At 68.6% G+C, this 51,742-nt stretch carries 64 protein-coding genes and 4 pseudogenes (1 of these 68 only partly in view); 37 read left to right on the forward strand and 31 right to left on the reverse strand.

Annotated elements, in window-relative coordinates; genetic code table 11:
- The first annotated feature begins 133 nt into the window (after positions 1-133).
- From ASC70_RS05845 to ASC70_RS05855, 3 genes are all read left to right on the forward strand, one after another.
- Positions 134-583 carry a pilus assembly protein N-terminal domain-containing protein gene (locus ASC70_RS05845; RefSeq protein WP_056047434.1) on the forward strand — a complete coding sequence of 150 codons (450 nt, stop codon included), beginning with the start codon at positions 134-136 and terminating at the stop codon, positions 581-583.
- A gap of 123 nt (positions 584-706) precedes the next feature.
- Positions 707-1,258: a TadE/TadG family type IV pilus assembly protein gene (locus ASC70_RS05850; protein ID WP_056047437.1), complete on the forward strand. Its 552-nt coding sequence runs from the start codon at positions 707-709 to the stop codon at positions 1,256-1,258.
- Positions 1,255-1,821, forward strand: coding sequence for a TadE/TadG family type IV pilus assembly protein (locus tag ASC70_RS05855; protein ID WP_056047439.1), 567 nt, complete (start codon positions 1,255-1,257; stop codon positions 1,819-1,821). Before ASC70_RS05850 ends, ASC70_RS05855 begins: the two co-directional genes overlap by 4 nt.
- Positions 1,822-1,834: 13 nt before the next feature.
- Here the strand turns inward: ASC70_RS05855 and ASC70_RS05860 are convergent, their stop codons facing one another.
- The 4 genes and pseudogenes from ASC70_RS05860 to ASC70_RS05875 form a co-directional block, all read right to left on the reverse strand.
- Positions 1,835-2,131 (reverse strand): GIY-YIG nuclease family protein, encoded by a 297-nt coding sequence (locus ASC70_RS05860; protein WP_047407680.1) that lies wholly within the window; start codon positions 2,129-2,131, stop codon positions 1,835-1,837.
- Positions 2,132-2,338: 207 nt separating this feature from the next.
- A complete protein-coding gene (locus tag ASC70_RS05865) occupies positions 2,339-3,094 on the reverse strand; it encodes an aminotransferase class IV (RefSeq protein WP_056047444.1) in 756 nt (251 codons plus the stop codon).
- Positions 3,091-4,553: pseudogene (gene pabB, locus ASC70_RS05870) on the reverse strand (aminodeoxychorismate synthase, component I). The gene ASC70_RS05865 and the pseudogene pabB overlap by 4 nt, the downstream one beginning before the upstream one ends.
- A 26-nt stretch (positions 4,554-4,579) precedes the next feature.
- Complete coding sequence (locus ASC70_RS05875; RefSeq protein ID WP_056047451.1) at positions 4,580-6,022, reverse strand: MFS transporter; 1,443 nt, start codon at positions 6,020-6,022, stop codon at positions 4,580-4,582.
- Between the two features lie 185 nt (positions 6,023-6,207).
- Here ASC70_RS05875 and ASC70_RS25915 point away from each other — a divergent pair.
- A pseudogene (locus ASC70_RS25915) lies at positions 6,208-6,291 on the forward strand (hypothetical protein); the annotation flags it as partial.
- On the opposite strand, the gene ASC70_RS05880 reads toward ASC70_RS25915, so the two are convergent.
- Positions 6,289-7,062 (reverse strand): tyrosine-protein phosphatase, encoded by a 774-nt coding sequence (locus tag ASC70_RS05880; protein WP_056047454.1) that lies wholly within the window; start codon positions 7,060-7,062, stop codon positions 6,289-6,291. The pseudogene ASC70_RS25915 and the gene ASC70_RS05880 sit on opposite strands and share 3 nt — an antisense overlap.
- A gap of 182 nt (positions 7,063-7,244) precedes the next feature.
- Entirely contained in the window at positions 7,245-8,435 is a 1,191-nt protein-coding gene (locus tag ASC70_RS05885) for an acyltransferase family protein (RefSeq protein ID WP_369815105.1), read from the reverse strand.
- Positions 8,436-8,550: 115 nt separating this feature from the next.
- Between ASC70_RS05885 and ygiD the strand changes: the two genes are divergently transcribed.
- Entirely contained in the window at positions 8,551-9,321 is a 771-nt protein-coding gene (gene ygiD, locus ASC70_RS05890) for a 4,5-DOPA dioxygenase extradiol (RefSeq protein WP_056047461.1), read from the forward strand.
- 308 nt (positions 9,322-9,629) lie between these two features.
- Here ygiD and ASC70_RS05895 read toward each other — a convergent pair whose 3' ends face one another.
- Positions 9,630-10,310 carry a DJ-1/PfpI family protein gene (locus tag ASC70_RS05895; protein WP_056047463.1) on the reverse strand — a complete coding sequence of 227 codons (681 nt, stop codon included), beginning with the start codon at positions 10,308-10,310 and terminating at the stop codon, positions 9,630-9,632.
- A gap of 96 nt (positions 10,311-10,406) precedes the next feature.
- On the opposite strand from ASC70_RS05895, the gene ASC70_RS05900 reads away from it, so the two are divergent.
- From ASC70_RS05900 to ASC70_RS05910, 3 genes are all read left to right on the forward strand, one after another.
- On the forward strand, positions 10,407-11,348 hold the full coding sequence (locus ASC70_RS05900) for a GlxA family transcriptional regulator (RefSeq protein WP_056047465.1): 942 nt from the start codon (positions 10,407-10,409) through the stop codon (positions 11,346-11,348).
- An 86-nt stretch (positions 11,349-11,434) separates the two neighbouring features.
- On the forward strand, positions 11,435-11,617 hold the full coding sequence (locus ASC70_RS05905; RefSeq protein ID WP_056047467.1) for a hypothetical protein: 183 nt from the start codon (positions 11,435-11,437) through the stop codon (positions 11,615-11,617).
- A gap of 92 nt (positions 11,618-11,709) precedes the next feature.
- On the forward strand, positions 11,710-11,976 hold the full coding sequence (locus ASC70_RS05910; protein WP_052196757.1) for a hypothetical protein: 267 nt from the start codon (positions 11,710-11,712) through the stop codon (positions 11,974-11,976).
- Positions 11,977-12,095: 119 nt separating this feature from the next.
- On the opposite strand, the gene ASC70_RS05915 is transcribed toward ASC70_RS05910, so the two are convergent.
- On the reverse strand, positions 12,096-12,275 hold the full coding sequence (locus tag ASC70_RS05915; RefSeq protein WP_056047470.1) for a hypothetical protein: 180 nt from the start codon (positions 12,273-12,275) through the stop codon (positions 12,096-12,098).
- 67 nt (positions 12,276-12,342) lie between these two features.
- On the reverse strand, positions 12,343-12,708 hold the full coding sequence (locus ASC70_RS05920) for a VOC family protein (protein WP_056047476.1): 366 nt from the start codon (positions 12,706-12,708) through the stop codon (positions 12,343-12,345).
- Between the two features lie 50 nt (positions 12,709-12,758).
- On the opposite strand from ASC70_RS05920, the gene ASC70_RS05925 reads away from it, so the two are divergent.
- Entirely contained in the window at positions 12,759-13,109 is a 351-nt protein-coding gene (locus ASC70_RS05925) for a DUF3147 family protein (protein ID WP_056047478.1), read from the forward strand.
- Here the strand turns inward: ASC70_RS05925 and ASC70_RS05930 are convergent.
- Complete coding sequence (locus ASC70_RS05930; protein ID WP_056047481.1) at positions 13,106-13,660, reverse strand: DUF1003 domain-containing protein; 555 nt, start codon at positions 13,658-13,660, stop codon at positions 13,106-13,108. The two genes, ASC70_RS05925 and ASC70_RS05930, sit on opposite strands and share 4 nt — an antisense overlap.
- A 167-nt stretch (positions 13,661-13,827) precedes the next feature.
- Here ASC70_RS05930 and ASC70_RS05935 point away from each other — a divergent pair, with 167 nt between their 5' ends.
- The 3 genes and pseudogenes from ASC70_RS05935 (at position 13,828) to ASC70_RS05940 (ending at position 15,042) form a co-directional block, all read left to right on the forward strand.
- Positions 13,828-14,007 carry a YegP family protein gene (locus tag ASC70_RS05935; protein WP_047407703.1) on the forward strand — a complete coding sequence of 60 codons (180 nt, stop codon included), beginning with the start codon at positions 13,828-13,830 and terminating at the stop codon, positions 14,005-14,007.
- 90 nt (positions 14,008-14,097) lie between these two features.
- Positions 14,098-14,214, forward strand: coding sequence for a hypothetical protein (locus tag ASC70_RS25920; RefSeq protein WP_369815459.1), 117 nt, complete (start codon positions 14,098-14,100; stop codon positions 14,212-14,214).
- Positions 14,211-15,042, forward strand: a pseudogene (locus ASC70_RS05940) (SDR family oxidoreductase). Before ASC70_RS25920 ends, ASC70_RS05940 begins: the two are co-directional and overlap by 4 nt.
- On the opposite strand, the gene ASC70_RS05945 reads toward ASC70_RS05940, so the two are convergent.
- The 3 genes from ASC70_RS05945 to ASC70_RS05955 form a co-directional block, all read right to left on the reverse strand.
- The gene (locus ASC70_RS05945) at positions 15,002-16,183 is read right to left on the reverse strand and encodes a cell wall hydrolase (protein WP_056047487.1); all 1,182 of its coding nucleotides are present in this window, start codon (positions 16,181-16,183) and stop codon (positions 15,002-15,004) included. The pseudogene ASC70_RS05940 and the gene ASC70_RS05945 sit on opposite strands and share 41 nt — an antisense overlap.
- A 532-nt stretch (positions 16,184-16,715) precedes the next feature.
- A complete protein-coding gene (locus ASC70_RS05950) occupies positions 16,716-17,678 on the reverse strand; it encodes a hypothetical protein (protein ID WP_056047491.1) in 963 nt (320 codons plus the stop codon).
- Positions 17,679-17,710: 32 nt separating this feature from the next.
- On the reverse strand, positions 17,711-18,040 hold the full coding sequence (locus ASC70_RS05955; RefSeq protein ID WP_056047493.1) for a PadR family transcriptional regulator: 330 nt from the start codon (positions 18,038-18,040) through the stop codon (positions 17,711-17,713).
- 133 nt (positions 18,041-18,173) lie between these two features.
- On the opposite strand from ASC70_RS05955, the gene ASC70_RS05960 reads away from it, so the two are divergent.
- Positions 18,174-18,551: a VOC family protein gene (locus tag ASC70_RS05960; protein ID WP_056047495.1), complete on the forward strand. Its 378-nt coding sequence runs from the start codon at positions 18,174-18,176 to the stop codon at positions 18,549-18,551.
- 1 nt (position 18,552) lies between these two features.
- The gene (locus tag ASC70_RS05965; protein ID WP_056047504.1) at positions 18,553-18,990 is read left to right on the forward strand and encodes a DUF1810 domain-containing protein; all 438 of its coding nucleotides are present in this window, start codon (positions 18,553-18,555) and stop codon (positions 18,988-18,990) included.
- Positions 18,991-19,105: 115 nt separating this feature from the next.
- Here the strand turns inward: ASC70_RS05965 and ASC70_RS05970 are convergent, their stop codons facing one another.
- Complete coding sequence (locus tag ASC70_RS05970; RefSeq protein WP_162247187.1) at positions 19,106-20,089, reverse strand: zinc-binding dehydrogenase; 984 nt, start codon at positions 20,087-20,089, stop codon at positions 19,106-19,108.
- Positions 20,090-20,211: 122 nt separating this feature from the next.
- Between ASC70_RS05970 and ASC70_RS05975 the strand changes: the two genes are divergently transcribed.
- Entirely contained in the window at positions 20,212-21,159 is a 948-nt protein-coding gene (locus tag ASC70_RS05975; RefSeq protein WP_156396133.1) for a LysR family transcriptional regulator, read from the forward strand.
- 4 nt (positions 21,160-21,163) lie between these two features.
- Here the strand turns inward: ASC70_RS05975 and ASC70_RS05980 are convergent, their stop codons facing one another.
- Positions 21,164-21,958, reverse strand: a complete 795-nt coding sequence (locus ASC70_RS05980) for a DoxX family membrane protein (protein WP_056047513.1) — start codon at positions 21,956-21,958, stop codon at positions 21,164-21,166.
- Between the two features lie 182 nt (positions 21,959-22,140).
- On the opposite strand from ASC70_RS05980, the gene ASC70_RS05985 reads away from it, so the two are divergent.
- The 13 genes from ASC70_RS05985 (at position 22,141) to ASC70_RS06045 (ending at position 31,450) form a co-directional block, all read left to right on the forward strand.
- A complete protein-coding gene (locus ASC70_RS05985; protein ID WP_056047516.1) occupies positions 22,141-22,944 on the forward strand; it encodes a winged helix-turn-helix domain-containing protein in 804 nt (267 codons plus the stop codon).
- A gap of 70 nt (positions 22,945-23,014) precedes the next feature.
- Positions 23,015-23,338 (forward strand): helix-turn-helix transcriptional regulator, encoded by a 324-nt coding sequence (locus ASC70_RS05990; protein WP_056047519.1) that lies wholly within the window; start codon positions 23,015-23,017, stop codon positions 23,336-23,338.
- On the forward strand, positions 23,335-23,784 hold the full coding sequence (locus tag ASC70_RS05995) for an SRPBCC domain-containing protein (RefSeq protein WP_056047522.1): 450 nt from the start codon (positions 23,335-23,337) through the stop codon (positions 23,782-23,784). Before ASC70_RS05990 ends, ASC70_RS05995 begins: the two co-directional genes overlap by 4 nt.
- A gap of 30 nt (positions 23,785-23,814) precedes the next feature.
- On the forward strand, positions 23,815-24,027 hold the full coding sequence (locus ASC70_RS06000; protein WP_056047527.1) for a hypothetical protein: 213 nt from the start codon (positions 23,815-23,817) through the stop codon (positions 24,025-24,027).
- A 12-nt stretch (positions 24,028-24,039) separates the two neighbouring features.
- Positions 24,040-24,453 (forward strand): DUF1801 domain-containing protein, encoded by a 414-nt coding sequence (locus ASC70_RS06005; RefSeq protein ID WP_056047529.1) that lies wholly within the window; start codon positions 24,040-24,042, stop codon positions 24,451-24,453.
- Between the two features lie 370 nt (positions 24,454-24,823).
- Positions 24,824-25,231: a hypothetical protein gene (locus ASC70_RS06010; protein WP_056047532.1), complete on the forward strand. Its 408-nt coding sequence runs from the start codon at positions 24,824-24,826 to the stop codon at positions 25,229-25,231.
- A gap of 22 nt (positions 25,232-25,253) precedes the next feature.
- Positions 25,254-25,685, forward strand: coding sequence for a hypothetical protein (locus ASC70_RS06015; RefSeq protein WP_056047535.1), 432 nt, complete (start codon positions 25,254-25,256; stop codon positions 25,683-25,685).
- 24 nt (positions 25,686-25,709) lie between these two features.
- Positions 25,710-26,576 carry a DNA/RNA non-specific endonuclease gene (locus tag ASC70_RS06020; protein WP_056047537.1) on the forward strand — a complete coding sequence of 289 codons (867 nt, stop codon included), beginning with the start codon at positions 25,710-25,712 and terminating at the stop codon, positions 26,574-26,576.
- A gap of 3 nt (positions 26,577-26,579) precedes the next feature.
- Positions 26,580-27,077, forward strand: coding sequence for a hypothetical protein (locus ASC70_RS06025; RefSeq protein WP_056047539.1), 498 nt, complete (start codon positions 26,580-26,582; stop codon positions 27,075-27,077).
- Positions 27,074-27,736 (forward strand): hypothetical protein, encoded by a 663-nt coding sequence (locus tag ASC70_RS06030; RefSeq protein ID WP_056047544.1) that lies wholly within the window; start codon positions 27,074-27,076, stop codon positions 27,734-27,736. Before ASC70_RS06025 ends, ASC70_RS06030 begins: the two co-directional genes overlap by 4 nt.
- 79 nt (positions 27,737-27,815) lie before the next feature.
- On the forward strand, positions 27,816-30,098 hold the full coding sequence (gene uvrB, locus ASC70_RS06035; RefSeq protein WP_047407744.1) for an excinuclease ABC subunit UvrB: 2,283 nt from the start codon (positions 27,816-27,818) through the stop codon (positions 30,096-30,098).
- Between the two features lie 160 nt (positions 30,099-30,258).
- Entirely contained in the window at positions 30,259-30,999 is a 741-nt protein-coding gene (locus tag ASC70_RS06040) for a hypothetical protein (protein ID WP_056047547.1), read from the forward strand.
- A gap of 58 nt (positions 31,000-31,057) precedes the next feature.
- Positions 31,058-31,450, forward strand: coding sequence for a hypothetical protein (locus tag ASC70_RS06045; RefSeq protein WP_056047550.1), 393 nt, complete (start codon positions 31,058-31,060; stop codon positions 31,448-31,450).
- A 160-nt stretch (positions 31,451-31,610) separates the two neighbouring features.
- Here ASC70_RS06045 and ASC70_RS24825 read toward each other — a convergent pair whose 3' ends face one another.
- Positions 31,611-34,187, reverse strand: coding sequence for a hypothetical protein (locus ASC70_RS24825; protein WP_156396135.1), 2,577 nt, complete (start codon positions 34,185-34,187; stop codon positions 31,611-31,613).
- Between the two features lie 364 nt (positions 34,188-34,551).
- Here ASC70_RS24825 and ASC70_RS06055 point away from each other — a divergent pair, with 364 nt between their 5' ends.
- The 3 genes from ASC70_RS06055 (at position 34,552) to ASC70_RS06065 (ending at position 35,840) form a co-directional block, all read left to right on the forward strand.
- Positions 34,552-35,112, forward strand: coding sequence for a DUF2199 domain-containing protein (locus ASC70_RS06055; RefSeq protein ID WP_056047555.1), 561 nt, complete (start codon positions 34,552-34,554; stop codon positions 35,110-35,112).
- A complete protein-coding gene (locus tag ASC70_RS06060) occupies positions 35,109-35,528 on the forward strand; it encodes a GNAT family N-acetyltransferase (RefSeq protein WP_056047558.1) in 420 nt (139 codons plus the stop codon). The genes ASC70_RS06055 and ASC70_RS06060 overlap by 4 nt, the downstream gene beginning before the upstream one ends.
- Positions 35,529-35,600: 72 nt before the next feature.
- A complete protein-coding gene (locus ASC70_RS06065; protein WP_056047563.1) occupies positions 35,601-35,840 on the forward strand; it encodes a helix-turn-helix transcriptional regulator in 240 nt (79 codons plus the stop codon).
- Here ASC70_RS06065 and ASC70_RS06070 read toward each other — a convergent pair.
- On the reverse strand, positions 35,837-36,055 hold the full coding sequence (locus tag ASC70_RS06070) for a helix-turn-helix domain-containing protein (RefSeq protein WP_056047567.1): 219 nt from the start codon (positions 36,053-36,055) through the stop codon (positions 35,837-35,839). The genes ASC70_RS06065 and ASC70_RS06070 overlap by 4 nt on opposite strands.
- A gap of 81 nt (positions 36,056-36,136) precedes the next feature.
- Here ASC70_RS06070 and ASC70_RS06075 point away from each other — a divergent pair, with 81 nt between their 5' ends.
- Positions 36,137-36,547, forward strand: a complete 411-nt coding sequence (locus tag ASC70_RS06075; RefSeq protein ID WP_056047569.1) for a helix-turn-helix domain-containing protein — start codon at positions 36,137-36,139, stop codon at positions 36,545-36,547.
- Between the two features lie 152 nt (positions 36,548-36,699).
- Here ASC70_RS06075 and ASC70_RS06080 read toward each other — a convergent pair whose 3' ends face one another.
- From ASC70_RS06080 to ASC70_RS06110, 7 genes are all read right to left on the reverse strand, one after another.
- Complete coding sequence (locus ASC70_RS06080; protein ID WP_056047571.1) at positions 36,700-37,680, reverse strand: nitronate monooxygenase family protein; 981 nt, start codon at positions 37,678-37,680, stop codon at positions 36,700-36,702.
- A 73-nt stretch (positions 37,681-37,753) separates the two neighbouring features.
- Complete coding sequence (locus ASC70_RS06085) at positions 37,754-38,533, reverse strand: lysozyme inhibitor LprI family protein (RefSeq protein ID WP_056047573.1); 780 nt, start codon at positions 38,531-38,533, stop codon at positions 37,754-37,756.
- 22 nt (positions 38,534-38,555) lie between these two features.
- A complete protein-coding gene (locus tag ASC70_RS06090) occupies positions 38,556-38,972 on the reverse strand; it encodes a lysozyme inhibitor LprI family protein (protein ID WP_056047576.1) in 417 nt (138 codons plus the stop codon).
- A gap of 74 nt (positions 38,973-39,046) precedes the next feature.
- Positions 39,047-39,451 carry a lysozyme inhibitor LprI family protein gene (locus ASC70_RS06095; RefSeq protein WP_056047578.1) on the reverse strand — a complete coding sequence of 135 codons (405 nt, stop codon included), beginning with the start codon at positions 39,449-39,451 and terminating at the stop codon, positions 39,047-39,049.
- Between the two features lie 39 nt (positions 39,452-39,490).
- The gene (locus tag ASC70_RS06100; RefSeq protein WP_082539850.1) at positions 39,491-39,889 is read right to left on the reverse strand and encodes a lysozyme inhibitor LprI family protein; all 399 of its coding nucleotides are present in this window, start codon (positions 39,887-39,889) and stop codon (positions 39,491-39,493) included.
- Between the two features lie 42 nt (positions 39,890-39,931).
- Complete coding sequence (locus tag ASC70_RS06105) at positions 39,932-40,360, reverse strand: carboxymuconolactone decarboxylase family protein (RefSeq protein ID WP_056047581.1); 429 nt, start codon at positions 40,358-40,360, stop codon at positions 39,932-39,934.
- Positions 40,361-40,448: 88 nt separating this feature from the next.
- Complete coding sequence (locus ASC70_RS06110; RefSeq protein ID WP_056047583.1) at positions 40,449-41,411, reverse strand: acetyl-CoA carboxylase carboxyltransferase subunit alpha; 963 nt, start codon at positions 41,409-41,411, stop codon at positions 40,449-40,451.
- 289 nt (positions 41,412-41,700) lie between these two features.
- Here ASC70_RS06110 and ASC70_RS06115 point away from each other — a divergent pair, with 289 nt between their 5' ends.
- The 3 genes from ASC70_RS06115 to ASC70_RS06125 all read left to right on the forward strand — a co-directional run bounded on the left by ASC70_RS06115 (position 41,701) and on the right by ASC70_RS06125 (position 43,886).
- Complete coding sequence (locus tag ASC70_RS06115) at positions 41,701-41,901, forward strand: hypothetical protein (protein WP_047407774.1); 201 nt, start codon at positions 41,701-41,703, stop codon at positions 41,899-41,901.
- A 104-nt stretch (positions 41,902-42,005) separates the two neighbouring features.
- Complete coding sequence (locus ASC70_RS06120; protein WP_056047584.1) at positions 42,006-43,409, forward strand: cytochrome P450; 1,404 nt, start codon at positions 42,006-42,008, stop codon at positions 43,407-43,409.
- A gap of 51 nt (positions 43,410-43,460) precedes the next feature.
- Positions 43,461-43,886, forward strand: coding sequence for an OsmC family protein (locus tag ASC70_RS06125; protein ID WP_056047587.1), 426 nt, complete (start codon positions 43,461-43,463; stop codon positions 43,884-43,886).
- Between the two features lie 130 nt (positions 43,887-44,016).
- Here ASC70_RS06125 and ASC70_RS06130 read toward each other — a convergent pair whose 3' ends face one another.
- From ASC70_RS06130 to ASC70_RS06145, 4 genes are all read right to left on the reverse strand, one after another.
- A complete protein-coding gene (locus ASC70_RS06130) occupies positions 44,017-45,066 on the reverse strand; it encodes a CoA ester lyase (RefSeq protein ID WP_056047590.1) in 1,050 nt (349 codons plus the stop codon).
- A gap of 83 nt (positions 45,067-45,149) precedes the next feature.
- Positions 45,150-46,184 (reverse strand): mechanosensitive ion channel family protein, encoded by a 1,035-nt coding sequence (locus ASC70_RS06135; protein ID WP_056047593.1) that lies wholly within the window; start codon positions 46,182-46,184, stop codon positions 45,150-45,152.
- Positions 46,185-46,422: 238 nt separating this feature from the next.
- Positions 46,423-47,400, reverse strand: coding sequence for a hypothetical protein (locus tag ASC70_RS06140; RefSeq protein WP_056047596.1), 978 nt, complete (start codon positions 47,398-47,400; stop codon positions 46,423-46,425).
- A 350-nt stretch (positions 47,401-47,750) separates the two neighbouring features.
- Positions 47,751-48,752 carry an aldo/keto reductase gene (locus ASC70_RS06145; RefSeq protein ID WP_056047598.1) on the reverse strand — a complete coding sequence of 334 codons (1,002 nt, stop codon included), beginning with the start codon at positions 48,750-48,752 and terminating at the stop codon, positions 47,751-47,753.
- A gap of 217 nt (positions 48,753-48,969) precedes the next feature.
- Here ASC70_RS06145 and ASC70_RS06150 point away from each other — a divergent pair, with 217 nt between their 5' ends.
- Together ASC70_RS06150 and ASC70_RS25925 are read left to right on the forward strand one after the other, a co-directional pair.
- Positions 48,970-49,452 carry a VOC family protein gene (locus tag ASC70_RS06150; RefSeq protein WP_047407793.1) on the forward strand — a complete coding sequence of 161 codons (483 nt, stop codon included), beginning with the start codon at positions 48,970-48,972 and terminating at the stop codon, positions 49,450-49,452.
- 83 nt (positions 49,453-49,535) lie between these two features.
- Positions 49,536-49,598: pseudogene (locus ASC70_RS25925) on the forward strand (hypothetical protein); the annotation flags it as partial.
- A 14-nt stretch (positions 49,599-49,612) separates the two neighbouring features.
- On the opposite strand, the gene ASC70_RS06155 reads toward ASC70_RS25925, so the two are convergent.
- From ASC70_RS06155 to ASC70_RS06165, 3 genes are all read right to left on the reverse strand, one after another.
- On the reverse strand, positions 49,613-49,834 hold the full coding sequence (locus ASC70_RS06155; protein WP_047407795.1) for an alkylphosphonate utilization protein: 222 nt from the start codon (positions 49,832-49,834) through the stop codon (positions 49,613-49,615).
- A gap of 114 nt (positions 49,835-49,948) precedes the next feature.
- Positions 49,949-50,884: a site-specific tyrosine recombinase XerD gene (locus ASC70_RS06160; protein ID WP_056047601.1), complete on the reverse strand. Its 936-nt coding sequence runs from the start codon at positions 50,882-50,884 to the stop codon at positions 49,949-49,951.
- Positions 50,881-51,742, reverse strand: the 3' portion of a protein-coding gene (locus tag ASC70_RS06165) for a hypothetical protein (protein WP_056047604.1). Its footprint extends 638 nt past the window's final position; only the last 862 of its 1,500 coding nucleotides appear in the window; its start codon lies beyond the right edge, outside the window; its stop codon occupies positions 50,881-50,883. The genes ASC70_RS06160 and ASC70_RS06165 overlap by 4 nt, the downstream gene beginning before the upstream one ends.

The following is a 51,742-nucleotide window of genomic DNA, read 5'->3' on the forward strand; positions in this document are numbered from 1 at the left end:
CCGCCCTCCGCAAACCCCTTTGAATCCAAGACTTTCTCAAGCGACGCTTGGCCGCATACAGTCGCGCTTTAGTCTTTTGTTGACCAAAGAAAGTGATACTGGCGCACGTTCGGATCCGGGATCGGAAACCTTCATGCGCCGCCTTTCGCTCGCCATCACCGCCGCCTTGACCCTTTCGGGGGTCTCCGCGAGCGCTCAGACCGCCGCCCAGACCACCGCCATGACGGGCGCGCTTCCGATTAGGAACGCGCCGGCGACCACGCCGACCGATCTGCCGGTGGCCGCGGGCCAGGCCTCGTACGTCAACCTGAGCGGCGCGGTGCGCGATGTCGTGGTCGGCGACCCGACCATCGCCGACGTCAGCGTCGTCAACGACCGCACCCTCGTCGTCCTGGGCAAGCGCCCGGGCGTCACCAGCCTGCTGGCCTTCGGCGCCGGCGGCCGCGCCCTCGCCGATCGCCAGGTCGTCGTCTCCGAGAACGGCGGCGGCGGGGTCACCGTCTATCGTGGCGCGACCGCCAGCAACTACGCCTGCGCCGCCCAATGCACGCGCCTGGGCGCGGCGGGCGCCACGACGCCGTAGCGCCTCACGTACGCGCGACATACGCGCGGGAGCGCCTCAACGCGCGAGCGCGCCCTAACCAGTGGTTAGGATCGTTCGGCTAGGCTGTCCGCCGATCCTCGGGATCATGGGAACGCCCGCCGCATGGCTCACAGCTTCATCCTCGACCGCGCCCGACGTCGGCTGGCCCGCCTGGCCGGCCGTTTCGCGCGCGCCGAGCGCGGCGCCACGGCCGTCGAATTCGCCCTCGTCGCCCTGCCGTTCCTGGTCCTGGTCTTCGCCCTGCTCGAACTGGGCCTGGTGATCCTGGTGTCCCTGGGCCTGGAGAACGCGGTCATCGACGCGGGCCGCACCATCCGCACCGGCCAGGTCCAGACCACCGGCGGCACGGCCGCCACCTTCAAGACCGCCGTCTGCGACAAGATGAGCTGGATCGGCCCCACCTGCTCCAGCGCGCTGCAGGTCGACGTACGCACCTTCAGCGACTTCGCCGCCACCAGCACCTCGGCGTCGAACACCACCGTCCCCACCTCGATGACCTGGAACCCGGGCGTGTCCGGTTCGATCGTTCTGGTCCGCGCCTACTACACCTGGCCGCTGATCACGCCGCTGCTTCAGACGGGCCTGCAGAGCGCGAACGGCAAGCGGATCATCTACGCCGCCACCGCCTTCACCAACGAGCCGTACGAAGAATGAGCCGCCGTCGCCCCCCTCCTTTTGGCGTTTGGGCTGGCTTCTGGCGCGATCGCCGCGGCGTCTCGGCCGTGGAGTTCGCCCTGATCGCCCCGGTGCTGATCATCATGTACTGCGGCATGGCAGAGCTGACCCAGGCGATGATGGCCCAGCGGCGCCTGTCGAACATCGCCTCGTCGATCGGCGACCTGGTGGCCCAGAGCAACCAGACCGGACCGCTCAAGACGGCCGATATCTTCACCATCGGCAACACCATCATGGCGCCGTTCTCGACCACGACCTTGAAGATGTGCGTCGCCAGCGTCTCCTCGGACGCCACGGGCAAGGACACCGTGGTCTGGTCCAAGCCCTCGACCACCATGACCACCTGCCCCGCGGCCGGCGCCGTGCTGACCGACGTGCCCGTCGGCGTGCTGCCCGCCAGCAAGACGGTGATCCTGGCCCGGGCCAGCTATGTCTACACCTCGCCGATCCAGCTGGTGATGCCGACAAGCCTAACCTTCTCGCGCACCTACTACCTGCGCCCGCGCAAGACCGACTCCGTGCTGTGGTCGCCGACGAGCTGAGGGGTTAGGACTCTCAGGTCAGCCCTGGATAGAGATCGTCCCAATAGGGATTTTCGCGTTCGATCAGGTTGATCTTCCACTGCCGAGGCCAGCGCTTGAGGCTCCGCTCGCGCTGGAACGCCGCCACCATATCCTCGTGAGGCTCGTACCAGACCAAGCGTTTCAAGCGGTACTTTTTGGTGAAGCCTCTGATCAGCCCCTCACGGTGCTCCCAGATCCTGCGGTTCAGATAGCCGGTCGCGCCGATGTACAGCGTACCGAGCCGCTGGTTGGCCATGATGTAGACGGCGATGTAGCGCTCTTCCCGCATGGGGAGAGAGTTTCAGACCTACACAACTTTAGCAATATTAACATTGCCTTCCTCGCCCTTGTGGCGAGGACCCATGGCGGAGCCAGCCGGTGATTTTCAAGGAAGCCGCATCTGTTGGGCCAGGCTCCATCTATTCAACGCAAACGGAACGCTGGGTCCTAGGCACGAGGCCTAGGAAGGCGAACTCTTTGGGCTTTTGGAGAAAGCTCAGCTTGCCAATAAGGCCCGCAATCTCTCTGCCATCGGATGCTCCTCGAACATCCGCCCCCCCAACCAAGAGACCGGCCGCGCGCCGATCAGGCTGTTGGTCAGAAAGATCGCGTCGGCCCGCTCCAGGGCCTCGAGCTCCACGGCGACCTCCTCGACCGGCCGCAGCGCCATCAGGCGCGCGCGGGTGATCCCCGCCAGCACGCCGCAGTCGAGCCGCGGGGTGAACAGCCGCTCGCCTTCGATCCAGAACAAATTGGCCGCGCCCGCGCCGGCGACCTCGCCGCGATTGTTCAGCATCACCGCCTCGTCGGCGCCGGCCGCCCGCGCCTCGGCCCGAGCCAGGACGTTGTCGAGGTAGGATAGGGTCTTCAGCCGCGCGGCCGGCGAGCCCTCGTTGCGGCGGGTGTCGGCGACGATCAGGACAGCCGGGGTAGCGGGCGGAGCGGTCGGGGCGGCCGTGGCGAACAGGCGCGGGACCGGCGCGGCGGGACGGTCCAGGCCGCGCCCGCCCGAACCGGCGGTCAGGGTCAGGCGGACGGCGAACCGGCCTTCGGCGGGAACGGCCGCGCGACACACACGCTCGGCCTCGCCTCGCTCGAACGGCAGGTTCAGCACCGCGCAGCCGGAAGCCATCCGGTCGAGGTGGGCCGGCAGATGCGGCAACGCGCCGTCGATGGCCAGCATCGTCTCGAACAGGCCGTCGCCGAGCAGCAGGCCCCGATCATCTAGAGGAATGCCATCATGCGGGATCATTCGACCGCCTCCGTCAGGGCCCGCTGCAGCGCCGCGATCTTGGCCTCGGTCTCCAGCCGCTCGGCGCGCGGATCGCTGTCGGCGACGATCCCCGCCCCGGCCCGGGCCTCCAGCTTCCAGCCTTCTTCGTCCGCGACCAGGCCGACGGTTCGGATCAGCACGCTCGAGTCGAACGCCCCGTCGAAGCCCGCCCAGAACAGCGAGCCGCAATAGGGTCCGCGCGGCGGCTCCAGGCCGGCGATCACCTTCATGGCCTGGACCTTGGGCGCACCGGTGATCGAGCCCGGCGGGAAGCTGGCCCGCAGCAGATCGGCGACGCCCCTTCCCTCCGCCAGGCGCGCGGTCACGGTCGAGACCAAGTGGTGGACATTGGCGAAGCTCTCGACCTTGAACAGCTCGGGGACCCGCACGCTGCCGGGCGGCGACACCCGGGCCAAGTCGTTGCGCATCAGATCGACGATCATCAGGTTCTCGGCCCGATCCTTGTCGCTAGCCAGCAGCTCGGCGGCGAGCCGCGCATCTTCCCGCGCGTCCACGCCTCGAGGACGCGTGCCCTTGATCGGCCGGGTCTCTATGGCCCCCGCCGGGTCGAGCTTCAGGAACCGTTCGGGCGAGTTGGAGACCACCGCCCGGCCCGGCAGGCGCAGATAGGCCGAGAACGGCGCCGGACTCTGGCCGCGCAGACGGACGAACAGGTCGAACGGGTCGGCGTCGGGCGTCAGGCGGCCGGTCCAGGCGCGGGCGATATTGGCCTGGAAGATCTCGCCGCCCACGATGCGCTCCACCACCTGGGCCACCGAGGCCTCGTAGGCGGCGGCGTCGCTGGCGGCGAGGTTGGCGCACAGCGGGCCGGCCGGCGACGGGCGCTGGGCCGTAGGCGTGTCGAGCCAGGCAAGGGCGTCGCGGACCCGCGCGGCCGCCTCGGCTTCGGTGTCGCCGCGTCCGATCGCCAGCACCTGGCGGCCGTGGTGGTCGAAGGCCAGCAGGGCCGGATAGCGGGCGCAGGCCAGGTCCGGCCAGTCGGTGCGGCCCAGGCCCAGGGCCTCGACCCGGTCGCCCAGCTCATAGGCGGCCAGGCCCACGACACCGCCCTGGAACGGCGGCCCTTCGGGATCGCTGGGCGCCGGCGGGCCGACCAGCCGGGCCAGGGTCGCGAACGGATCGGCGGCGTCGGCGGCGGACAGGCTGAAGGTCTCGTCAGGCGCGCGCAGCAGGTACGACCACCGCCCCGCGCCGCCCGTGATCAGCGCGCAGGCGTACGGCTCGTCCCGGAAAGGCGCCAAGGCCCAGACCGGCTCGCGCCAGGGGGCGGTGAGGATGGCGACGCGGCGCATGGGGTGGGTTGATAGCGATATGAGGTGGCGTACGCCAGGACTCGCCCCCTCCGCGCCTTCGGCGCTCCTCCCCCGGAGGGGGAAGAAGGAGGATCACCTTCCGCCCGCCTTTGGGGGCGGACGATCGCGAAGCGATCAGGTGGGGGGAGTCTTAAGCCTCCCGCTCCCCGCCCTTCACCGTGAACAGCGCCACCAGCCCCAGCGCCAGCAGACCCGCGATCGGGATGAAGCCGGCGACCTGGCTGGCGAACACCTTGGTCGTCACGGCCACCAGCAGCGAGCCCAGCCACATGGTCGCCGTGCCCGACAGCGAGAACAGGCCGAAGAAGGCCGCCATCCGGTCCGGCGGGGCCAGGCGCACCAGCAGGGTGCGGCTCGAGGCGTACTGGGCGGTGACGAACACCGCGATCAGCAGGCCCATGGAGAGATAGACGATCTCCGGCAGGGTGCGGAACAGCGGGCCGTTCCAGATCGCCGGATGCGTCGCCGCGTCCCAGGTCCAGAAGAACAGGATCTTCTCGCGGCCCATGCCCAGCATGCACAGCAGCACCAGGATGCAGACGCCGACCTCGACCTGGACGGCGCGCTTGGGGCCCAGAGTCCGGTCCAGCGTCGGCGCGATCAGCCCGCCCAACACGGCGAAGATCGACAGCGAGATGCCATAGGCCAGCATCTCCAGCTCGCCCCATTTCATCAGCCCGGCCGCGAACAGGCCGCCGAAGATCAGCAGCGCCGTCATGCCGTCGCAATACAGCATCCGCGCGCCCAGGAACTTGGCGACGTCGGCGTGTCCCTTGAGATTGCCGAAGGTGTCGGCGATCAGCTTCAGCCCTAGCTTGGCCGAAGCCAGCAGCGAGACGCCGGTGCGCGGGGCGTCGCGGGTCCACAGGAAGAACGGGATCGCGCCCAGCAGCATGACCACGGCCGACAGCGGACCGACGACGCGGCTGGGCTCGTATGCGGTCTGGCTGAGGCCGAACAGCGGGGCGGACGGGACGAACGACCACGGCACGACGCCGGGCAGCACGAAGGCCCACATGACGAAGATCAGCAGCGACACCGACAGGCCGTTGGCCGTCGCGTAGCCCAGGCCTGACAGCACCGGCTCCTGGCCCTTCTCCGCTGCCCGGGCCAGCAGCGAGTTGTTGAGCACGTCGCCGCAATTGTAGGCCACGCCCAGCGCGATCAGCGCCGCCCCGACCAGGCTGACCGGGAGGCCGCCCGGCTTGGCCAGCCACAGCAGGCACAGCAGCGGGACCATGATCGCCAGGACCAGGGCCATCAGCGGCTTGCGCGGCCCGTACCGCTCGATCGAGGCGCCCAGGATCGGGGCCAGCAAGGCGGTCAGCAGGCCGTAGACGGTGGAGATGTCGGCGACGGCCGCCTGGCCCCTGACCGGATCCCCGACCAGCACCCGCGAGAAATACGGCGCGAAGACGTAGATGGTGACCAGGATGACGTAGGGGTCGCGGGCGCCTTGGTGCAGGATCCAGCTGAGCGCGCTCCTGGAGAGCTTCTTTTGGGGCGCTGGAACGAGGACATCGTCCGCCACCACTTCACTCAAGCCCGGAGGCGTGCCCGCCAACTCGCTCATGCCACACCCTGATGACGCTCGGCCGTCTGACGCGACCGTTGGACGAGGCTGGACCTTAAACGGGCGTTTGTCACCTTACGGATTCTGTCATCCCTCTCCCCTTGCGGGAGAGGGTGGCCGCCGAAGGCGGTCGGGTGAGGGGTCGATAAATCTGTCGGCGTGGCGCCCAGCATCGGCCGCCGGCCGCGGCGGTCCTCGTCTTCAACCCCTCACCCGACCCGCTTCGCGGGCCACCCTCTCCCGCAAGGGGAGAGGGAGTTCGAGCGCTAAAGAAGTATCCGCGCCCGCACCTGCTCGCGCGTCGCCGCGTCCAGGCCCACCGCCGTCTCAAGATACCCGTCCAGGGACCCGAACTGATCCTTCATCGCGTCGAACGCCGCCGCCAGGTAGCGCGCCTCGACGCCCATGGCCGCGCGCATGGCGGCCTCGGTCGGGCGGCGGCCGGTGACCTCTTCGATATGGTCCATGAAGGTCGCGCCGCGGCGCTCGAAGCGGCCGGGGTCGTTGGTCAGCAGGTAGTCGTCGATGACGTCGTCGTCGGCGACGCCGGCGATGTGATGGGTCAGGGCGGCCAGGATGCCGGTGCGGTCCTTGCCCGCCGCGCAGTGGATCAGCACCGCGCCCTCGCCCTTGGCCACCGCCTGGAAGTAGCGGCTGAACAGGTCGATGTGCCGCTCCTTGAACGGCGCGCGGCGGTAGTAGGCGTCCATGTAGTCGTGGAACGACCTGACCGAGAGGTCCGAGCTCTTCAGGAAGGTGTGCCAGGGATCCTCGCCGGCCATCCCCAGGTCGTTGTCGATCACCTGGGCGGCGAAGCCCGTCCAGCGCCGCGACGGCGAACGCTCGCGCTCGTTGGGTCGGCGCAGGTCGACCAGGGTGACGATGCCCAGGGCGGCCAGGATCTCGAGGTCGGCGTCGGTCGCCTCGGCCTGGTGGGCGGCCCGGAACAGCACCCCCTTCTTCAGCCGTCCCGCCCCGGCGGCGTAGTCGCCGAAATCGCGGAAGTTCTCGACGCCTTGCAGGGGAATGTGTCGGGTCATGGCGGGGACTTAGCGCTCCTCGGCGACGAAGAAAATCCATAAACCCGATCTCCCCGGCGAAGGCCGGGGCCCCGATCCATCCGGAGCGGCTTGAGTGTTCGCGCCTGCTGCACTCACCAGATCGCCTACGTTCGTGGGTTCGATCTGGGCCCCGGCCTTCGCCGGGGAAATCGGATTGAAGGTTACCGCCGCAACAGCGGCTGGATGCGATCCTGGATCGGCTGGTCGATGAAGGTGTGGAACAGCCACGCCGCCCCGTAAGCGATCGGGAAGCCGGCCAGCCACATCAGCCATTGCCAGCCGATGCCGATCGGCACGGTCTCGATCAGCTTGTGGACGGCGCTCCAGTAGATCACCCCGACGAAGATGTGGGTGATGAACAGGGCGAACGACAGCTTGGCGCCCTCCTCGATCCACGGGCGCGGGTTCTTGACCGGCAGCCGGCCGGCGCCCAGCACGATCATGGCGATGGCCAGCAGCGACGGGGCGTCGAACAGCCCCGGGTCTGGCAGGGCGTAGCGGTCCAGCGGCTGGGTGATCACCAGCAGGGCGACGCCGCCCCACAGCAGGATCTTGGCCATCTTCTCCGACGGCCAGCGCATGTCGACGGCCCGCGCCAGGCAGACGCCCAGCACGAACAGCGGCAGGGCCCGGACGACGCCGTATTGGAATTGCAGATCGGGCAGCGGATGCAGGAACACCTTGCGGGCGATGACCTCGAACACGCCCAGGATCACGGCGGCGCCGATCGGCAGGACCCAGGCGTGGCGCACCTTGCTGACCGCGCGCCAGAAGGTCGGGAACAGGGCGTAGCAGACGATCAGGGCCGACAGCGACCAGCTGGGCAGGTTCCAGCCGTCGCTGGGGAAGCCCCAGGCGTGGATCAGCAGGGCCTGGGTCACCAGCTGGTCCCAGGCGAAACGGCTGGGCTTGTGGGCGTCGGTGCCGACGGTGTTCAGCAGCCAGACGAGCACGGCCAGCATGGCCAGCACCACCAGGTGGCCCGGCCAGATCCGCGCCGCGCGACGGGCCCAGAAGCGCGGCGTGCTCAGCCGGCCGCTCAGGGTCGAGGCGCCATAGGCCCGGCCCAGCACATAGCCCGACAGCATCAGGAAGAAGTCCGTCGCCAGGAAGCCGCGCGAGAACACCTGGGCGAAGCGCTCGATCCGCATCGGGCTCTCGGCCCCGTAGTGGTAGACGACGATCAGCAGCGAGGCCAGGAAGCGCAGGAAGTCCAGGGCGCCGCCGCGCACGGCTTCCTTGCCGGGACGGAAGCCGACGGCTTCCGAAGCGGGCGGCTCCTGGGAGGGGTCCAGCAGCTCGGCCGAGACAGGAGTCTCGCCCGGCGGAATCTGGGGAAGCGGGACGGTCACGGCGGGCGGCATACCAAAGCCGCCGCCCCCCGAAAAGCCGTCACCGGAGCATCGTCTTGCGGTATGGCGTCGCGGCCACTATCTGTAACTTACACTGTTTCCAATAGGATCCGCCATGTCTCGCATGCCCGTCCTGTTCCTCGGCCACGGCTCGCCGATGAACGCCATCGAGGACAACGCCTGGAGCCGCGACTGGGCGCGCCTGGGCCGGGACCTGCCGCGCCCGAAGGCGGTGCTGATGGTCAGCGCCCATTGGGAGACGCGCGGCGCCTCGGCCGTGAGCGCCTCGGCCGCGCCGGAGACCATCCACGATTTCGGCGGTTTCCCGCAGGCGCTGTTCGACGTCCAGTATCGCGCGCCGGGCGATCCGGCCTTGGCGGCGCGGGTCGCCGAGCTGCTGTCGCCCGATCCCGTGGTCCAGCATCCGACCCGCGGCCTGGACCACGGGGCCTGGGGCGTGCTGCGGCCGATGTATCCGGAGGCCGACGTGCCGGTCGTGCAGCTCAGCCTCGATCGCGGACGCCCGGACCGCTGGCACTACGAGGCCGGTCGGCGCCTCGCCGCCCTGCGCGACGAGGGCGTGCTGATCATCGGCAGCGGCGACATCGTCCACAATCTGCGCGCCGCCGACTTCCGCCGGCCCGAAGCGCCGGACTGGGCCGACCGCTTCAACGAGACCGCCAAGCGCCTGATCCTGGCCGGCGACCACGACCCGCTGATCGACTGGCGGAGCCTGGGCCCCGACGCCGAGATCTCGATCAACAGCGCCGAGCACTACCTGCCGCTGCTCTATGTGCTTGGGGCGCAGGAGCCTGGAGAGAGCGTGAGCTTCTTCACCGACGACGTATTCGCGGCGATCTCGATGACGGGGGTGAAGGTGGGGTAGATCTCTCCTCCCCATTAGGGGGAGGTGGATCGCCGCGAATACGCGGCGAGACGGAGGGGGTCCGCGAAGCGGTGGTGCGTTGGCCATCGCCCAGGGCCCCTCCACCGCCGTTCGGCGGTCCCCCTCCCCTAGAGGGGGAGGAAAGATCACTTCCTCTCTCCTCCCCATTAGGGGGAGGTGGATCGATGCGAATACGCATCGAGACGGAGGGGGTCCGCGAAGCGGTGTTGCGTCCGCCACCTCACAGGGCCCCTCCACCGGCGTTCGGCGGTCCCCCTCCCCCAGAGGGGGAGGAGAGCTGGACTAGATCACACCGCCTCCGCCGCCTTCTTCGCCGCCGCCACCCGCTCGTCCATCCCCTTGCCGTACAGCGCCGACACCCGTCGCAGCACCGCCTCGGGCGCCGTCTCGGGCCGGCCGGCGTCGAACGGCGGGGCCGGGGCGTACTCGACCGCCAGCTGGATGCTCTGGGCCATGTCGTCGCCGGCCAGTTCGGCGACCATGGTCAGGGCGAAGTCGATGCCGGCCGTCACCCCGCCGCCGGTGATGTAGCGGCCGTCCCGCGCCACCCGCGACGGATCGGGAATCGCGCCGAACAGCGCCAGCTGATCGCGCCAGGCCCAGTGGCAGGCCGCCCGCTTGCCCTTCAACAGCCCCGCCGCGCCCAGCACCAGCGAGCCGGTGCAGACCGAGCAGACGTACTTCGCCTCGTCGGCCAGCCGGCGGATCTCGGCGATGAAGTCCATGTCGCCCATCGCCGCCGTCGTCCCGAAGCCGCCCGGCACGATCAGCACGTCGCAGTGGTCGATCTCCGACAACTTGGGCAGGTGCGCGAAGACCAGGCCGTCGGCCTCGATCTCGCCGCCGAGCAGGCTGGCCACCGTCACCTTGGCGCCAGGCAGGCGGCACAGGATCTGGTGGGGGCCGGTGAAGTCCAGGTGGGTCACGCCGGGGAACAGGGCGATGACGATCTGAAGGGGCTGGCTCATGAGAAGGTCTCCGTCACGATTGACTTGCGGAACATGGTTCAGCTAGCGTCTGGCGGAAATGACATAGATCCCACGGTTTCAGCCAAGGCTTCAGCCATGCCTCGCCCGATCGGCTTCCTGGTCTATCCGGGCTTCCAGCTGCTGGACGCCACCGGTCCCATCTCGGCGTTCGAGATCGCCGGCCGCCTCGCGCCCGGGGCCTACAGTCTGCATTTCCTGTCGCTGCGCGGCGGCCTGACGCCCAGCTCGTCCGGCGTCGTGATCCAGACCACCGCCCTGGCCGACGCGCCAAGGCTCGACACCCTGCTGGTCTCGGGCGGCGACGGGGTGAAGGTTCCGGCCACCTGCGCCGAGACCCTGGCCTTCGTCCGCGCCGCCGGCCGCGACGCCCGCCGTGTGGCCTCCGTCTGTTCAGGAACCTACATCCTGGCCGAGGCCGGCCTGCTGGACGGCAAGCGCGCCACCACCCACTGGAGCCGGACCCAGGACTTCCAGCGCCGCTATCCGGGCATCCGGCTCGAGCCCGACCGCATCTGGATCCAGGACGGCGCGGTCTGGAGCTCGGCCGGCATCACCGCCGGCATCGACCTCGCTTTGGCCCTGATCGGCGCCGACGAGGGCGAGGCCGTGGCCCGCCGCACGGCCCAGCAGCTGGTCGTCTACCACCAGCGCCCCGGCGGCCAATCGCAGTTCTCGGCCCTGATCGACCTGCGCCCCGGCCGCTTCGACGCCCTGCTGTCCTGGGCCCGCCAGAACCTGGCCGAGGCGCTGAGCGTCGAGCAGCTGGCCGACCGCGCGGCGATGAGCCCGCGCAACTTCGCCCGCCTGTTCGCCCAGGAGACCGGCGTCACCCCGGCCAAGGCCGTCGAGCGCCTGCGCGTCGAGGCCGCCCGCGCCCTGCTGGACAGCGCGCCCCTGCAAGTCGAGGACGTGGCCCTGGAGACCGGCTTCGGCGACGCCGAGCGGATGCGCCGCGCCTTCATCCGCGCGTTCGGCCAGCCGCCCCAGGCGTTGCGGCGGGCGGCGAAGGTCGGCTGAACCTTTCAAGCCCGACATTGGCGCGCAACATCGCGCGGCGATCGTCTCCGGGGTCGGGGACTTTCACCTTCCGCTTGGAGCACTCCATGTCCGTTACGAAGATGCTAGGCGCCTCGGCCCTGGTCGCCGCCGCCCTGACCCTGGCCGTCCCGACCCTGGCCAGCGCCGACACCCATCACCACCGCCAGCCGCACAAGGTGAAGGTCTGCAAGTGGGAGCGCCACCACGGCAAGAGGATCAAGGCCTGCCACTGGGTGGCGCGCCGCTAGACATAGCGGGAGCGTACGTCTCGGACATAGTTTGGCGCCAATCCGCTAGGATCGTGGTCGCGATCGAGGGACATCGATCCTTGGAGGACATCATGTCCGTCATGAAACTGCTGGGGGTTTCGGCCCTGGCGGCGGCCGCCGTGGTCGCCAGCGTTCCCACCGTCGCCGGCGCCCACGACCGGTACGATCGTTACGAGCGCTCTGACCGTTACGATCGCCATGACCGGTACGATCGCGGCGGCTACGACCGGGCCCGCTACGACCGCGGTCGCCACCACCGCGCCCACAAGGTGAAGGTTTGCCACCGCGAGTGGCGGCATCATCACCGCGAGCGGGTCTGCTACTGGACCTGGCGGTAGTCCGTTAAAGCTGTCATCCTGGACAAGCGCGCAGCGCGCCGATCCGGGACCGCCGGAAGCGCCGAGCTTGCCGCGGTCCCGGCTCTCCGCTGCGCTACGGCCGGGATGACATCGTCGTTTCAGTCCGGCGGGACCTGGGTTTTGTTCAAGGCCTCCTCGACCCGATGGCCGGCGGCCGTGCCGGCGGCGTCGTCGGCGGCGATGTCGCCCTGGTCCTTCAGGTCGGTATTGGCCTTGGTGACGGCCTCTTCGGCTTGCTGCTCGAGCGACTTCTCGGGTGTCGCGTTGATGGTCGGCATCGGAACGCTCCTGCGTGGGGTTCCGGCTTAACCCGCCTCGCCCGCGCCTGTTCCCCCACGCCTGTTCCTAAGGTCGAGGCGTCATCAGCTCGATGCGGTTGCCAAACGGATCGTCGGCATAGACCCGGTCCCAGCCCTCCAGCGGCTCGTCCTCGACCACCCGGACGCCGGCCGCCTTCAGCCGTTCGGTCAGGGCCAGCACATCGTCGACCACCAGGGCCGGATGGGCCTTTCGCGCCGGGCGGAAATCGGCCTCGACACCCAGATGGATCTTCACCGGCCCGTCCTCGAACCAGCAGCCGCCGCGCGCCGCCAGATGCGGCGGCTTGGCCTTTTCCGCGATCCCCAGCAGGTCACGATAGAAGGCCCGCGCCCGGACCTCCTCGCCCGCCGGCATCGCCAGCTGCACGTGCTCGATCGCCAGGATGGTCATCAACGCCTCCCGTACTTGGCCCGGACGCCGGATCGGTCCAGGCTGGCGGCATGCTCTATCTCGTCGTCAAGGCCGCCGTCTCGGGCGTCATCGTCGCCGCCGTGTCGGAGATTTCCAAGCGCTATCCGGGCCTGGGCGGGCTAGTGGCGTCGCTGCCGCTAGTCTCGGTGCTGGGCATGATCTGGCTGTGGCGCGACACCCACGACCCGGCCCGCATGGCCGCCCACGCCAGCGGCACCTTCTGGTTCGTGCTGCCTTCGCTGCCGATGTTCCTGCTGATCCCGGCCTTGCTGAAGCGCGGCGCGCCGTTCTGGGCCGCCCTGGTCGCCGGCTGCGCCCTGACCATGGCCCTGTACGCGGCGATGGTCTGGGCGGGGCCGAGGCTGGGACTGAAGCTCTAGCTCCGCTCCGCCCGCAGCCGCGCCACCTCGTCTTGCAGGTCCGACAGCCGGGTGGCGTGCTCGCGGCACAGGACCATCAGCTCGTCGCTGCGCAGGGCGTCCAGCTTGTCGATCACCCGCATGATCTCCAGCTCGGCCCGCAGGTTGACGGCGTAGTCGTGTTCGGCGGTCAGGCGATCCTTCTTGGCCTGGCGGTTCTGGCTCATCATGATCACCGGCGCCTGGATCGCCGCCAGGGTCGACAGCAGCAGGTTGAGGAAGATGAACGGATAGGGGTCGAAGGCCAGGTTGAAGGGCCGCAAGACCAGGTTGGTCCCCATCCACAGCACCAGGGCCAGGCCGAACCCGCCGATAAAGCCCCACGAACCGCCGACCGCCGCCACCTTGTCGGCCAGGCGGGTCCAGTAGGTGTTCTCTTCTTCCGCGTCGGGCTCCTCGGACGGCTCCTGGGTCAGGATCTGGTCGATGACCCGCTTCTGCACGTCGGTCAGCGCGTCATAGGGCTGGTTGAGCAGCTCGCGGGAGAGCTGATCGAGATGTTCCTGGGTCATGGCGCTCTTTGAGGGACTCTTGGGGGGACTCGCGGCGACGGGAGGGCCGATCATCGGCGCGCACGGTCTAACGTGACAAGGCCGCGGTTGACAGGACGCTGTCGGGAAGGCGACGCTTCTCGCCATCGGGTGGGGCCGATCACCTTCACGCTTCAAGGAGAGTTCCGATGGCCCATAAGTTCGTGATCAAGAAAGACAAGGCGGGCGAGTTCCGTGTCAACTTCGCCTACAACGGCGAGACCATCTTCTCGACGGAGGGCTATTCGTCGAAGGCCTCGGCCAAGAACGCCATCGAGTCGATCATCAAGAACGGCCCGACCGCCGAAATCGACGACCAGACGGATTAGGACGCGAGGTTCTACTTCTCCTCCCCATTAGGGGGAGGTGGCGCGGCGCGAATACGCGCCGTGACGGAGGGGGTCGCGAAGCGGTGGTGCGTGGGCAGCCACACAGGGCCCCTCCACCGGCGTTCGCCGGTCCCCCTCCCCCAAAGGGGGAGGAGAGAGCAGAACCAATACCTTGACCCTCCCCGCTCCCGAGTCTCTGATCATTGATAACAATGATACGGGAGGGGACCGCCAATGGCCGCCGAGGGCCGCAAGAGCATCTTCATCACCGGGGCGGCCAGCGGCATCGGCCTGGCCTGCGCCGAGCGGTTCGCCGGCGCGGGCTGGTTCGTGGGCCTCTCCGACATCGACAAGGTCGGCTTGCAGACCGCCCACGCGGCGATCGGGACCGCCAATGGCTCGGTCCACGCGCTGGACGTCCGCGACCGCGAGGCCTGGGCCAACGCGCTCGGCGACTTTGGCCAGCACACCGGCGGCAAGGCGGACCTGCTGCTGAACAACGCCGGCGTCGCCCGGTTCGGGGTGCTGGAGGACCTGTCGGACGCCGACTGCGACATCCAGATCGACATCAACCTCAAGGGCGTGATCAACGGCGCCCGCGCCGGCCTGCCACTCCTGAAGGCGGCCGGCGGGCGGCTGGTCAACATCGCCTCGTGCGCGGGGCTATACGGTTCGCCGAAGCTGGCGGTCTATTCGGCCACCAAGTTCGCGGTGCGCGGCCTCTCCGAGGCGCTGGACGTCGAATACGCCCGGCACGGGGTCAGCGTCGCCTGCGTGATGCCGTGGTTCATCGAGACGCCGATCCTGAACGCCGGCGCCTCAGGCACGAACGAGCACATGGCCGACGCCCTGCGCACGGCCGGGCTCGAAGTCTATCCGGTCGAGGACGCCGCCCAGGTGGTCTGGGAGGCGGCGCACGGCAAGGCGCTGCACTATTTCGTGGGCAAGCGGGCGAAGCAGATGCGCTTCGCCAGCAGTCACATGCCCAATGTCGTCAGGAAGCAGCTCCGCTCCCGGCCCCTACTGTCGTCTTGAGGCCTTCCAGCGGCTGACGGTCGGACGACACCGGGATCGCCTTGGCGGCGGCCGGCTTGTCGGTCGCTTGCGAAGGCGTCTTGGCGGCCGTGGCGATCGGGGCCGAGGCCGGTTCGGTCACCGGGCCAACCGGGCCGCCCATGCCGGGCGACGTCATGCCCATTTGCGACGCCGGCTCGAGACGACCCAGCGCGCTGGCGGCGTAGACCACCGGCGGCTTGCCATCGGCGGTCAGGCTGGCGATCTCGGACGGCGCGATGTCGTCGACGGTCGGCAGACGCGACGGCGTGAAGCTGGACGCGCCGCCACGGCCGAAGCGATAGAAGATGTGCATGCCCACCTGGGCGACGCGCAGCAGGCGCGGGCCCCAGCCGGGCGAGACGTTGATCGTGTGGAAGTGCGTGGCCGAGCCGACTTCGCTGGACATCGTGCCGGCCAAGGTGCGCGAGGCGACCTTGCGGGCCCGGGCCCAGGCGCCGAGGTCGCGGGCGCGGCGCATCGAGCCGTCGCAGGCGAAGCTGAACTGGCAGCCGGTGCGGTGATAGGCGCCCTGGAACACGACGCCGCAGATCGACTTCGGGAAGGCCGGGTGGCGCACGCGGTTGATCACCACCTGGGCCACGGCCGCCTGGCCGCTGGGGGTCTCGCCGCGGGCTTCGTAATAGACGGCGTCGGCCAGGCATTCGAGCTCGCGCGAGCTTTCCAGCGCATTGCTCAGTTGGAACGGGCCTGCTCCGCCGACGTTGAATCCGGAACCGAAGCTGGCCCGGAGCATCAGCGGGCCGCTGCGGCCGCTCTGTCCGGGAAGCAGATTCGCCGCGCCGGCGCCTTCGAGGCGGGCGGCCAGCATTTGCGACTGGTGGTCGCGCTGGTCCAAGGCGGCGAATAGATAAGGGTCATGACGCTTGGCCACGGCGAGCGCGCCGGGGTCCATACGCGTAGCCGCGCTGACCATGGCGGCGTCGGAGAAACTCCCCGAGGCTCCGTCGGCCAAGCGGGCGACGCGGGCATGGGTGGAGGCGGATTGCGCCAGGCCACCCAAAAGGTAAACGCCGCCCAGAGCCAGACCCGTGATGGATCCGACCAATACGGCGCCGACCAGCCCGCGCGCATCCGCGCGCGTCTGCGACTTGATATACAAAACTCGTGTCCTGCGCGGCGAGGGCGTACCGCCCCCCGACAAAAAACGCCTCGAAATCCCCGGTAAAAGCACTGGCGGGGAGCCCTTCGAAGCGGGGGATCGGCCGTATCACGACGTGGCCAAGATCCCGCTTGTCCCGGCTTATGACGTATCCGTGACCGACTCGCAAGCACTTGCTGCGCTGCAACATGGCCTCTGCGCGCAACGGCCGCACAGTTAAATTGTTAACGCCTTGAATCCGCGTAAAAAGCTCGACAACAGCGATCGTCGTTTTTTTGCCCCCGCGAAAGCCTTGCCAGGCCTTTGCTCAACCGATCCTGGCGGAAGCTGAAAGAGGCCGCATCGTTACTCGACGACGACATAAACCTTAACGTTTCGCCTTAACCATGAGGGGGCCGGGAGGGGGTGCGCGCCCGTTCCTGTCATCTCGGCCGAAGCGCAGCGAAGAGCCGGGACCGCAAGAAGCTCGGCGCTTCCGGCGGTCCCGGCTCGGCGCGCTTCGCGCTTGGCCGGGATGACAGTTTCGACCGGCCTACCGCCCCCGCACCAGCCGCCAGCCGTCGACGAACAGCTTCGTCAGGCAGATGCCGGCGGACACGGCCATGATCACCTTGAAGGTCAGGTCGACGACCTCCTGCAGCCTGGCCACGTCGCCGCCGTCGGGCAGCGCGAAGGTCAGGATCGGCTGGGCCGGCCACAGGACGGCCACCACGGCCAGGCCGCCCACGGCGCCGATCAGCTCGGTTCCCGCCCGGGGCCGCACCCAGGCCGGCTTGATCACCACGAACAGGGACGAGATCGCCTGCACGACGGCCAAGCCTAGCACCGGCCAATAGAGCGCCTTCAGGGCCGGGCTCAGCACCACCCCGACCTGGTCGCCGTCATAGGCGATGCCGCCCATCGGGAACGGCATCAGGCCCGTCCACCAGGCGATGAAGAAGGCGACGGCGACCAGCTCGAACAGCCCCTCGAAGCGGTTCTTGGAGAACAGCGGCCGAGTCTTGGGGATGTGCGGCAGGTCGCTGACCTTCCACTGGCCGAAGTCGCCCGTCTTGATCCAGCCGCGTTCGATCGCGGCGGCGATCAGGGTGGCGCAGCCGATCAGGCTGAGCGCGGTCGGGATGAAGTCGGAGATCACGCCGTTGATCGTATGGGTGCTCCCCTGCCCCGAGACCAGCAGCACCGCGGCCGGGATGATCGCGGCGGCGGCGGCGATGACCAGCATCACCTTCACCCCGAACAGCCAGAACGGATAGAGCTCGGGGCCGATCAGGGCGCGTCCCGGTCCGTAGCGGCCGGCGACGGCGATCGGATGACCGATCTCGCGCAGCAAGGCCTCCATCTCGCGCTTGTCGAGGGGCCGGCCCAGCTGGGCTTCCTGCACCTCGACGCGGTTCATGATCAGGTCGCGCAGCTCGGCGACGATGTCCTGGCGCTGGGCCTTGGGCAGCAGGGCGGCCACGGCGCCCAGATAACGATCGATCAGATCGCTCATGGTGGTGTTTCCTTGGAAAAGGGAAGCCGTGCTCACAGCAGCGGCTCGAGGGCGGCGTTGATCGCGCGCCATTCGCCGGCGAGGCGAGCCAACACGGCCCGGCCCTCTTCCGACAGCTGGTAGAAACGCTTCTTGCGCTTGTCTTCCTCGCGCCATTCGCTGGCCAGCAGGCCTTGGGCCTCCAGCCGGCGGAGCATCGGATAGAGGGCGCCTTCGTCGATCTCCACGCCCACGCCGCTGAGAGCCTGGCGCAGGCTGTAGCCGTAGCGCTCCTCCCGCAGCTGAGCGAGGACGGCGAGGATCAAGGTCCCCCGCCGCAGCTCCTGGCGGAGCGATTCAAAGATGTCCGTATCGGTCGGCATGGGGTGTGCGCCACATAGTGTGCATCACATGGTGTGTGACACACACTGTATGTCACACAGTAAGATTGGGAGTCAATAGGCGGAACGCCGTTCGGCTTCGCGGCTTCTTTTCGCGAACGAGACGGAGGTTCAGATGCTTGGCGACAAGGACGCCCAGGCCACCGTGGCGGTGAAGGACTTGAAGGTCGCGCGGCCGTTCTACGCCGAGATCTTGGGCCTGACGCCGCTGCCGGGCGACGAGCCGTCGGTCCAGGCCTTCAGGGCGGGCCAGTCGGTGGTGCTGGTCTACGTGTCGGCGCTCGCGGGGACCAACGAGGCGACGGTCCTGACCTGGGCGCTGGGCGAGGCCTTCGACGAGACGGTCGCGGCGCTGAAGGCCAAGGGCGTCGTGTTCGAGCGCTACGACCTGCCCGGCATGACCCACGACGGCGACGTCCACGTGGCGGGCGAGATGCGGGTCGTGTGGTTCAAGGACCCGGACGGGAACATTCTGAGTCTGGGGAACTACTGAAATGGGTCAGGCCGCTCCCCGCGCGCCCGATCCCCTGAGCCGCTTCGTCGAGGCCCAGGCCAGTGTCTATGACAGTGTCCTGGCCGAGCTGCGGCGCGGCCAGAAGACCGGCCACTGGATGTGGTTCGTGTTCCCGCAGATCGCCGGCCTGGGCCGCAGCCCCACGGCGCGGTTCTACGCCATCGCCGATCTGGCCGAGGCCCGCGCCTACCTGGCCCATCCGGTGCTGGGCCCGCGCCTGGTCGAGGCCGTCGAGGCGATCAACGGCCTGCCCGGCCGCGACGCCCACGCGGTGTTCGGCTCGCCCGACGACCTGAAGCTGCGGTCCAGCCTGACGCTGTTTCAGGCCGCCGCCCCTGAGGAGCCGGCATTCCAGCGCGCGCTGGACAAGTACTTTGGCGGGCGGGCCGATCCGCTGACGCTGGAGAAGCTCACCTAGAACCTGTCATCCCGGGCGAAGCGTAGCGCAGATCCGGGACCGCAACAGGCTCTGAGCTTCCGGCGGTCCCGGCTCGGCGCGCTGCGCGCTTGGCCGGGATGACAGGAGTAAGGGGTTATTCGAACACCAGCACCTGCTTGCCCTTCTCCGGCGCGCGCACCGTCTCCTCCAGCGCCGCGCGGAAGTCCTCGATGCCGCGTCGGCCGGCGATCAGCACCTCGGTGGCCGGATCGGCCAGCTCGTCCAACACGCTCTTCAGCCAGGCCGCATCGGCGGTCGGCGGGGCGTCGAAGAAGTAGCGGTAGATGTAGGACCGGATCACCTGACCCTCCATCAGCACCTTCAAGGCGTTGGTCTGGAACGGCGCCAGGTCGTAGGCCCCGACGATCACGGCCCGACCCAGGAAACCCAGGGCCTCCAGCAGCTGGGTCAGCACCGCCCCGCCGATCGCGTCGACCACGCCGGAAAGGTTCGCGCCGCCGATCACGTCGCGGATCGCCTCGGCCAGCGGGACCTCCAGCTTCGACAGCTCGACCACCGCTTCGGCGCCGAGCGCGGTCAGGTCGCGGCCTTCGACTTTCCGGCGCACGATCGCCACCACCCGCACGCCGCGCCGGCGGGCCATCTGGATCAGCAGGGTCGAGACCAATGAGTGGCCCGCCGTCACCGCCAGCCACTGGCCGGCCTGAACCTCGCTGGCGTCCAAGAGGTCGCGGGCGGTGATCGCCGGCATCAGCTGGGCGGCGCGCTCGACCGGATAGTCGTCGGGCAGCGGGATCAGATAGGCCGGATCGACCGTGACATATTCGGCCCACAGCCGCGTGGCGCTGAACGCCGCCAGCTGCCCCGGTTCGAGATCGGCGCGGCCGCCGGTCGAAACCACCCGCCCCACCCCGTGATTGCCGACGATCTGGCCCGGCAGGCTTGGCCGCTTGGCCTCGGGGTACTGGGCTTGTGTGAAGAAGAAGTCGCCCGGATGGATCCCGGCGGCGACCATCCGCACCAGGGCCTGGCCCGGGCCCGGTTCGGGCCGGGGAACCTCCCGCAGCGCCACGACATCGAGGGGCGAACCGATGCGGTCCTGAACGAGCGCCTTCATGGCCTGAACTCCTTTGCCGCCCACGCACGCCGCGAGCTGGAGCATCAGATGCGAGCCACCGCCGATCGGGACAATCGCGCCGCCGGGAGCTCTGTTTTCCATTCGCGGGACAATCGCCAGCCTTGCGCCGCAACGCTCCCGCGCCGATCTACGACCGGAGTTTGAAATGGGGATCGGGCGCCATGCTGGGCTATGACGACGTGGCGATCTTCCTGAAGGTGGCGCGCGAGGGCAGCTTCGTCGCCGCCGCCAAGGCTCTTGGCCTGCCGACCAGCTCGGTCAGCCGCCGGGTGGCGGCCCTGGAGGCCCGCTACAAGACCCAGCTGCTACGTCGCACCACCCGCGCCGTGGCCCTGACCGAGGATGGCCGCGCCTTCGTCGACCGGGCGGCGGCGGCCATGGACGAGCTGGAGGCCGCCGCCCGAGGCCTGGACGTCTGCGACAAGCGACTGTCGGGCAAGCTGACCGTCACCGCGCCCTATCACGTCTGCAACGAGACCTTCGCCCCGCACCTGCTGGAATTCGCCGCCAAACACCCCGACCTCGTGCTGGATCTGCGCCTGACCAACGGCGCGCCGGACCTGATCGAGGAAGGGATTGACGTCGCCTTCCAGCTGGCCCCGCTGCCCGAGGGCCGCCACGTGGCTCGCAAGCTGTGGACCTCGCCCTATCTGATCTGCGCCAGCCGAAGCTTCCTGGAACGTCATCCCGAGGCGGCCAGCCTCGACCATCCCCGCCGCCTGGCCCGCCTGCCGGTGGTGGTCACCCCGCCGATCCTGAACTGGCGGTTCGTCCATGGCGGTGGCGAGACCTACGCGGCCGCGCCTCGCACGATCGGGACCTCGGTCGACGACCTGTCGATGGGCGCCCTGGCCGCCAGCCAGGGCCTGGGCGTCGCCTACCTGCCGCGCGGCCTGGCGATGCGCTTCCCCGAGCTGGTCGAGCTGACCTTCGGCGATTGGAAGGTCGAGGACCGCGAGCTCTACGCCCTCTATCCCGCCACCCGCCAGCTGTCGCCGAAGGTCCGCGCCGTGATCGACCACGCCCTGGCCGGCCGCGCGGCGCATTGAGTCGCTAGACCACCGGCCCCTCATCCGTGCGCTCGCTCCACAGGTAGTCGCCGATCAGCCAGAGGGCCGCCATCAGCACCAGGGAGATGGCGACGCCCGCCCAGCGAAGCCACTGCTGCGGATGGGTGATCGCCCCCGGCGCCCAGGCGAGGACAGCGAAACAGAGGTACATCAGGCCGCCGATCCGGGTGGCCGGAATGGCCAGGCGGTCGGCGATCAGGGCCACGCCGACGGCCAGGTGCCCGACGCCGGTCGCGAGCGCCCAGAACATGGCGTCGCCGGGCATCCAGTCGGGGATCATCTTCATCGTGCCCCTCATGCCGACCACGTGGGCGAAGCCGAAGACGATCGAGCAGCAGCCATAGGCGATGCGCGCCACGTCCGGTCCCAGCGCGCCGCGCGCCGCCATGGCTGGCGAGGACCGCGCCCAGAGCGTCGCCGCGGCGACGGCGATGCCCAGTTGCTCGGCCAGGCCCAGATAACCGCCCAGCTTGTCGGGCGCGGCGATCAGGCCAGACAGCCACATGGCGGCATAGGCGCTGAACAGCACGGTCTGGACGATCGCCGCGATCCGTAGGGTCCGGGCGAAGAACAGACCGGCGCCCGACAGCACCAGCAGGCTGGACGAGGCGAAGGCCAGGACAGGCCGGAACGGAAGCCACTCCGGCGCCGGCTGCCAGAAGCTCGTGAAGTCCCCCTGCAGGAAACAGGCGATCCCGAAACAGATCGTCGAGATCCCCAGGATCCCCTTCCCCAGATCAAGGTCGTTGGTTTTACGCAGCAGCGACGCGACGCTCATCAATGTCCACTCCCGATGCGGCGAAGCGCTCGCCGAACGGGATCAGGAGGCTCAAGCTCGGGTGGAAATCGACTAAGGAAAACCTCAATTTGTTCTAAAGCCGATCTTGCCCGCATGGCGGACGGGACCGCTACCTTCTAAGTCCCCCGGGACCTGAGTCCTCGAAGGGCGGAGACCACGACTTGGACATCGACGCATCCGCCTACCGGATCGGCGCCTACCGGATCGGCGCCTACCAGATCGGCGACTGGCTGTTCTCGCCGGACGCCAACGAGCTGCGGCGCGGCGAGACTCGCCGGGGGCTGGAGCACCGGGCCGCGCGGACCCTGGAGCTGCTGTGCCGGCGGCGCGGCGAGATCGTCTCGCAGGACGAGATCGTCCGCGAGGTGTGGGGCGGCCGGGCGATCAGCGCCAACAGCGTGCCGGTGGTGATCCGCGATCTGCGCCAGGCGCTGGGCGACGACGCCCGCGATCCGCGCTGCATCGTCACCCACGCCAAGCGCGGCTACCGCCTGCTGCCCGAGGCGGTCGAGGCCGAAGCGATCGCGCCTTCGGCGAGCCGCCCCTTCCTGCCTAAGGCGATCGCCCTGCTGCTGGTCCTGCTGATCGCTGGCCTGGCGGCGTGGTCGGGCCTGCGGACCTTTTACCCGCCCGTCACGCCGCTGCTCGTCACGGAGGTCGAGAACGTCACCGGCGAGCCGCGCTTCCAGCCCCAGGCCAGCGCCGCCAGCGAGGTCCTGGTCGCCAATGCCCGCAAGATCCGCGGCGCGCGGGTGTTTCGTGGCGAGGCCGCTCATCCGCCGCCCGGCGCGATCCGGCTGAGCGCGCGCCTGATCATCTGGAAAGGCCGGCCCACCGTGACGATGCTGGCCCAGTCGCCCGACGGCCCGGTGCTCTGGATGGGCATGACCTCGGGATACGAAGAACTGACGCCCCTGGAGATCGCCAAGGCCATGCGCGAGCTGGGTGAAACCTTGCGGCGCTAAAACCTCGCTTGACTAACCCATAACCCCAGAGTTATGAAATAACCCATAGCCAAGGGGTTATGGATTTCACATGGAAAACGCCCACGACGTGCTGTTCCGGACTCTGGCGGATCCCACCCGTCGGGCCCTGTTCGAGCGCCTGTGCCGCCAGGGCGAGCAGACGGTCGGGGCCCTGACGGCCCAGGCCGGGGTCTCGCAGCCGGCGGTGTCGAAGCATCTGGGCGTCCTGAAACAGGCCGGACTGGTGCGCGATCGCCACGAGGGCCGCCAGACCCACTACAGCGTCCAGCTGGGCGCCCTGGCTCCGCTGATCGATTGGACGAGCCAGATGGCCGGCTTCTGGGAAGGCCGGTTCGACGCGCTCGAGGACCTGCTCAAGAGGATGGACCAATGACCGACACAACGACCGACGCCAACACCGCGACCGCCACCCGCTCGGTGGTCGTCGAACGCGACATCGCCCACGCCCCGGAGAAGCTCTGGCGCGCCCTGACCCAGCCTCACCTGATGGAGGAATGGCTGATGAAGAACGACTTCAAGCCCCAGGTCGGCCACCGCTTCAACCTGCGTGGCGAGTGGGGCGGCGTGCTGGACTGCGAGGTGCTGGCGATCGAGCCGCACAAGACCCTGTCCTACACCTGGAACTTCAAGCACGAGGATCCGGCCTACGACCTGACCAGCGTGGTGACCTTCACCCTGACGCCGACCGCCTCGGGCACGCACCTGCGCATGGAGCAGGCCGGTTTCCGTCCCGACCAGAAGCAGGCCTACGGCGGCGCCCACGCCGGCTGGAAGACCTTCCTGGACAACCTGGACCAGCTGCTGGCCAAGGCCGACTGACCGCTGTCACGGCCTCGGGAGGAGACCGCCATGAGCAACACCATCCGCCAGATCCACCGCTGGCTGTCGATCGCCTTCACCCTGGGCGTGCTCGGCTACATCGCCGTCATGACCCGGGGGCAGCCGCCCTTCTGGGTGGGCCTTTTCGCGCTGGTCCCGCTGATCCTGCTGCTGGCCACGGGGCTGTACATGTTCGTGCTGCCCTACGCCCGGAAGGGACGCGGCGCGCGCGCCGGCGCCTGAGGGGAAGCGACCATGAGCAAGATGCAGCCCGCCCCCGAGGGGGTCCCCGTCTCGGACCTGATCGACGACGCCATCGCCGCGCTGGGCGACTGGCGCGGCGAGACCCTGGCCCGCCTGCGCGCCCTGATCCACGAGGCCGAGCCCGACGTGGTCGAGGAATGGAAGTGGGGCAAGCCGGTGTGGTCGCACGACGGCCTGATCTGCACCGGCGAGGTCTACAAGGCCTACGTCAAGACCACCTTCGCCAAGGGGGCGGCGGTTCCCGATCCCAAGGGCCTGTTCAACTCCAGCCTGGACGGTAACGTCCGCCGGGCCATCGACTTCCGGCCGGGCGAGGCCATCGACGAGGCCGCCTTCAAGGCGCTGATCCGCGAGGCCGTGGCCCTGAACGCCGCCAAGCCGGCGCGGACGAAGAAGACGGGGTAGGGCCTAGGAGTCTGCTCCCCTCCGGGGAGCTGTCGCGGAGCGACTGAGGGGGTTAGCTGGCAGTCGGCCGAGCTTGCCCCCTCCGACCCTCCGGGCCACCTCCCCCGGCGGGGGAGGAGAGCGCCACTTGGGTGTGTCCGCGCCCTACTCAAAACAGACGTCCGCCATACAGCTCTGCGTTGACAGTCTGAAATATTCGCGCGACCTTCGCGAGGCGTGGGGGCGCCGCTCACCGATGACGATGGCCGACAACGGCTCGTCCGCCGCCGCGCACCGGTAGCTTTTTTCCAATCGTACGAGTCCACGTTCGCAATCGTCTCATGGCGTCGCGTCGACATCGCGCGCGCCCTCGCCAACGCCGGGGTTCAGCATGGCCTTGCCTCTGAAACAGGTCTCGCAGTGGGGAGAGTACGGCCTGCTGATCTGGCTGGCCGTGCTGCTGGCGGTCGTGACCTATCGCGGCCTGGTCAGCGGCAAGCTGCGCGACCTGGTCGCCGAACCGCGCGGCGGCGGCGTCTCGCCGGCCCGACTGCAAGCGCTCGGCGTGACGATCGGCTTCGCCGGCTATTACCTGGCCGAGGGCCTGCGGGCGGTTGCCGAAGGCGCCATGAGCCTTCCCCCCGTCAAGCCCGAGACCCTGTCCATCGTCGCCGCCAGCCTGGGCGTGCACATGGGCGGCAAGCTCTACGACCGCTATCCGCTCGGGGCCGCCGGTTCCCACGGCGGCGCCGAACCCAAGCCGCGCCGGCCCAAGTCCGGCCGCAAGCCGAAACCCTGAGCTTCAAAGGAAGGACGATACCATGCCCACCACGCCCTGGGCCCTCCTGGCCTATATCGTCGGCATCGCCGTCATCGTGATCATCCTCGGCTTCGCGGCCGTGGTGGTCTGGCGGCTGATCTCCAAGCCCGGCGCCCTGGACGGTCTGATCGCCGAGCCGCTGGGCTCGGAGACGGTCAAGGCCCTGGCCGCCGGCCTGACCGCCGGCCCCAATCCGCCCGTGGGCGCGGCCCTGGCCGCCGCCGTCCAGCAGGCCGCCGAGGGCATCCCGTCCAAGGCTAGCCTGTCTCGGTTCCAGTTCCTGCTGTTCACCTTCGTCGTGGCCGGGCTGTTCCTGCTGCTGTCGATCGAGGCCGGGGCCTTCGTCGAGGTGCCGCCGACCGTGCTGGGCCTGATCGGCATCAGCGGCGGCAGCTTCGTGATCTCCAAGGGCATCTCGAACAGCAGCAAGTAGCCCGCGAGGCTGGGAGACGTCGCCATGATCCGTTCGCTGTTCGGCTTGCTTGTCGTTCCCCTGGCGGCCGCCGCCCTCGCCGCCGCCTCGCCGACCGTCGCCCAGGAAACCTTTCAGGACGGGGCGCCGACCTCCGCCTGCCTGGCGCGCTTCGCGGCGGTCGGCCTGCCGGTCCATCGCGGCGACGACGTCGCGCTCAAGCAGGTGATGATCTGCCGCGACGGCTACGCCCTGTCGTTCAACAAGGCGACGCGCAACCCCGACTGGGTGATCGAGCGCCTGACGCCCGCCGCCCTGAAGGGGACCGCCAAGCGCGCCGACAAGTTCCTGACCGACCCGGCGGCCAAGGGCTTCAGCCCGACGGCGAAGGACTACACCGACCCGGTCAATCCGCGCGACCGGGGCCACCAGGCGCCGGCGGCCGACTTCAAGTCCAGCCAGCCCCAGACCAACGCCAGCTTCTACATGACCAACATGTCGCCCCAGGTGGGTCCGGGCTTCAACCGCGCCCAGTGGCGGTTCCTGGAGGAGGACGTGCGGGCCGCCGTGCTGTGCGGCGGCCACGACGAGGTGATCGCGATCACCGGTCCGATCTATGGCTCGAGCTCCACCTGGATCGGCGGGTCCAAGGACAAGATCCTGTCGCCGGCGGCCTATTTCAAGGTGCTGTACGACGTCCGGACCGGCCGCGCCGTCGGTTTCCGCCTCGACAACAAGGCCTATACGAAGACGCCCTCCGACCATTTCATCGTGCCGATCAGCCAGCTGGAGGTCGAGACCGGCCTCGACTTCCTCGGCGCCCTGTCCCGCCGCGACCAGAACATCCTGGAGCGCAGCAAGGGGACGTTCTGGGGGCATGGGCAGGGGTGCGCGAACGCGGTGAAGGAGTAGCCGATGGACATGCGTTTCGACCGATCGATCCTGCCCCGCGTGGCGGTGTTCGTCATCGCCGTCGGCTTGCTGCTGGCGCTGTATGGCGCCCTCAATACCCTGCAGCCCCGTGGCGCGGCCTCTGCGACCGAGGCCTACGACGTGCTCGACAAGCTGGCCCTGGAGCGGATCGAGAGCCTGTGCGATCGCGCCTTCGGCCTCGCGGCCGGCATGGTCGGAGCGTTGGGCGGGCTGTTCCTGGGTCTGTCCAAGGGACCCACCCTGCAAGGGCCGCGCGCCTGGGCCATAGCCGCCGCCGTCTTCCTGGCCCTTGCCTCGGCCATGGCGGGCATCGTCACGCGCTTTCGCCTGACCAGCATGATCGCCGGCCACTGGCCGCCCTATCTGACCGAGCCGCAGGTCCAGATCCCGTTCGGCGCCCAGTTCCTGCTGCTGTTCCTCTCCCTGGCCGCCGTCGGTTGGTACGTGATCGACGAGGCCCTTCGAAAGCCCGCGCCATGAGATCCGCCGCTGTCATCGCCATCGCCCTGAGTCTCGCCACGTCCGCCGCGGCCCAAACGCTGGACCTCACCCCCGCCGCCACGGATCCCGCCGCGGCCGCCGTGGCGCGCTGGGAGGCTGACAGCGGCGTCGGCGTCGCGCCCGATCTTCGTGAGCGCCTGATCGCCCAGACCGACAAGACCTTGGCCAAGCCCTCGCTCGGCGCCCTGCTCGGTCCTGCCGAGAAGGCCAAGGCCGTGGACAAGGCGATCGACGCCTACCTCTCCCCGCCCGCCGCGGGCGAGACGTCGACCCGGCGATATCGCCAACTGCTCGGCGACTCTCTGGACGAGCGCGTCGCCCACTATGGCCACGACAACGGCCTCGTAGGGGCGCTGCCCGGCGCGGGCCCAGGCGCGGGCGGCGGATTCAGCGCCGGTTTCGATCTGTGGGGGATCTTCAAGCCGATCGACCGGACCTGGACCCTGATCGTGGAGGCCGCGCCGAGCGCGCTCGACTTCCGGATCAACGACCTGCCCCTGCCCCGCTCCGCCAAGGACCAGTACCTGGTCGTCCAGGCGACCGCGCGGGTGCTGCTGAGAACCGCCTCCGGCTTCGTCTGCAAGGTCGAGGTCAAGCGCGACGAGGGCGACCGGACGGCGCATTGTCTGAAGCCTTGACCCCCTCCCGCCACGCTGCTGCCACTCGCCGTCAGCAGCCCCTCTAGCCGAGAGCCCCGCGCGCCCCTAACTTGGGGCCATGCCTCGCACCTCGGACACCAGCCCCCTTGGGGGCGTCTCGGACGTCTCCACGCCCTTCGTTCTGGACAACCTCGGCGGCGCTGTCGGGGATGTCGCGGCTGGCGTCATGGCCACGCTCTGGACCCCGCACCGGCCCTCGCGGCCGCCGAAGTCCGAGGGCGGCAGGAAGTTCAAGCTGGTCTCCGAGTACCAGCCCGCCGGCGACCAGCCGACCGCGATCCGGGAGCTGGTCGGCGGCCTCGAAAATGGCGACCAGGACCAGGTGCTGCTGGGCGTCACCGGCTCGGGCAAGACCTTCACCATGGCCAAGGTCATCGAGGCCACCCAGCGCCCGGCCCTGATCCTGGCCCCCAACAAGACCCTGGCCGCCCAGCTCTACAGCGAGATGAAGTCGTTCTTCCCGGAGAACGCGGTCGAGTACTTCGTCAGCTACTACGACTACTACCAGCCGGAGGCCTACGTGCCGCGGACCGACACCTATATCGAGAAGGACAGCTCCATCAACGAGCAGATCGACCGGATGCGCCACTCGGCCACCCGGGCGATCCTGGAGCGCGACGACGTCATCGTCGTGGCCTCGGTCAGCTGCATCTACGGCATCGGCTCGGTCGAGACCTACACCGCCATGACCTTCACGCTGGAGGTCGGGCAGAAGGTCGACGAGAAGCAGCTGATCGCCGACCTGGTGGCCCAGCAGTACAAGCGCAACGAGATGGCCTTCGAGCGCGGCACGTTCCGCCGCCGCGGCGACACCATCGAGATCTTCCCCGCCCACTACGAGGACCGCGCCTGGCGCGTGACCATGTTCGGCGACGAGGTCGAGGCGATCTCCGAGTTCGACACCCTGACCGGCAAGAAGACGTCCGACCTGGAGACCATCAAGGTCTACGCCAACAGCCACCACGTCACCCCGCGCCCGACCCTGCGCCAGGCGATCATCGCCATCCGCGCCGAGCTGAAGGAGCGGCTGGAATGGCTGGTCGCCAACGGCAAGCTGCTGGAGGCCCAGCGCCTGGAGCAGCGCACCACCTTCGACCTGGAGATGATCGAGACCACCGGCTCGTGCGCCGGCATCGAGAACTACAGCCGCTATCTGTCGGGCCGCCGGCCCGGCGAGCCGCCGCCGACCTTCTTCGAATACATCCCCGACAACGCCCTGCTGTTCACCGACGAGAGCCACCAGACGGTTCCGCAGATCGGCGCCATGTACAAGGGCGACCGCAACCGCAAATGGACCCTGGCCGAGTACGGCTTCCGCCTGCCGTCGGCCCTGGATAACCGCCCCCTCAAGTTCGAGGAGTGGGACGCCATGCGCCCGCAGTCGGTGCACGTCTCGGCCACCCCGGCGAGCTGGGAACTGGAGCGGGCCGGCGGCGTCTTCGCCGAGCAGGTCATCCGCCCCACCGGCCTGATCGACCCACCGGTCGAGGTGCGCCCGGTCAGCAAGGACAACGCTTCCCAGGTCGACGACGTGGTCGACGAGATCCGCCAGACCATCAAGAAGGGCTACCGCACCCTGGTCACCGTCCTGACCAAGAAGATGGCCGAGGACCTGACCGAATATCTGAACGAACAGGGCATCCGCGTCCGCTACATGCACTCGGACGTCGACACCCTGGAGCGCATCGAGATCATCCGCGAGCTGCGGCTGGGCAATATCGACGTGCTGGTCGGCATCAACCTGCTGCGCGAGGGCCTGGACATCCCCGAGTGCGGCTTCGTGGCCATCCTCGACGCCGACAAGGAAGGCTTCCTGCGCTCGGAGACCTCGCTGATCCAGACCATCGGCCGGGCGGCGCGGAACATCGACGGCAAGGTCATCCTCTATGCCGACCGGATCACCGGCAGCATGGAGCGGGCCATGGCCGAGACCCAGCGTCGCCGCGAGAAACAGCACGCCTACAATATCGAGCACGGCATCACGCCCGAGAGCGTCAAGCGCGACATCAAGGACATCCTCAACAGCCCCTACGAGCGCGGCGACCGCGTGCTCGTCCCCATGGGCATGTCCGAGACCGACGACCGCCCGTTCAGCGGCGACAACTTCAAGGCCGCGCTCAAGGACCTGGAGGCCAAGATGCGCGAGGCCGCCGCCAACCTGGAGTTCGAGACCGCCGCCCGCCTGCGCGACGAGATCAAGCGCATGAAGCTGATGGACCTGGAGTTCGCCAACGAGGTCCTGGCCGCCACCGGCGATACGGTCGACAAGTCCGCGCCGAAGCGCCTCCGCGCCGAGATCCGCCAGGAAAAGGCCGAGGAGTTCCGCAAGAAGCGGCGCTAGGCGGGCGCGCGCGCCGTCTTCCCCCTCCGGGGGAGGAGGGCCAAAGGCCCGGAGGGGGCAAGCCAAGGCCCACCTTCTCCCCTCCCCTCCCCTCCCCTTCCCCTCCCTCCGCCCGCGCGGTAGGCCACGTCCCAGTGCAAACTCCGTTTGGCGACCCCGCATGACCCAAGGCCCCGAGGCGACGCCCGAGCAGAGCCTGACCACCAAGTTGGTCGGCATGCTGCTGGCGTTCGGCCTCACCCTGGTCGGGGGCCTGGGCTACGCCCTGATCCAGGACCTGCTGGCCCGCCGCGACGAAGCGATCCTGCGCACCATCCCCGACGTGCTGGTCTCGTGGCGCGAGCCGGCGGCCGGCGAGGTCTGGACGCTACTGCTGGTCGTCGTCCCGCCGCTGCTGCTGATCCCCGGCGGGTTCGGCGTCCGCTACCGCCAGATCCTGCCCAGCCTGTCGCCGCGCGGGCGCTGGCGGATGGTCGCCCTGGCCGCGACCCTGGTCGCCGGCGGCCTGGCCCTGGAGGCGGTGGTCGGCAAGCCCGAGCTCAGCCTCGCCACCCCGTTCGGCGCGGCCTGGCTGCAGGACGGCAAGCCGCGCGAGCACTGGTCCTGGGGCGCGGCCACGGCGGTCGGGATCGGCTGCGTCAACGCCAAGCGGGACAATGCCCGTGAAGGCCAGCACAGCCTCAACTACGACGTCGCCTTCCCCAGCGGCCGCGAGGCCCGGCTGATCCGCGACACCCGCGACCTCGGCCCGCTGCTGCTCCGCCTGGTCGAGGTCGACCAGAGCCTGCGGGCCCGCGCCATCCCCCGCTTCGCCAGCGTCGACGACTCGTGCCTGCGCCACTTCAGCCAGGGCCTGAAGCCGGCCGAGCAGGCGGCGCTGCGGTCGCTGATGAGCCGGTAAGGCCGCTTGCGGCCGCCGCCGGCCGCGCTCAAGCTCGCCCCTTCACGGGAGCAAAGCCATGAGCCGCCAGACGCGCATCCTGATCCTGGGCCAGGACGTCAACACCGTCGACTACGCCAGCCCGGCCCTGCCGCCGGGCATGACCGCGGAGAAGGTCCTGGCGGGCCTGGCCAAGGCCGAGGCCGCCCTGGAGGCCAAGGGCCATCACGTCGACATGCTCCAGGTCCAGCCCGACTCCGTCGTCGCCGAAGCCGAGATCGAGGCCCAGCTGGGTGGCGCTGCCTATGATGTGGTGGTGATCGGCGCGGGCATCCGGAACCCGCCGCCGAGCCTGGGGCTGTTCGAGGTAGTGCTGAACGCGGTGCACAGAGGCGCGCCGGGGGCGCGGATCGCGTTCAACACGCGGCCGGACGACAGTGATGTGGCGGCGGAGCGGTGGGTGGGGCGGTAGGGAGGAGCGCCAGAAGCAGACAATATCGTGGCTCCGACGAGCGGACACAAAGCTTAACGATTGCACTTTAAGGTCGAAGCCCAGCGGGCAGTCGCGCCTTTCCTTCGCCCCCCCGTTTGCATCTGGGATAGGCAGTAGAAAACCGGCTCACCGTGTTCAATTATCCGGGCAGATAGACGTCATCACCTTCGTCTTGCTGCCGCCAAATAATGAGCTGGAATTCGATGCCCACAGCCTCCAATTCCGCTTTCGCAGCAGCTATCTGATCGCCCATCTCCTGCGTTTCCTCCATAACGGCAAGCAGGGCGACGTCTGGGCGAAGCTTTTTCGCGATATCTACCAGCTTCTGGATGTCGGATGCGCGTGTCACCGACCATGACGATTTGACTTCGCAGACATAGGCTTTGCCGTCAGCTAGCACGAGCAAATCGGCCTCAAAGTCTGGGCTTCTCGTCTCATGGGTAAGGCCGAATTTCGTTGGCCCTTCATACATGAACGAGTTGCTGGTTTGGTTTGAAAGCCTCGTGAGAACCCAGATCAGCGAAAGCACGCTGTGGTCGCGTAGGCTTTCGATCAGGAATTCATTCGGCCTGAACAGCCAGCGTATGTTGACTGGAGCCTGCGAGATGGTCCGGCAAACCTCGCACGTCAGTTCGGGCTCTATATTCCCTAGGTCGCGCCAATTCTTGTGGTGGCATTCCTCGCACAACCAGCGATGGCCTTGAAACAGCATCTGGCGCTGTCGCATCGCAATCAGACATACGTCGAGGGTGTCGGCCTCGTGCTGGTCCCAATCAACGGACGGGTCTGGCGTATGTTGTTGGGGATGCGCCGCCCAATAGGCGGCACGATGCGCCTCCCAAGATTTCTTCAGATCATCGTAAGAGAAGAAGGCTTGCGGTGTTTTGAGATTGGCGGCGGCCTTTACAAGCAGGTTCGCCAGCGCAGTCTTCTCGCGCTGGTCTCGCAGGTCGAATACGGGATTGGTTCGAGCAACTTTGGCCAGCGAATTCGCGGTAGGTTGCACCTTTTTCGCAGACATGTTGGGCGCTCCCCCCAACATGGCGAACATATCCCGCAAGAAGGGATGCAGCAGGAAGGCCGCAGCGTTACCAACTCCACCGGCCATGCCGAGCACGCCGTTCAAGTAGCGCGCCTCATTGGAGGGTTCCGCCCAAGCGATTTTCGGCGTCAGGACAACGCGCCCGCGTTCTAGGTCATCATCTCCCCATCCACGGTCGCCCTGTAATGCGGTGAAGATGGCGTCAGATGGGTCGGGTACGCTTATCGAGCCAACGCTGGATTGTTCACTTACGAATAATGCCAAGTTGCCATTACGGCTTGAGCGGGCGGGTGGTGGAATTCTATTTAAGGGTTGACTTGGAAATGATATGCTAAAGGCCGCAGACATTCGCCAACGTCGAGGAAGAAGCCAGCGGTTTCTATTGCTGAACCTAGGAGCGTGCCCGTCATATTGGATGTTGTATTCAGCACACCAATATCCTTCGGCAAAATTCTGCCTCGGCGGCGCATCCGCCAGATGCTCAGGGGATGTTACCGGCGGTCGTATGGTGGGAGGGGTCCATACGAACCTGGTCCAGCTTGGTGGTGGGCTCAACCCTCTGGTCCACGCAACCTCACGGGCTTGAGCAAAAGTCTGGGCGTTAGGCACAAGCTCATCCAGACTTCCGACCGCCTGAACCTGCATGTTGCTCCAAGGCCGTGATGCTTGGAGGGCGACTCTCACTTCCTCCATCTGCCCCGCCGACAGGCTGACCGACCGGATAGTAAGCTGTGGCTGGCCGCCGGAGCCGCTGTTGACGTGGTTTCGATTGTTGATGAGCGATACCAAAGCGGTGAGAAATTCTGGATCATCAAGTTGCGAACGATCTATTCGCAGGCAATTCAGGTCCGTGTCGAGCCATGCAGGGATTAGAAGTCTGGCGTTCCAATAGAGTATTCTGTCCGAAAAAGCGCCCCCTACGACGAGGTTGAAAGACCCGCTCCATTGGTGATGATTTCGTAGTTCTAATTTCGACGCGAAGAGAATTGATGCTAAAGAAAGGCTCGTTGCCTTTCGCGCCGCGAATTCCGAAAACGCCGTCAATTCATCAGGAATACGGTCAATATCGCGTTGTACACCGCGCTGACGATCATTAAATATTTCGTCCCGCAGAACCGTACGCAAGCTGAAAGCTGAAAGCGCATCGTTGGGGACCACGCCGGTCCCCATGCTGTTTATGTATGTGCCAAAATTATCTGTGAAAAAACGCGTCGGTCTTTCGCTGGCATAGACATCGATCATTTTCAGCGGTGCGCTTGGGCCAAAGCCTCCGCCGTAACGGGCTTGCTGAAATATTGTCGAAAGAGAGGATAGTGGTCTGAATCCGTAATCCGGCTTGAAGCCGTGGACATCAAGCCGCAGCTCAGGGTGCCTCGGATTGTGGTGCATGTATTCCGAAGGACCGACGCGCTCGTGAATCTCTAGAATGTCGTCTCTGCTGAGGCCTACATAGGAAAAGACGATGTCGGGGTCATAGGCTTCGAGCCAGGGCCAGTAGGCTGGTGCGATACGATTATCGACGCAGGGGACCACGAGGGAAAAGCGGCCACCCCAACGGGAATGGCAGTCGGCAAAAATGCCATCCAAGGCGAGGTGGGCGTGCTCGCCATCTTGCACCAAGAATGCCACGCGAAGCGGGCGCGGCTTGGTCCAGCACTGCAGCTCGCTAGGCACGTTGATGGCTCGGAAAACGCGATTTCTTCTGCATAGGAATAGCTTAGCGCGAGCATAGGCGTTGACTAGCCACTGTTTAGCTGGGCGCGTGCATGTCGGGCGTAGCCGCCGTCGGAAGCAGACCTTTTGAACTTAGGCGATCAGTCAAAGCCCGACCTCCAAGGTCCCACCCGCCCTTACATCTCTCGTAGGCAGCAGCGTGCTGGACTGTCTGGGTCGGTCAAGGACCGCCCTCCGGGCTGCCGCACGCGGCGAGGCCGGGTCTTTGAGCAACTCGGTCAGCTCCACGACCGCCTCGCCGTGAGATGAGCGCCTTTCCCCCTTCTCCCGAGAGAACGCCGCGCTACAAACGCGGGGAGCCAAGATGGAGACCGGCGTGCGGGGCTTCCTGAACCGACTGTTGGGCCGCCGGGCGCCGCCCGTGAAGGCCTGGGTCTGCGCGGTCTGTGGACAGGCTCACGACGATCTGCCCGCCGCCGCGTTTCCGACGCCCCTCGTCTGGGACCAGGCCTCCGAGCAGGAACGGGCCGACGACTTCGACCTCACCAGCGACACCTGCATCTGGGAACACGAGCATTACTTCGTGCGCGCCTGCCTGGACCTGCCCTACGCGGACCGCGAGGGCGCGTTCCAGTTCGGGGTCTGGACGACGCTGAGCCGCGACAACTTCTTCCGGTATCTCGAGACCTTCGACGACGACCGGAGCGCGCTGCCGCCGATGTTCGGCTGGTTCTCGAACCGCCTGCCCGGCTATCCCGAGACGCTGAACCTGAAGTGCACCCTCCACCCCCGACCGCAGGGCCTGCGCCCGCTGATCGAGCTGGAGGCGACCGACCATCCCCTGTCGGTTCAGCAGCGGGAGGGCATTCCTTTCACCGACGCCGTCGCCTACGTCCACGCGCACCTGGACCTCAAGACCCCATGATCCACCACCCCGCCACCGACGCCGAGATCCTCGCCACGTTCGAGGTCATGGCCCACCTGCGGCCGATGCTGGACCGCGAGACCTATGTCGCGCGGATCCGCCAGCTGATAGCCTCCGACGGCTATCGGCTGACCGCCCTCTCCGAGGACGGGACCGTCCGGGCCGTGGCCGGGTGGCGGCTGCTGGACATGCTGTATTGCGGGCGGTTCCTAAGCATCGACGACCTGGTCTCGGACCCGGCGGCGCGCTCCAAGGGTCACGGCAAGGCGCTGCTGGACTGGCTGAAGGCCGAGGCCCGGCGCGAGGGCTGCGGGCATCTGGAGCTGATCTCCAACGTCGTCCGCGAAGGCGCGCACCGGTTCTATTTCCGCGAGGGGCTGGCGGTGGACGCCTTCCACTTCCGGGTGAAGCTCTAGAGGCCGCCCAAACACCTCTGGCGACCCGAAAGGCGAGTTGACGCCGCCGCGCCACCATGGCTAGAACATTCCATGAACGCGCCGTCTCCGCTGCAGAGGCTGGGTGGAAGGATCCGGGCGCGCCGGGAGGCGGCGGGCCTGGCGCCGGCTGACCTGGCGGCGGCCGCGGCGCTCGATGTGGAGGCTCTGGCGGCGATCGAGGCGGGGCGGCGCGACCCCGACTACCGGACCCTGACGCGGCTGGCGCGGGCGCTGGGCGTGTCGGTCGGCGAGCTGCTGGCGGCGATGGATGAGGGGGACGGCGAGCCCTAGAGCCGCCCGACCAGCTCGGCCAGGCGGATGTCCAGGGCGCGGGCCAGCTGGAACAGGGTGGTTGCGCTGGGATTGCGCTCGCCGCGCTCCAGCAGGCCGACATAGTTGCGATGCAGGCCCGCGAGCTCGGCCAGGGCTTCCTGGCTGAGGTTCCGAGCCTTGCGGCGGTCACGGATTTCTCGCCCCAGGGCGGTCAGGTCGGGATCATCGGCCACGCGCGACCCTTGCCTTGCTCGTCCCGCGCATCTACACACCTTCAGTGTGTATTTTTCGCGCCGAGGTCGAGGGTTGCACGTATGGGTCGTCGAAACGGTGTTCCGGACGCGGCGAACGTCCATCCAGTGGACCGCCACGTCGGCCAGGTGGTCCGCGCCCGTCGCCGGGCCCTGGGCCTGAGCCAGAGCGCCGTGGCCGACCGGCTGGGCGTCAGCTTCCAGCAGCTGCAGAAGTACGAGCGCGGGACCAACCGGGTCAGCGCCTCGACCCTGCATGCTCTGTCGCTGGTGCTGGACCTGCCGGTGGCGCGGTTCTTCGACGGCCTGGCCGAGCCGGAGAACCCGGGCGACGCCCGCGGCCGCGACCTGGTCGCCGAACTGGTCGCCGCGCCCGAGGGCCCGGCCCTGGCCGAAGCCTTCCTGAACCTGCCGCCGGGCCCGATCCGCACGAAGCTGACCGCGCTCGCGCGGGCGATCGGGATGGGGCGGTAGGGGGTTCGCCTTCCTCCCCCTCTGGGGGAGGGGGACCGGCGAACGCCGGTGGAGGGGCCCTGTGAGGCAGCGAGCTCACCACCGCTTCGCGGACCCCCTCCGGCGCGGCGCGCATTCGCGCCGCGCCACCTCCCCCTAATGGGGAGGAGAGATTATTCCGCCACCATCCCCGCCAGCCGCTGACGGATCAGGGCCTCGGCCTCGGCCACGATCCGGTCGATCAGCTCCTTCACCGTCGGCACGTCGTGGATCAGGCCCTGGACCATGCCGGCGCTCCAGACGCCGTGGTCGATGTCGCCGGACTCCAGCCCCTCGCGGCCGCGCGCGCCCTTCACCAGCTGGGCGACGTCCTCGAACTTGGCGCCGCCGGCCCGCTCGATCGCCACCACCTGCTGGCTGATGGCGTTGCGGGCCACGCGGGCGGTGTTGTGCAGAGTGCGGAAGATCAGGTCGGTGGCGCGCTCGTCGTTGGCGACCATGGCCTGCTTGAAGTTGTCGTGGATCGGCGCCTCCCGCGTGGCGCAGAAGCGGGTGCCCATGTTGATCCCGTCGGCGCCGAGGGCCAGGGCCGCGACCAGGCCGCGCGCGTCGCCAAAGCCGCCTGAAGCGATCATCGGGATCCTGACCTTCTCGGCCGCGACCGGGATCAGCACCAGGCCGGGGATGTCGTCCTCGCCCGGATGACCGGCGCACTCGAAGCCGTCGATGCTGATGGCGTCGACGCCCATCCGCTCGGCGCTGAGCGCGTGGCGGACGGCGGTGCACTTGTGGATAACTTTCACGCCGTGAGCCTTGAGGTCGTCGACATGCTCCTGCGGCTTGTAGCCGGCGGTCTCGACGATCTTGATCCCGCTGTCGATGATCGCCGCCCGGTACTCGGCATAGGGCGGCGGGGTCATGGCCGGCAGGATGGTCAGGTTCACCCCGAACGGCTTGTCGGTCATCTCGCGGGTGCGGGCGATCTCCTTGGCGAGCGCCTCGGGCGACGGCTGGGTCAGGGCGGTCAGGAAGCCCAGCGCCCCGGCGTTGGCGACGGCGCTGACCAGCTCGGCCTTGCCGACCCACTGCATGCCGCCCTGGGCGATCGGGTGCTCGACCCCGAACAGCTCGGTGAAACGGGTCCTGATGGCCATGCGCGGTCGCTCCCTCTGTCTTGTTGGAGCAACTATGCGGCGGTGTTCCTAGCGTCAGGCAAGGGGCAAGCCGTCAGCCGGGCGGGTGCGCCTCGATGAAGGCCTCCAGCTGATCGGCGCGATCGGACGTCGCACCCATCTCACAGAGGGAGGATGCGTATCCCTCGTTCCTGCCCCCGTCGAGAGCGTCCCGTGCGCAGTCGGCGTCCCGGAAGGCGATCCAGGCGCGCTGTGCGGCGCGCATGGCGTTCTTGTCAGCCGGCTGGACCAGCCCGGCGAGAAGCGCCTTGTAGGTGCGGTTCAGGCGGGCGTTCTCGCGCTCCAGCTCTACCACCGCGCAGCCCTGCTCCTCCCGAAAATCGAGCTTTTTCGCCCGCTTCATGCACCGGCCATACGCGGTCGCCTGCTGATCCGGAGCGAGCGTCGGCTCGGGCGCGTTGGGGACCTCGTACTTGAGCGCCTCGGCCCGCTCGCGGGTGCGCGACAGCACGCACTTGCGGGCGTCGAGATCGGCCCGCTCGCCCCATGTCTTGCTGGCATAGACGCGGCAATCGGCGTCCCGAAAGGCAATCCAGGCTTGCTGGGCCTTACGCATCGTCCCCGAAGCCGACGTCCCGACCGGGTAGTAGTCTTGGCTCTCGACCAGGTCGTCGAGGATCAGCTTGTAGTCGCGGTTGAGGACGGCGTCCTGGCGCCGGGTCTCCTCGGTCACGCAGGCGATCTCGCCGGCCGGGGCCTGGGCCGCGGCCAGGCAGCGCTCGTAGGCGGAGGGCGGCGGCTTCTTCGCCTGGGCCTGGGCGGCCGGCGCCGCGACCATGGCCATCAGGGTCGCGAACACAATGGCGCGGATCATCGGGTAAGCTCCACCATGAGGCCTATCGCGGGCGCCGGGGCTGGGGCCGCGGATAGCTCTCCAGCGCGTCGGCGCGGTCGGTCGTGTGGTCCAGGATGCAGATCTCGCCTTCGATCCGGCCCTGGCGGCCGTACTCGGCCTCGTCGTCATAGACCCCGCACATCTCGTCGCGGCCCTTGATCCACCCGCGCTGCTCGTCGCGCAGAGCGGCCTGGCGCGCGGGCGGCAGGCGGCGGATGACGGCCTTGTAGACCCGGTTGAGCCGGGCATCCTCGACGTCGAGGAGGTCGGCCACGCACTGCAGCATCTCCATGTTCGACTTGGCGTGCGCGTCGCACTGCTCGACGGGCGACAGCGGCTGCGGGCGGCGCGCTGGGGTCGCGGCCAAGGCCGGGACAGCGGCCAACAGGGCGGTCGTCAGGACGAAAGCGCGGATCATCGGGCAAGCTCCACCATGGAGCGCCACCCTAGCGCGCGCCACACCAAACGCCAGCCCACGTTGATCTCGCGCGGTCAGCGCCGCAACCGACGCTCCAGCTCGTCGGCGCGCGTCTCGGTGGCCTGGGCCAGGCAGGTGTTGGCGTAGATCGCGGCCTGGCCGCCGCCGCCGTATCCGCCTCGGCATTGGCCGTCGCGGTCCTTGATCCATCGCTTCTGGGAGGCGCGGAGCGAGGCCTGCTGCGGCGGCTTCAGCGGGGCCAGGGCGGCTTTGTAGGCGCGGTCCAGCCGGGCGTCCTCGCGGTCGAGGACCTCGGTGACACAGCCCAGGCGCTCGGGATGGGGCCCGCCGCGCTTGTCGCAGCGGTCGAGCGCCGCGTTGGCCGACGGGGAATGGGATACGGGCCGGCGAGCTTGCGCCTCGACCGTCGGCGCGGCCAGCAGGACCACGAGGGTCGCGGCGGCGAGGGATTGGATCATTTTGGGCGGGCTCCAGCAGGGAGCGCGACCCTAGCAGTTTCAGCCGAGCTTGCGGAAATCTTCCAGCTCGTCGGCGCGGCGCGCGGTGCGATCGAGCCGGCAGCTGGCGGCCTCGACGCGGCTGATCGTGCCCCAGTCGGGATCGGCGAGGCTGGCGCAGTCGGCGTCGCGGAAGGCGATCCAGGCGCGCTGGGCCTTTTGCAGAGCAGCCTTCTGGCGCGGAAGCTCCAGGCGCTTGAGGGCGACCTGGTAGGCGCGGTTCAGGCGGGCGTCCTGGGCCTGCCACTCGGTCCCGATACAATCGATCATGCCGGCCGTGCTCTGGCCCGACGGCGCGGCCAGGCACTTGTCGTAGGCGGCGGAGTACTTCGGGTCGGCGGCCCGGGCCGGCGAGGCGGCGGCGGCCAGCAGCAGAACGGCGGCGAAGAAACGGATCATGCTGGGCTCCAACACGCCAGGGCCCTCCGCCGCCGACGCCCTCTAATGCCCCGAAACGCCCAGGCGGTTCCAGAGGTTGATCATCGCCACGCAGGCGGTCAGGGCGCTGGCCTGCTGGTCGGTGTAGTGCTCGCGCAGAGCCGCCCGTAGCGGGGCCAGGTCGTGGGCGGGAAGCTTGGTCAGGGCCTCGGCCCAGGCCAAGGCGGCCTTTTCGGCGGCGGTGTAGTCGTCGACGTGCGGCCAGACCGTAAGGCGATCCAGTCGGTCGTTCGTCTCGCCGTCCTGCCGGGCCTCGTGGCTGTGCATCTTCACGCAATAGGCGCAGTCGTTTAGCTGCGAGACGCGCAGATAGATCAGGTGCTTCAGGCCGCTCGGAATGCCCGCCGCGCGCACCGTCCCCTCGGCGGCGATGAAGGCCTTGTAGATCTCGGGAACGTTCTGGTCGTGGCGGAAGGCGGCGGTGTCGCCCATGGTCTTGCTCCTGGTCTGGGGCCGATTGGCCCTTCAGGGAACAGGACGAGGCTAGGGCCGCCGTTGTGACGTCCGCGACTGGAAAATCCTACTGCAGACCCGCGCGGCCGATGGCGTAGAAGCGCTCGGAGCGCTGCTTCTTCAGCTCGGCCGCGCTCATGGCGACCATGGCCTTCAGCTCGTCCTCGACCGCGTCGCCGACCGCCTGGATCGCCGCGTCGGAGTCCGAATGGGCGCCGCCGGCCGGCTCCTCGATGATCCGGTCGACGATGCCCAGCTTGATCAGGTCCTGAGCGGTGATGCGCATCTGGGTCGCCGCGTCCTTGGCCCGGGCCCCGTCGCGCCACAGGATCGAGGCCGCGCCTTCCGGCGAGATCACCGAATAGATCGAGTGCTCCAGGATCAGCACCTTGTTGGCGCCGGCCAGGGCGATGGCCCCGCCGGAGCCGCCCTCGCCGACGATCGTGGCGATCATCGGCACTTCCAGGGTCAGGCAGCGTTCGGTCGAGCGGGCGATGGCCTCGGCCTGGCCGCGCTCCTCGGCGCCCAAGCCCGGATAGGCCCCGGCCGTGTCGACGAAGGTCAGGACCGGCAGGCTGAAACGCTCGGCCATGTCCATCAGCCGGACAGCTTTGCGATAGCCCTCGGGGCGGGCCATGCCGAAGTTGTGCTTCAGGCGCGTGGTGGTGTCGTGGCCCTTCTCATGACCCATGACCACGACCGGCTGGCCCCGGAAGCGGCCCAGGCCGCCGACGATGGCCTGGTCGTCGGCGAACTTGCGGTCGCCGCGCAGCTCGACGAACTCGTCGATCAGCCCCGCGACATAATCGCGCAGGTGGGGTCGCTGGGGGTGCCGGGCGACCATGGTCTTCTGCCACGCGTCGAGGTTGGCGTAGGCTTCCTTGCGGAGGTCCTGAGCGCGGTCGCGCAGGGCCTGGATCTCGGCGTCGAACGCCCCCGGGCCAGCCGTTTCGGAGAGCCGCGACAGCTCCTCGATTTTGCTTTCCAGGTCAGCGATTGGGCGTTCGAAATCGAGATAATGGGCGGCCATGGACTCTTAAACGTCGCCGTTAATGAAAGGGTGCGAACCTAGTGGCGGAATCCGCCGAGGGAAAGAGGCGAGATTCCGGCGAGGAACCGCCGCGAATCCGACGTGTTTTATCCACAGGCTGAAACGTGAGGATCCCCAGGTGAGTCTCGAATCGAGACTCTCTCCTCTGGTGAATCGCGACATAGAGTCCTATGTTGTTTTTGTAGCAGGTCGCGGAAGCCGACTTGCGCCCCCGCGGGCCCCGGCATCGAATATGTGCGGCCCCGCCTGATGAGAGCGCACAGTTCCCATGCAGGTGTTCACCTTCTTCTGTGTCGAGGCCGACGGCTCGGTGCCGCGCTTCGACGTCACGCCCTGCGCGGACGATCACGCCGCGCGCGTCCGCGCCTTCGAGCTGCTCGACATGCACAACCGCTGCGACTTCGTCGAAGTGTGGCGCGGCTCGCACCGTGTGTTCGACGTCACCGCCCACCACGCGGTGGCCGCCTGATATTCTCCACGTGATGAATTATTGCGCGACAACCTGAGCGGCTATAGCCTCTGCTTCCGGATGGGGTCCAAAACGGGTCCCGCTTACCGGAAGGCCGCCGCCCCATGGACACGCTTCTGCCTGAAGACGTCCGATCCGCGCCTTCCCTCATTCCGCCCACGCCCAAGGTCCATCAGCGTCCGCTTGGCGGATCGGTGCTGGGCGATGCGCGGATCGCCTGGGAGATGGGGCGCAACCTGATCGGCGCCTGGAGCGAGGCGGATTTCGACAGCCTCGTCACGCCCTACCGGTTCATGGGCCAAGCCGGACTGGTGGTCAGCGACCCCGCCGGCGTGCGCCACGTCCTGACCTCGCCGACCTATCGCCGGCCGGTGAAGGTCGGTCGGCCGCTGAGGCCACTCGTCGGCGAAGGCCTGCTGCTGAGCGAGGGCGAGACCTGGAAGCGCCAGCGCAAGAGCCTGGCTCCGGTCTTCACCCCGGCCGCGATCGGCGGCCTGGTTCCGCATTTCGCCGCCGCCGGCGCCGACCTGGTCGAGCGCCTGGCCGGCCAGGATCGCGCCAATCTCTCGGAAGCCTTCCACCACGCCGCCCTCGACGCGGTGCTGCGCGCCCTGTTCTCCCGGTCCGCCGCCACGGATGGCGCGACCCTGGCCGAGATCGCGCGGCGCTATGTCGACGGGCCGGCCCACTTCCGGATGCTGGACTTCATCGGCCGTGGCGTCGACGACCTGACCTTCGCGGACGGCGATCGCCGGCGGCTCGGTGGGCGCTGGTTGACCGCAGTCGACACGATCGTCGCGGAGCGCCGGGCCGCGCCGCATCCGGAAGGCCGCGATCTGCTGGACCGCCTGCTGGCCGCGCGCGACGAGGACGGCGCGCCCCTGCCCGACCAGGAGATCCGCGACCAGTGCAGCTCGATGCTGGCCGCCGGCTTCGAAACCACCTCGCGCCTGCTGTTCTGGGCCGTCTATCTGTTGGCCCTGGATCCGGTGACGCAAGATCGCGTCCGGGCCGAAGTGCTCGCCTTCCCGGCCGAGCATGCGACAAGCCTCGACGACCTGAAGGCGTGGCCGCTGCTGCGGTCGGTGCTGTTCGAGACCCTGCGGCTCTATCCCCCGGCGCCGACCTTCGGCCGCGAGGCGCTGGTCGACGACGTGGTGCTGGGCCATCCGATCCCGGCCGGCGGCATGGTCACCATCAGCCCCTGGCTGATCCATCGGCACCGCAAGCTGTGGGACGCTCCTGCCGCCTTTCGCCCGGACCGGTTCATCGACCAGCCACATCCGTGGGGCCATGAGGCCTTCATTCCGTTCGGCGCGGGGCCCCGCGTCTGCATCGGGGCCGGCTTCGCCTTGGCCGAGGCCCAGATCATCCTGGCCAGCCTGCTGGGCCGGTTCCGGATCGCCATGGCCGGCGACCGGCCGGTGCTGCCCAAGGCCTCGATCACCCTGGGGCCCGACCATGAGCCGGACTTCCAGCTGAGCCCGATCGTACAAGCGCGGCCTTGAAACGGGTGCTACCAAGCGCCAGTTCACAGCTCCGATTCAAGAGATCCCGCCATGACCGAGACGCTCGCCACTCGCCCATTCGCCACCGCCGACGACAGCGGCCACGGCGGCCTGCAGACCTTCGTCACGGCCGGCCCCTCGACCATCGTCGCCGACATCTCGGTGGCGCAGGGCGGCCTCGACCTGGGGCCGGATCCGCACGAGCTGGTCGCCGCCGGCCTGGCGGCCTGCACCAGCATGACCCTGCGGCTCTACGCCAACCAGAAGGGCTGGGACATCAGCGCCATGCACGTCGAGGTGTTCTCGCACTTCGACGCCGACCAGATCCCGCACGAACGCTTCGAGCGGACGATCACCATCGAGGGCAACCTCAACGAGGAGCAGCGCGAGCGCCTGTTCGAAATCGCCGAGAAATGCCCGATCCACAAGCTGCTGACGGCCGGCGCGCGGGTGGTGACCACGGTGGGCGGGGACTGAGCTTAAGCGCCGACCTCAGCAGGCCCCCACCTGACCTCGCTCCGCGAGGTCGTCCGCCCCCGGAGGGGGCGGAAGGTCCTTCTTCCCCCTCCGGGGGAGGAGCGCCGAAGGCGCGGAGGGGGCAAGTGACCTAAAACCCGTACAACGCCCGATACTCCGCATCCTTCGCCGCGATCTGGCGCGCGCAGTCGACCATCACCTTGGCCTGTTTCCAGGTGGCGTCGTCCTGCATCTTGCCGTCGATCATCGCCACGCCCGTGCCGTCGGGCATGGCCTCCAGGATCTTGCGGGCGAAGGCGACCTCGTCCGGGGCCGGGCTGAACACCGCCTTGGCGATGGCGATCTGGCTGGGGTGCAGGCTCCAGGCGCCGGCGCAGCCCATCAGGAAGGCGTTGCGGAACTGCTGCTCGCAGGCGACCGGGTCGTCGATCGCGCCGAACGGGCCGTAGAACGGCTTGACGCCGTGGGCGGCGCAGGCGTCGACCATCTTGGCGAAGGTGTAGTGCCAGAGGTCCTGCTGCACCGAGGCGCGGGGCGAACCGTCCGCATGCGGATCTTCTATGACGCGGTAGCCAGGATGGCCGCCGCCGACCCGGGTGGTCTTCATGGCGCGGCTGGCCGCGAGGTCGGCCGGACCAAGCGAAATCCCCTGCATCCGCGGGCTGGCGCCGGCGATGGCCTCGACGTTCATCACCCCCTCGGCCGTCTCCAGGATGGCGTGCAGCAGGATCGGCCGGGTGACGCCGTGCTTGGCCTCCAGCGAGGCCAGGAGCTGGTCCATGTAGAAGATGTCCCACGGCCCCTCGACCTTGGGGACCATGATCACGTCGACCTTGTCGCCGGCCTTCTCGACGATGGTGGCGACCTCGTCCAGGTGCCAGGGCGAGTTCAGGCAGTTGATCCGCGTCCAGAAGCCGACGCCCAGCGCCTTGAAATCCACCTCGCGCGACATGGCGATCAGGCCGGCCAGGGCCGCGCCCTTGGCGTCGGCGGGGATGGCGTCTTCCAGGTTGGCCAGGATCACGTCGACGGTCGGGGCGATCTCGGCGACCTTGGCGCGGACCTTCTCCAGGTGCGGCGGCACGAAGTGGATCATCCGCTCCACGCGGGCGGGCGGCTCGCGGTACGGCGTCGGCGCGCCGATGGCCAAGGGTTTGAAAAAGCCGCGCGGCGTCTTCATCGATCACTCCCCGAACTGGTTCTTATTTCGCAATTGCGAGAACCATGCGGCGGCGCGGCATGGACGTCAAGCGACGCAGGTTATCAGCGTTCAGTCTTGTCCGGCGCGGCGGATGGGGACGGCTTGGGCAGCTCCTCCGGATCCTCGCGCTCGAGGTCGTCGGCGGCGTCGTTGCTGGAGCCAGCCTTGATCGCCTTGGCCTTGCGGCGGCGGGCGGCGGGTTCCAGCTTGAGGCTGGTCAGGGCGTCCTCGCCCTCCTCGCCGAACAGGCCGCGCACGCGGATGTCCCGCTGCGGATAGGGGATCTCGATCTTGGCCCCCCGCAGGGCGTCGTCGATCAGCCAGGTATAGGCCGCGAAGATCGCCGCCGGGCGGCGCACCGCCTCGACCGTCGGCCAGACGATCAGTTCGAACTTCAGCGCGCTCTCGCCATAGCCGACCAGCCAGACCTGGGCCCGGCGGGTGGCGTCGTCGGGCGAGGTGAACGGCGCGGCCTTGGCGGCCTTCAGCACCGCCTCGCGCACCTTGTCCTTGTCGGCCCCGAAGGCGGTGACGAACGGCACCCGGAAGCGGCGGTTGGTGTTGCGCAGGGTCCAGTTGATCACCTGGTCGTTCACCAGCACCGAGTTGGGCACCACGATGTCGGTGCTGTCATTGGTGCGGATGCGGGTGGCGCGCGGGCCAATCTCGTGGACCACGCCCCGGCCGCCGTTGGGCAGCTCGACGAAGTCGCCGACCGCCACCAGCCGCTCGAACACTAGGCTGACCCCCGACGCGAAGTCCTTGATGATGCCCTGCAAGCCGAGGCCGACGCCGACGCCCAGGGCGCCGGCGAACACGGTCAGCGAGGTCAGGTCGACGCCCATGGTCGACAGGCCCGCCACCACGCCGATCGTCACCAGGCCGTAGGTGGCGACCTTCTCGACGATGTACAGCGACGCCGCGTTGCCGGCCGCCCGCTCGCGCAGCTTGCGCAGGCCGGCCGAGGTCAGGCGCGCGGCGACGATGGCGACGACGACGATCAGGATCCCGGCCGCCAGCCCGCCGACCGTCACCGAGGCCTTGCCCAGCTTCAGGAGTTCGAAGGAATCGAGCGTGCGGAGCGGGTTGCCGGCCATGGGGCGGAGTGTGGGGGGATTGGATGGCGGGGATCAAGGGGCGGAGCGGCGAAGCGAAACGCAGATCGAGCTTTCCTTCATCCGACCTCCCCGGCGAACGCCGGGGCCCAGATCAATCCTGAGCGGTTTGGGTGGGCTCGCCCGTCACCGAGCTCAAAAGTTCCTTCGCCTGGGTTCGACCTGGGCCCCGGCGTTCGCCGGGGAGGTCGGTAGAGAGGAGACGGATAGATTGCGCCCATCACCGCACGTAGTTCACCGCGATCGCCGGCGTCACCGAGGCGGTCACGTTCCGGCCCGCCGGCACGATCCGCGCGCCGACGATCACGCCGACCTGGCTGTTGAAGTTGTACTCCACCGCCGGGGCCAGGATCAGCGCCTTGCTGACCGGGTAGCGGCGCTCGAAGCCGCCGCCGCCCAGCATCCCGGTCACCTTGGTCGAGTCGTCGCGCTGCCAGGCCAGGTCCATGGCCGCGACCCAATTGCGGGTGATGCTGTACTCGAAGGCCAGGTTGACCAGGAAGCTGTCACCCGGCTGGGCCTTGCCCGTGAAGCCGGTCGGCGTGCCGTAGACGCTGGCGCCCCTGAGTTTGGCGTTGTCCGAGCGGGTGTACTGGACGTTCAGCCGCGTGCGCAGGATCCGGCCGTTCGGCGTCCAGAAATAGTACTGCGAGTTGACGCCGACCGTCGTGGCCCAGGCCCCGCTGCCGAAGCCGTCGTTGGGACGATCGTCCAGGCCGTCGTGGCGGCCGACCGGCAGGTTCTCCTGCAGCATCACCGAGATCGTCGGGACGTGACCACCGGGCTTGTACTGGGTCAGGCGGTACTGGGCCTGGGCGGTCAGATCGCCGATGCCGAGGCCCTGGCTCCAGCGCCCGCCGGCCCGGCGATAGCCCAGGTGCGGGATGAAGCCGGCCGTCAGGGTGTCGGTGACGCCGTACAGCATGTAGGCCGACGAGCCGATGTTGTCGGCGTCCGGGGCGCTACGGCGCTTGCCGTCGGCGTCGAAGCTTCCGTACGGCTTGGCGTCGTACAGATAAGGCTCGAACAGGATGTGGCCCTTGGGCAGGGTCGAGGCGCCCGACGCCAGCAGCGGCCCGGTCCACCAGGCCTCGTCGAGGCCCTGGCGCTGGGGCGCTTCGGGATTGGCGAGCGCCGGGCCGGCCAAGGCCGAGAGGGCGGCCGCGGCCAGGGCGGCGCGGCGAATGTTCGAACTCATGGATCCTCCCGGGACGGCGTCATTGCGCCTTAGGCCGCCTTCTGACGCGCCGCCGCCCGAAACTTGCGGATCGACGACCGGATTCTGTCAGCAGCCTTTAGATGAGAGGCAAGACTTCGCCGCGACAGGCGCCAGTCCCGGGAATTTCAGGGGCGCCAATCGGGGAATCGAATGGGAAGCGTTCGTAACCCCTCTCCCCTTGCGGGAGAGGGTGGCCCGAAGGGCCGGGTGAGGGGTCGAAGATCGGATCCGCCGCGACAGCGGATAGGCCGGGCGCCAAGCCGACAGGACTATCGACCCCTCATCCGTCAGCTTCGCTGACACCTTCTCCCGCAAGGGGAGAAGGAAGACTACCGCCCGACCATGGCCAAACCGGCCTCGCTGTAGCGCTCGCCCTCGATGGCCGTTTCCGGCACGGCGGCGGCGATGCGCGACAGCTCCCCGGCCGACAGGGTCACGTCGACGGCGCCGACGTTTTCCTCCAGGCGGTGGATCTTGGTGGTGCCGGGGATCGGGGCGATGTCCGGCCCCTGGTTCAGCAGCCAGGCCAGGGCCAGTTGAGCGGGGGTGATCCCCTTCTCGCCGGCGATCTCAACGAGGGCGTCGACGAGGCTGAGGTTCTTGGTCAGGGCCTCGCCTTGGAAGCGCGGCAGGCCGCGGCGGAAGTCGTTGTCGGCCAAGGTCTCGGGCCGGACCGCCCCGGTCAGGAAGCCCCGGCCCAGCGGGCTGTAGGGCACCAGGCCGATCCCGAGCTCGCGCAGGGTCGGCAGGATCTCGGCCTCCAGATCGCGGAACCACAGCGAATACTCGCTCTGCAAGGCCGCGACCGGCTGGACGGCGTGGGCCTTGCGGATCGTGCCGGCGCCGGCTTCCGAGAGGCCGAAGTGCTTGACCTTGCCCTCGGCGATCAGGTCCTTGACCGTCCCGGCGACGTCCTCGATCGGCACGCTGGGGTCGACGCGGTGCTGGTAGAACAGGTCGATGACCTCGACGCCCAGGCGCTTCAGCGAGGCCTCGGCGACCTCACGAATGTGCTCGGGGCGGCTGTTGACGCCGCGCATGCGGCTATAGCCCTGGCCCTCGCTGGCCGGACCGATGTCGAAGCCGAACTTGGTGGCGATCACCACCTTGTCGCGGAAGGGCTTCAGGCCCTCGCCGACCAGCTCCTCGTTCAGGAACGGGCCGTAGATCTCGGCGGTGTCGAAGAAGGTCACGCCCAGCTCGACCGCCCGGGCCAGCACCTTGAACGCGTCGGCCTTTTCCAGGGCCGTGCCATAGACCTGGTTCATGCCCATGCAGCCGAGACCGATGGCCGAGACTTCGAGGCCGTCGCCGAGTTTGCGCGTCTTCATGGGATGCTCCTTGATGCGGATTGGGCGCGGCGACCCTGCCGCCGGCCGTTCGAAGATGGGTTCTCGGCCGCGCGGGATAAGGCCGAGATCTTCACTGCTCTGATGAGCCGAATTCAGCAATCGCGGTTCGCAGGAAATTCGGGGTGGATGTCGGAATGGCGTTCGGTCCACCGTCCTTGGGTCGACAGGCCCGCGCGGCCGGCGAAGGAGAACCCTCATGTCCAAGATCACCCCGTTCCTGTGGTTCGACAACCAGGCCGAGGAGGCCGCGAACTTCTACGTCTCGATCTTCCCGAACTCGAAGGTCACCTCGGTCGCCTACTATCCCGGCGAAGCCCCCGGCGGCGGCAAGCCCGGCAAGGTGATGACCGTGGCGTTCGAGTTGGACGGCCAGAAGGTCACCGCCCTGAACGCCGGCCCGACGTTCAAGCTGGACGAGGCCTTTTCGTTCGTCATCGACTGCGATGGTCAGGCCGAGGTCGACCACTACTGGAACAGCCTCACCGCCGATGGCGGGCAGGAGTCCCAGTGCGGCTGGCTGAAGGACCGGTTCGGCCTGTCCTGGCAGGTCACGCCCCGCCAACTGATCGAGGCGACCACCAGCCCCGACCGGGAGGCCGCCGGCCGCGCGTTCCAAGCGATGATGGGGATGCAGAAGATCGACGTCGCCAAGATCCAGGCGGCGTTCGAGGGGAAGTAGGGGGCTTTTCTCCTCCCCATTAGGGGGAGGTGGCTCGATGCGAATACGCATCGAGACGGAGGGGGTCGCGTAGCGTAGGGCGGTTGAACCGCACAGGGCCCCTCCACCGCCGTTCGGCGGTCCCCCTCCCCCAGAGAGGGAGGAGAAGGACGCTCTCTCCTCAGGCCTTCTTCACGAACTCCGTCCGCAGGACCAGGCCCTTGACCTTGTCGACATTGGCCTCGATCTCGTCGGGATCGCCGGTCAGGCGGATCTTCTTGACCACCGTGCCGCGCTTGAGCGTGACGCCGCCCGAGCCCTTGACCTTGAGGTCCTTGATCAGGGTGACGGTGTCGCCGTCGGCCAGCAGGGTTCCGTTGGCGTCGCGGGTTTCTTCGGACATGAGGGGCTTTCGTGAATGGGTCGGCCGCGCGGCAAACCCTTAAGCTTTGTAGGGCTTTTCCTAAGCATTTCCCGCCGCCCGTCAATGCGACGTCGTTCGCGCCGAGGCCAAGCGCTAGCCCTTCTTGCGACGCCCGCCCTCTTTTCCAAGCGGGTGCTTGGTCTGGACCACTTGGGCCAGGTGTTCGCCAGCCACGTGGGTGTAGATCTGGGTCGTGGCGATGTCGGCGTGACCGAGCAGGGTCTGGATGACCCGGAGGTCGGCGCCGCCTTCCAGCAGGTGGGTGGCGAAGGCGTGGCGCAGGACGTGCGGGCTGACCTTCTGGCGGTCGATGCCGGCGGCGATGGCGGCGTCCTCCAGCAACTGGCCGACGCGGCGGCCGGTCAGGCGGCCGACGGCGCTGCGCGACGGAAACAGCCACGGGCTGTCTTTCGCGCCCTTCGGAAAAAACGCCGGCCGCTCGACCAGATAGGCCTTCACCGCCGTACGGGCCGCGCCGTTCAGCGGGGCCAGCCGTTCCTTGCCGCCCTTGCCCTTGACGATCAGGAAGGCCGGGTCGCGGGCCAGGGCCGACAGCGGCAGGGCCAGGAGCTCGGAGATCCGCAGGCCCGAGGCGTAGATCAGCTCGATGATGCAGGACAGGCGCAGGCCTTGGGCGCCGTCTTTCGCGGTGGCGGCCGCGAGCAGCCGCTCGATCTCGTCGCGCTCCAGCACCTTGGGCAGCGGGCGGCCGGCCTTGGGGGCGGCGACGCGACGGGACGGGTCGTCCTGGCGCCAGCCTTCGCCCAGCACGAAGCGGTAGAACTGCCGCACGGCCGAGCGGCGGCGGGCGGCGGTGGCGGGCGACAGGCCGCGCGCGCCGAGCTCCTGGAAATAGGCCTCGACGGTCTCGGCGTCGGCGTCGTCGAGGTCATGACCCGACCGGCCCAGGAAACCTCGAGCGTCCTGCAGGTCCTTGCCGTACGCGGTCAGGGTGTTGCGAGCGGCCGCGCGCTCGACGGCCATCATCTCGAGGAAGGCTTCGACCCAGCCGGCGCCCTTACTGCTCATTTCACGAAGGCGAGCGACAGCAGCCCCTCGACGACGATGGCGCGGGCGTCAGCGGTAAGGCCGGCCCGGTTCAGGGCGTGGGCGATGCGGGCGCGGTCGACGGGCGTCGGACCGGTCGCGCCGGCGTCCACGGCGATCGACAGGGCCAGGAGCCCGGCCTCGCCTTTGCGCTTGGCGGCGCCGGCGTCCTCGACCAGCAGGATCCGCGCGGCCGAGGCGGCCGGCTTGCCGAGGTCGAAGGTCGCGAACTGGGCGCGGGCGTCGGCGTCCAGCGTCCCGCCCAGGCTGGCCAGCAGCACGGCGGCGGCCTGGGCCGGCGACTTGCTCCCGCCGGAAGCGCCGCGCGCCACCAGGGCGCCCAGCACCTGATTGTCGACCTTGCCGGAAGCGGCGGCGATCAGGGCGTCGAGGATGGCCAGGTCGGCGGCGCCGGCCCCCGGAATGCTGTCCTGGACCAGATGGCCGCGGATCGTCCGGGCGCTGGCGACGTCGCCGGCGGCCAGGGCGGCGCGGGCCATCAGGACCGGGTCCTGCAGCGGCGCGCCGGCGCTGGCCAGGGCGGCGATCGAGGCGGCCGAGGCCTGGGCGGCCTCGACGAAGGCCGGAAGCGTCTTGGCCTGACGCAGGAAGGCGAGATCGGAGGCCTCGGCGGCGGTCAGGTCCGCACCCGGGGCGACACCGGACAGGTCGCCGCCGCGCGGCTTGATCAGCGGCTTCAGGGCCGGCGAGGCCGAGGCGACGGCGGCGGCCGACTGGATGTCCAGGTTCAGCCGGCGTGACAGAGCGTAGTTGACGCCGTTCTTCAGGCTGGCCGCGCCCGGCGCCGTTCCGGCCAGGGCCGCGCCCATCAACCGGGCG

It is taken from the genome of Caulobacter sp. Root343 (genome assembly GCF_001425745.1).
Taxonomy (GTDB): Bacteria; Pseudomonadota; Alphaproteobacteria; order Caulobacterales; family Caulobacteraceae; genus Caulobacter.

What these genes read in the sequence shown, in the direction of transcription:
- ASC70_RS05845 (WP_056047434.1), top strand. Translation starts at nt 134, where the DNA reads ATGCGCCGCCTTTCGCTCGCCATCACCGCCGCCTTGACCCTTTCGGGG.
- ASC70_RS05850 (WP_056047437.1), top strand. Translation starts at nt 707, where the DNA reads ATGGCTCACAGCTTCATCCTCGACCGCGCCCGACGTCGGCTGGCCCGC.
- ASC70_RS05855 (WP_056047439.1), top strand. Translation starts at nt 1,255, where the DNA reads ATGAGCCGCCGTCGCCCCCCTCCTTTTGGCGTTTGGGCTGGCTTCTGG.
- ASC70_RS05860 (WP_047407680.1), bottom strand. Translation starts at nt 2,131, where the DNA reads ATGCGGGAAGAGCGCTACATCGCCGTCTACATCATGGCCAACCAGCGG.
- ASC70_RS05865 (WP_056047444.1), bottom strand. Translation starts at nt 3,094, where the DNA reads ATGATCCCGCATGATGGCATTCCTCTAGATGATCGGGGCCTGCTGCTC.
- ASC70_RS05875 (WP_056047451.1), bottom strand. Translation starts at nt 6,022, where the DNA reads ATGAGCGAGTTGGCGGGCACGCCTCCGGGCTTGAGTGAAGTGGTGGCG.
- ASC70_RS05880 (WP_056047454.1), bottom strand. Translation starts at nt 7,062, where the DNA reads ATGACCCGACACATTCCCCTGCAAGGCGTCGAGAACTTCCGCGATTTC.
- ygiD (WP_056047461.1), top strand. Translation starts at nt 8,551, where the DNA reads ATGTCTCGCATGCCCGTCCTGTTCCTCGGCCACGGCTCGCCGATGAAC.
- ASC70_RS05895 (WP_056047463.1), bottom strand. Translation starts at nt 10,310, where the DNA reads ATGAGCCAGCCCCTTCAGATCGTCATCGCCCTGTTCCCCGGCGTGACC.
- ASC70_RS05900 (WP_056047465.1), top strand. Translation starts at nt 10,407, where the DNA reads ATGCCTCGCCCGATCGGCTTCCTGGTCTATCCGGGCTTCCAGCTGCTG.
- ASC70_RS05905 (WP_056047467.1), top strand. Translation starts at nt 11,435, where the DNA reads ATGTCCGTTACGAAGATGCTAGGCGCCTCGGCCCTGGTCGCCGCCGCC.
- ASC70_RS05910 (WP_052196757.1), top strand. Translation starts at nt 11,710, where the DNA reads ATGTCCGTCATGAAACTGCTGGGGGTTTCGGCCCTGGCGGCGGCCGCC.
- ASC70_RS05915 (WP_056047470.1), bottom strand. Translation starts at nt 12,275, where the DNA reads ATGCCGACCATCAACGCGACACCCGAGAAGTCGCTCGAGCAGCAAGCC.
- ASC70_RS05920 (WP_056047476.1), bottom strand. Translation starts at nt 12,708, where the DNA reads ATGACCATCCTGGCGATCGAGCACGTGCAGCTGGCGATGCCGGCGGGC.
- ASC70_RS05925 (WP_056047478.1), top strand. Translation starts at nt 12,759, where the DNA reads ATGCTCTATCTCGTCGTCAAGGCCGCCGTCTCGGGCGTCATCGTCGCC.
- ASC70_RS05930 (WP_056047481.1), bottom strand. Translation starts at nt 13,660, where the DNA reads ATGACCCAGGAACATCTCGATCAGCTCTCCCGCGAGCTGCTCAACCAG.
- ASC70_RS05935 (WP_047407703.1), top strand. Translation starts at nt 13,828, where the DNA reads ATGGCCCATAAGTTCGTGATCAAGAAAGACAAGGCGGGCGAGTTCCGT.
- ASC70_RS05950 (WP_056047491.1), bottom strand. Translation starts at nt 17,678, where the DNA reads ATGAGCGATCTGATCGATCGTTATCTGGGCGCCGTGGCCGCCCTGCTG.
- ASC70_RS05955 (WP_056047493.1), bottom strand. Translation starts at nt 18,040, where the DNA reads ATGCCGACCGATACGGACATCTTTGAATCGCTCCGCCAGGAGCTGCGG.
- ASC70_RS05960 (WP_056047495.1), top strand. Translation starts at nt 18,174, where the DNA reads ATGCTTGGCGACAAGGACGCCCAGGCCACCGTGGCGGTGAAGGACTTG.
- ASC70_RS05965 (WP_056047504.1), top strand. Translation starts at nt 18,553, where the DNA reads ATGGGTCAGGCCGCTCCCCGCGCGCCCGATCCCCTGAGCCGCTTCGTC.
- ASC70_RS05970 (WP_162247187.1), bottom strand. Translation starts at nt 20,089, where the DNA reads ATGAAGGCGCTCGTTCAGGACCGCATCGGTTCGCCCCTCGATGTCGTG.
- ASC70_RS05980 (WP_056047513.1), bottom strand. Translation starts at nt 21,958, where the DNA reads ATGAGCGTCGCGTCGCTGCTGCGTAAAACCAACGACCTTGATCTGGGG.
- ASC70_RS05990 (WP_056047519.1), top strand. Translation starts at nt 23,015, where the DNA reads ATGGAAAACGCCCACGACGTGCTGTTCCGGACTCTGGCGGATCCCACC.
- ASC70_RS05995 (WP_056047522.1), top strand. Translation starts at nt 23,335, where the DNA reads ATGACCGACACAACGACCGACGCCAACACCGCGACCGCCACCCGCTCG.
- ASC70_RS06000 (WP_056047527.1), top strand. Translation starts at nt 23,815, where the DNA reads ATGAGCAACACCATCCGCCAGATCCACCGCTGGCTGTCGATCGCCTTC.
- ASC70_RS06005 (WP_056047529.1), top strand. Translation starts at nt 24,040, where the DNA reads ATGAGCAAGATGCAGCCCGCCCCCGAGGGGGTCCCCGTCTCGGACCTG.
- ASC70_RS06010 (WP_056047532.1), top strand. Translation starts at nt 24,824, where the DNA reads ATGGCCTTGCCTCTGAAACAGGTCTCGCAGTGGGGAGAGTACGGCCTG.
- ASC70_RS06015 (WP_056047535.1), top strand. Translation starts at nt 25,254, where the DNA reads ATGCCCACCACGCCCTGGGCCCTCCTGGCCTATATCGTCGGCATCGCC.
- ASC70_RS06020 (WP_056047537.1), top strand. Translation starts at nt 25,710, where the DNA reads ATGATCCGTTCGCTGTTCGGCTTGCTTGTCGTTCCCCTGGCGGCCGCC.
- ASC70_RS06025 (WP_056047539.1), top strand. Translation starts at nt 26,580, where the DNA reads ATGGACATGCGTTTCGACCGATCGATCCTGCCCCGCGTGGCGGTGTTC.
- ASC70_RS06030 (WP_056047544.1), top strand. Translation starts at nt 27,074, where the DNA reads ATGAGATCCGCCGCTGTCATCGCCATCGCCCTGAGTCTCGCCACGTCC.
- uvrB (WP_047407744.1), top strand. Translation starts at nt 27,816, where the DNA reads ATGCCTCGCACCTCGGACACCAGCCCCCTTGGGGGCGTCTCGGACGTC.
- ASC70_RS06040 (WP_056047547.1), top strand. Translation starts at nt 30,259, where the DNA reads ATGACCCAAGGCCCCGAGGCGACGCCCGAGCAGAGCCTGACCACCAAG.
- ASC70_RS06045 (WP_056047550.1), top strand. Translation starts at nt 31,058, where the DNA reads ATGAGCCGCCAGACGCGCATCCTGATCCTGGGCCAGGACGTCAACACC.
- ASC70_RS06055 (WP_056047555.1), top strand. Translation starts at nt 34,552, where the DNA reads ATGGAGACCGGCGTGCGGGGCTTCCTGAACCGACTGTTGGGCCGCCGG.
- ASC70_RS06060 (WP_056047558.1), top strand. Translation starts at nt 35,109, where the DNA reads ATGATCCACCACCCCGCCACCGACGCCGAGATCCTCGCCACGTTCGAG.
- ASC70_RS06065 (WP_056047563.1), top strand. Translation starts at nt 35,601, where the DNA reads ATGAACGCGCCGTCTCCGCTGCAGAGGCTGGGTGGAAGGATCCGGGCG.
- ASC70_RS06075 (WP_056047569.1), top strand. Translation starts at nt 36,137, where the DNA reads ATGGGTCGTCGAAACGGTGTTCCGGACGCGGCGAACGTCCATCCAGTG.
- ASC70_RS06080 (WP_056047571.1), bottom strand. Translation starts at nt 37,680, where the DNA reads ATGGCCATCAGGACCCGTTTCACCGAGCTGTTCGGGGTCGAGCACCCG.
- ASC70_RS06085 (WP_056047573.1), bottom strand. Translation starts at nt 38,533, where the DNA reads ATGATCCGCGCCATTGTGTTCGCGACCCTGATGGCCATGGTCGCGGCG.
- ASC70_RS06090 (WP_056047576.1), bottom strand. Translation starts at nt 38,972, where the DNA reads ATGATCCGCGCTTTCGTCCTGACGACCGCCCTGTTGGCCGCTGTCCCG.
- ASC70_RS06095 (WP_056047578.1), bottom strand. Translation starts at nt 39,451, where the DNA reads ATGATCCAATCCCTCGCCGCCGCGACCCTCGTGGTCCTGCTGGCCGCG.
- ASC70_RS06100 (WP_082539850.1), bottom strand. Translation starts at nt 39,889, where the DNA reads ATGATCCGTTTCTTCGCCGCCGTTCTGCTGCTGGCCGCCGCCGCCTCG.
- ASC70_RS06105 (WP_056047581.1), bottom strand. Translation starts at nt 40,360, where the DNA reads ATGGGCGACACCGCCGCCTTCCGCCACGACCAGAACGTTCCCGAGATC.
- ASC70_RS06110 (WP_056047583.1), bottom strand. Translation starts at nt 41,411, where the DNA reads ATGGCCGCCCATTATCTCGATTTCGAACGCCCAATCGCTGACCTGGAA.
- ASC70_RS06115 (WP_047407774.1), top strand. Translation starts at nt 41,701, where the DNA reads ATGCAGGTGTTCACCTTCTTCTGTGTCGAGGCCGACGGCTCGGTGCCG.
- ASC70_RS06120 (WP_056047584.1), top strand. Translation starts at nt 42,006, where the DNA reads ATGGACACGCTTCTGCCTGAAGACGTCCGATCCGCGCCTTCCCTCATT.
- ASC70_RS06125 (WP_056047587.1), top strand. Translation starts at nt 43,461, where the DNA reads ATGACCGAGACGCTCGCCACTCGCCCATTCGCCACCGCCGACGACAGC.
- ASC70_RS06130 (WP_056047590.1), bottom strand. Translation starts at nt 45,066, where the DNA reads ATGAAGACGCCGCGCGGCTTTTTCAAACCCTTGGCCATCGGCGCGCCG.
- ASC70_RS06135 (WP_056047593.1), bottom strand. Translation starts at nt 46,184, where the DNA reads ATGGCCGGCAACCCGCTCCGCACGCTCGATTCCTTCGAACTCCTGAAG.
- ASC70_RS06140 (WP_056047596.1), bottom strand. Translation starts at nt 47,400, where the DNA reads ATGAGTTCGAACATTCGCCGCGCCGCCCTGGCCGCGGCCGCCCTCTCG.
- ASC70_RS06145 (WP_056047598.1), bottom strand. Translation starts at nt 48,752, where the DNA reads ATGAAGACGCGCAAACTCGGCGACGGCCTCGAAGTCTCGGCCATCGGT.
- ASC70_RS06150 (WP_047407793.1), top strand. Translation starts at nt 48,970, where the DNA reads ATGTCCAAGATCACCCCGTTCCTGTGGTTCGACAACCAGGCCGAGGAG.
- ASC70_RS06155 (WP_047407795.1), bottom strand. Translation starts at nt 49,834, where the DNA reads ATGTCCGAAGAAACCCGCGACGCCAACGGAACCCTGCTGGCCGACGGC.
- ASC70_RS06160 (WP_056047601.1), bottom strand. Translation starts at nt 50,884, where the DNA reads ATGAGCAGTAAGGGCGCCGGCTGGGTCGAAGCCTTCCTCGAGATGATG.